The 41305-nt window shown below is 33.7% G+C and carries 36 protein-coding genes and 2 pseudogenes; 29 read left to right on the top strand and 9 right to left on the bottom strand.

All coding sequences use genetic code 11. The features are described 5' to 3' along the window. Positions 1 to 156: 156 nt before the first annotated feature. From RWL86_RS04555 to RWL86_RS04535, 5 genes are read left to right on the top strand one after another with little or no spacing between them, the layout of a single operon-like run. A complete protein-coding gene (locus RWL86_RS04555; protein ID WP_314077383.1) occupies positions 157 to 1227 on the top strand; it encodes an ABC transporter ATP-binding protein in 1071 nt (356 codons plus the stop codon). After that, entirely contained in the window at positions 1227 to 2102 is an 876-nt protein-coding gene (locus tag RWL86_RS04550) for a sugar ABC transporter permease (protein WP_314077382.1), read from the top strand. The genes RWL86_RS04555 and RWL86_RS04550 overlap by 1 nt, the downstream gene beginning before the upstream one ends. A gap of 2 nt (positions 2103 to 2104) precedes the next feature. Next, on the top strand, positions 2105 to 2923 hold the full coding sequence (locus tag RWL86_RS04545) for a carbohydrate ABC transporter permease (protein WP_314077381.1): 819 nt from the start codon (positions 2105 to 2107) through the stop codon (positions 2921 to 2923). Beyond that, entirely contained in the window at positions 2907 to 4199 is a 1293-nt protein-coding gene (locus RWL86_RS04540; RefSeq protein WP_314077380.1) for an MBL fold metallo-hydrolase, read from the top strand. Before RWL86_RS04545 ends, RWL86_RS04540 begins: the two co-directional genes overlap by 17 nt. A gap of 27 nt (positions 4200 to 4226) precedes the next feature. After that, positions 4227 to 5516 (top strand): extracellular solute-binding protein, encoded by a 1290-nt coding sequence (locus RWL86_RS04535; RefSeq protein ID WP_314077379.1) that lies wholly within the window; start codon positions 4227 to 4229, stop codon positions 5514 to 5516. A gap of 349 nt (positions 5517 to 5865) precedes the next feature. Here RWL86_RS04535 and RWL86_RS04530 read toward each other — a convergent pair whose 3' ends face one another. The 3 genes from RWL86_RS04530 to RWL86_RS04520 all read right to left on the bottom strand — a co-directional run bounded on the left by RWL86_RS04530 (position 5866) and on the right by RWL86_RS04520 (position 11357). Next, positions 5866 to 7038 (bottom strand): IS110 family transposase, encoded by a 1173-nt coding sequence (locus tag RWL86_RS04530; RefSeq protein WP_314077060.1) that lies wholly within the window; start codon positions 7036 to 7038, stop codon positions 5866 to 5868. A gap of 354 nt (positions 7039 to 7392) precedes the next feature. Continuing rightward, positions 7393 to 9894, bottom strand: a complete 2502-nt coding sequence (locus RWL86_RS04525; protein ID WP_314077378.1) for a thiol-activated cytolysin C-terminal domain-containing protein — start codon at positions 9892 to 9894, stop codon at positions 7393 to 7395. A 161-nt stretch (positions 9895 to 10055) separates the two neighbouring features. Continuing rightward, positions 10056 to 11357, bottom strand: a complete 1302-nt coding sequence (locus RWL86_RS04520; protein ID WP_314077377.1) for a CAP domain-containing protein — start codon at positions 11355 to 11357, stop codon at positions 10056 to 10058. A 185-nt stretch (positions 11358 to 11542) separates the two neighbouring features. Here RWL86_RS04520 and RWL86_RS04515 point away from each other — a divergent pair, with 185 nt between their 5' ends. From RWL86_RS04515 to RWL86_RS04485, 7 genes are all read left to right on the top strand, one after another. Then, complete coding sequence (locus RWL86_RS04515) at positions 11543 to 13099, top strand: 5'-nucleotidase C-terminal domain-containing protein (protein WP_314077376.1); 1557 nt, start codon at positions 11543 to 11545, stop codon at positions 13097 to 13099. A 126-nt stretch (positions 13100 to 13225) separates the two neighbouring features. After that, positions 13226 to 13909 (top strand): response regulator transcription factor, encoded by a 684-nt coding sequence (locus tag RWL86_RS04510; protein ID WP_314077375.1) that lies wholly within the window; start codon positions 13226 to 13228, stop codon positions 13907 to 13909. Next, a complete protein-coding gene (locus RWL86_RS04505) occupies positions 13884 to 14903 on the top strand; it encodes a sensor histidine kinase (protein WP_314077374.1) in 1020 nt (339 codons plus the stop codon). Before RWL86_RS04510 ends, RWL86_RS04505 begins: the two co-directional genes overlap by 26 nt. Before the next feature lie 85 nt (positions 14904 to 14988). Beyond that, positions 14989 to 15876: an RNase adapter RapZ gene (gene rapZ / locus RWL86_RS04500; protein ID WP_314077373.1), complete on the top strand. Its 888-nt coding sequence runs from the start codon at positions 14989 to 14991 to the stop codon at positions 15874 to 15876. Further along, positions 15873 to 16892 carry a YvcK family protein gene (locus RWL86_RS04495; RefSeq protein ID WP_314077372.1) on the top strand — a complete coding sequence of 340 codons (1020 nt, stop codon included), beginning with the start codon at positions 15873 to 15875 and terminating at the stop codon, positions 16890 to 16892. Before rapZ ends, RWL86_RS04495 begins: the two co-directional genes overlap by 4 nt. 65 nt (positions 16893 to 16957) lie before the next feature. Beyond that, complete coding sequence (whiA, locus tag RWL86_RS04490; RefSeq protein ID WP_314077371.1) at positions 16958 to 17893, top strand: DNA-binding protein WhiA; 936 nt, start codon at positions 16958 to 16960, stop codon at positions 17891 to 17893. A gap of 81 nt (positions 17894 to 17974) precedes the next feature. Further along, a complete protein-coding gene (locus RWL86_RS04485; RefSeq protein WP_314077370.1) occupies positions 17975 to 18355 on the top strand; it encodes a single-stranded DNA-binding protein in 381 nt (126 codons plus the stop codon). Between the two features lie 294 nt (positions 18356 to 18649). Here the strand turns inward: RWL86_RS04485 and RWL86_RS04480 are convergent, their stop codons facing one another. Then, the gene (locus tag RWL86_RS04480; RefSeq protein ID WP_314077369.1) at positions 18650 to 18931 is read right to left on the bottom strand and encodes an antitoxin; all 282 of its coding nucleotides are present in this window, start codon (positions 18929 to 18931) and stop codon (positions 18650 to 18652) included. Between the two features lie 328 nt (positions 18932 to 19259). Between RWL86_RS04480 and RWL86_RS08430 the strand changes: the two genes are divergently transcribed. After that, positions 19260 to 20276, top strand: a complete 1017-nt coding sequence (locus RWL86_RS08430) for a hypothetical protein (protein WP_399534439.1) — start codon at positions 19260 to 19262, stop codon at positions 20274 to 20276. Between the two features lie 186 nt (positions 20277 to 20462). Here RWL86_RS08430 and RWL86_RS04470 read toward each other — a convergent pair whose 3' ends face one another. From RWL86_RS04470 to RWL86_RS04460, 3 genes are all read right to left on the bottom strand, one after another. Further along, positions 20463 to 21281 (bottom strand): Cof-type HAD-IIB family hydrolase, encoded by an 819-nt coding sequence (locus RWL86_RS04470; protein ID WP_314077368.1) that lies wholly within the window; start codon positions 21279 to 21281, stop codon positions 20463 to 20465. A 147-nt stretch (positions 21282 to 21428) separates the two neighbouring features. Continuing rightward, positions 21429 to 21977 carry a hypothetical protein gene (locus RWL86_RS04465; protein WP_314077367.1) on the bottom strand — a complete coding sequence of 183 codons (549 nt, stop codon included), beginning with the start codon at positions 21975 to 21977 and terminating at the stop codon, positions 21429 to 21431. Positions 21978 to 22180: 203 nt separating this feature from the next. Continuing rightward, entirely contained in the window at positions 22181 to 23326 is a 1146-nt protein-coding gene (locus RWL86_RS04460; RefSeq protein WP_314077366.1) for a dipeptidyl aminopeptidase, read from the bottom strand. Positions 23327 to 23417: 91 nt separating this feature from the next. Here RWL86_RS04460 and RWL86_RS04455 point away from each other — a divergent pair, with 91 nt between their 5' ends. Next, on the top strand, positions 23418 to 23735 hold the full coding sequence (locus tag RWL86_RS04455; RefSeq protein WP_314077365.1) for a helix-turn-helix domain-containing protein: 318 nt from the start codon (positions 23418 to 23420) through the stop codon (positions 23733 to 23735). Positions 23736 to 23791: 56 nt separating this feature from the next. Here the strand turns inward: RWL86_RS04455 and RWL86_RS04450 are convergent, their stop codons facing one another. After that, entirely contained in the window at positions 23792 to 24760 is a 969-nt protein-coding gene (locus RWL86_RS04450; RefSeq protein WP_314077364.1) for an L-lactate dehydrogenase, read from the bottom strand. Positions 24761 to 25053: 293 nt separating this feature from the next. Between RWL86_RS04450 and pth the strand changes: the two genes are divergently transcribed. The 13 genes from pth to RWL86_RS04385 all read left to right on the top strand — a co-directional run bounded on the left by pth (position 25054) and on the right by RWL86_RS04385 (position 40034). Beyond that, positions 25054 to 25614 carry an aminoacyl-tRNA hydrolase gene (pth, locus tag RWL86_RS04445; RefSeq protein ID WP_314077363.1) on the top strand — a complete coding sequence of 187 codons (561 nt, stop codon included), beginning with the start codon at positions 25054 to 25056 and terminating at the stop codon, positions 25612 to 25614. Between the two features lie 71 nt (positions 25615 to 25685). Then, entirely contained in the window at positions 25686 to 29210 is a 3525-nt protein-coding gene (gene mfd, locus RWL86_RS04440; RefSeq protein WP_314077362.1) for a transcription-repair coupling factor, read from the top strand. A 20-nt stretch (positions 29211 to 29230) separates the two neighbouring features. Beyond that, positions 29231 to 30850, top strand: a complete 1620-nt coding sequence (locus RWL86_RS04435; RefSeq protein WP_314077361.1) for a polysaccharide biosynthesis protein — start codon at positions 29231 to 29233, stop codon at positions 30848 to 30850. After that, positions 30837 to 31109, top strand: coding sequence for an RNA-binding S4 domain-containing protein (locus RWL86_RS04430; RefSeq protein ID WP_006703326.1), 273 nt, complete (start codon positions 30837 to 30839; stop codon positions 31107 to 31109). The genes RWL86_RS04435 and RWL86_RS04430 overlap by 14 nt, the downstream gene beginning before the upstream one ends. A 148-nt stretch (positions 31110 to 31257) precedes the next feature. Next, complete coding sequence (locus RWL86_RS04425) at positions 31258 to 31908, top strand: hypothetical protein (RefSeq protein ID WP_314077360.1); 651 nt, start codon at positions 31258 to 31260, stop codon at positions 31906 to 31908. Between the two features lie 144 nt (positions 31909 to 32052). After that, positions 32053 to 32751, top strand: a complete 699-nt coding sequence (locus RWL86_RS04420) for an MgtC/SapB family protein (RefSeq protein WP_314077359.1) — start codon at positions 32053 to 32055, stop codon at positions 32749 to 32751. A gap of 150 nt (positions 32752 to 32901) precedes the next feature. Further along, the gene (locus RWL86_RS04415; RefSeq protein ID WP_314077358.1) at positions 32902 to 33327 is read left to right on the top strand and encodes a septum formation initiator family protein; all 426 of its coding nucleotides are present in this window, start codon (positions 32902 to 32904) and stop codon (positions 33325 to 33327) included. 92 nt (positions 33328 to 33419) lie between these two features. Further along, positions 33420 to 33911, top strand: a complete 492-nt coding sequence (locus tag RWL86_RS04410; protein WP_314077357.1) for a S1 domain-containing RNA-binding protein — start codon at positions 33420 to 33422, stop codon at positions 33909 to 33911. A gap of 79 nt (positions 33912 to 33990) precedes the next feature. Further along, positions 33991 to 35322, top strand: coding sequence for a tRNA lysidine(34) synthetase TilS (tilS, locus tag RWL86_RS04405; protein WP_314077356.1), 1332 nt, complete (start codon positions 33991 to 33993; stop codon positions 35320 to 35322). Positions 35323 to 35336: 14 nt separating this feature from the next. Then, on the top strand, positions 35337 to 35879 hold the full coding sequence (gene hpt, locus RWL86_RS04400; RefSeq protein WP_040507612.1) for a hypoxanthine phosphoribosyltransferase: 543 nt from the start codon (positions 35337 to 35339) through the stop codon (positions 35877 to 35879). 91 nt (positions 35880 to 35970) lie between these two features. Further along, positions 35971 to 38013: an ATP-dependent zinc metalloprotease FtsH gene (gene ftsH, locus RWL86_RS04395; RefSeq protein ID WP_314077355.1), complete on the top strand. Its 2043-nt coding sequence runs from the start codon at positions 35971 to 35973 to the stop codon at positions 38011 to 38013. A gap of 76 nt (positions 38014 to 38089) precedes the next feature. Beyond that, positions 38090 to 38977 carry an Hsp33 family molecular chaperone HslO gene (hslO, locus tag RWL86_RS04390; RefSeq protein WP_314077354.1) on the top strand — a complete coding sequence of 296 codons (888 nt, stop codon included), beginning with the start codon at positions 38090 to 38092 and terminating at the stop codon, positions 38975 to 38977. 169 nt (positions 38978 to 39146) lie between these two features. Next, positions 39147 to 40034, top strand: coding sequence for an ROK family protein (locus tag RWL86_RS04385; RefSeq protein WP_314077353.1), 888 nt, complete (start codon positions 39147 to 39149; stop codon positions 40032 to 40034). A gap of 42 nt (positions 40035 to 40076) precedes the next feature. Here RWL86_RS04385 and RWL86_RS04380 read toward each other — a convergent pair. Beyond that, a pseudogene (locus tag RWL86_RS04380) lies at positions 40077 to 40454 on the bottom strand (DDE-type integrase/transposase/recombinase); the annotation flags it as partial. Positions 40455 to 40544: 90 nt separating this feature from the next. On the opposite strand from RWL86_RS04380, the gene RWL86_RS04375 reads away from it, so the two are divergent. Both RWL86_RS04375 and RWL86_RS04370 read left to right on the top strand, forming a co-directional pair. After that, the gene (locus RWL86_RS04375) at positions 40545 to 40994 is read left to right on the top strand and encodes a CopY/TcrY family copper transport repressor (protein WP_314077352.1); all 450 of its coding nucleotides are present in this window, start codon (positions 40545 to 40547) and stop codon (positions 40992 to 40994) included. Between the two features lie 19 nt (positions 40995 to 41013). Further along, positions 41014 to 41305 (top strand): annotated as a pseudogene (locus tag RWL86_RS04370) (heavy metal translocating P-type ATPase); the annotation flags it as partial.

The following is a 41305-nucleotide window of genomic DNA, read 5'->3' as shown; positions in this document are numbered from 1 at the left end:
AAATTAGGTATATAGGATAAGTTAGCATTTGTTGCACTTGACTTGACAATTCACGAAAAATATTTTTTTAAAAAATACTTAATATTTGTATTTCATGAAAGCGCAAAACATGGTATACTGGAATGTATTCAAGTAAAGAAATTTGGAGGTTTACTCATGATTGATGTTATCGACTTAAATAAAGTATTCGATAATGGCTTTGAAGCATTAAAATCCGTTAACTTTTCAATTGAGCAAGGGGATTTAGTTTGCTTATTAGGGCCTAGTGGTTGCGGAAAATCAACTATTTTAAATATGATTGCAGGGTTATTACAACCAACTGGTGGAGATATCCAATTTAAAAAATCTTCTGTGATTAATACAGAACCAAAAGATAGAAATATTGGATTCGTATTCCAAAACTATGCATTATATCCTCATATGACAGTATTAGAGAACATTATGTTCCCATTAACAGTAGGGGAAAAGAAAGTTTCAAAAGAAGAAGCTAAAAAAATTGCAGAAGAATACATGCAATTAACAAATATCGAGGAATTAGCTGAGAAAAAACCTGGCACTTTATCAGGAGGACAACAACAACGTGTTGCGATTACTCGTGCGTTAGTTCAAAAACCAGAAGTATTATTATTAGACGAACCATTAAGTAACTTAGATGCTCGTTTACGTTTAAAAATTCGTGAAGAAATTCGTCGTTTAGTAAAAGAAGTGGGAATTACAACAATCTTCGTAACTCACGACCAAGAAGAAGCTTTATCTATCAGTGATAAAATTATCTTATTAAATGAAGGTGTTATCCAACAACATGATGACCCTCAAAACTTATATTTAGAACCAAATAATTTATTTGTGGCTAAATTTATCGGAAATCCTATTATTAACATTTCAGAAGTGGATGTAAAAGATGGTGTGATTCATCACCCAGCGTTTACTTTACAAGCAAGTGAATTAGTAGCAAGTCGTTTCCGTAAAGAATTAGAACAAGGACATTACTATTTAGGATTACGTCCTGAAGATTTAGTTCCAAGTGAAAATGGATTATTTAGAGTAACCGTTACGGCAGTTGAATTAATTGGTCGTGAACGTATTTTACACTTTACATTAGGAGAACAAGATATTAAATCAATCGTAAGTGTGGAACATAAGATTGAAGAAGGAGACACACTTTCATTTGACCTTCTAAGACATAAATTATTCTTATTCGATCAAAATGGAGAACGTGTATACTAATGAAAAAATATAATCCTGAGAATCAACCAAAGGCGTGGTTATTCCTTCTTCCGTCATTAGGTGTGATTTTACTATTTAATATTTACCCATTAATTCGTTCATTTTGGATGAGTTTCCAAAAGGGTTCATTGTTAAAACTTCAATTTACTGGTTTATCGAACTATCAAAAAGTTTTAGCAGATCCAGTGTTTCATAAAGCGTTAATGAATACAGCTTTATATGCATTTGTAGTAGTACCGGTTGCTCTATGTATTTCAGTTGTCATTGCTTGGATTATCTTTGAAAAGGTAAAACATAAGAGCGTATTTGAAACAATTTTCTTCATGCCATATGTTACAAGTACAATCGCAATTGGGATTGTGTTCCGTTATTTCTTTAATGGAAGTTACGGATTAATTAACTTTTTACTAGGTTTAGTAGGAATTCCTGCAGTGAACTGGTTAGATAATGTTAATATGAGCATGCCAACTTTAATTATTTTTGGTATTTGGACAGGACTTGCATTTAATATCATTATTTTATTAGCAGGTTTGAGAAATATTGACCCAGAACATTTTAAAATTGCAAAAATGTTTGGAGCTACAGAAAAAGAAATTTTCTGGAGAATTACATTCCCTCAATTAGTACCAACAATTGCGTTCTTATCTACAGTGAACTTAATTGGTGCCTTCAAAGTTTATACGCAAGTATATGCATTATTTGGAGGAACACCAGGGGTTGCCAATAGTGCGACAACTGCCGTGTACTATATTTACGACAAGTTCCATGTAGCTGGTCGTCCAGGGATTGCGATGGCAGCAACTGTAATCTTATTTGTGATTATTCTGATTGCTACTTTCTTCCAAAATAAATTCTTGAGAAGAGCGGAGGGTTAATCATGAAAAAAGTGATCAATTATTTATTATTAGCACTGATTGTGGTTTTATCAATCATTACCGTGTTCCCATTTATTTATATGATTTTGACAGGGTTAATGACTTATGCGGAAGCTACAAGTATTCCACCAACATTAATTCCTAAATCATTACAATTCCAAAACTATTTTGAAGTATTCCAAAGAGCACCGTTCTTACGTTACTTTGCCAATACATTATTTGTATCATTATTTACAACTACTGCAACGGTTATTACTTCATTATTAGCAGCATTTGCTTTAACAAGTTTAGAATTTAAATATAAAAAAGTTGTGACATTAGTGATGGTTTCATTATTAATGGTTCCTTATGAATCAATTATCTTTACAAATTATCAAACTATTGCACAATTAGGATTATTAGATACTTATCTAGCTTTAATCCTTCCATTTTTAACTAGTATTTTCTATATCTACTATCTAAATGGCTATCTTCGTGGAATTCCAAGTACATTCTATAAAGCAGCTAAAATTGATGGTGCATCAGATTTAGAATATATTCGTCGAATTTTAGTGCCAATGTGTAAGCCAGCGCTTGTAACAGTTGGGATTTTAACATTCATTATGAGCTGGAATTCATTCCTATGGCCATTACTTGCAACAAACACTAAATACTTCCGTCTATTAAACAACGGATTATCAGCCTTCACGACTGAAAGTGGTAGTGACGTTCAATTACAAATGGCTGCCGCAACATTGACAGTAGTTCCTATTTTGATTATCTATTTCGTATTTAGAAAAGAAATTATTAGAGGGGTTGCTAAGAATGGTATCAAAGGATAAAACCGTTGTTACATTCCATAGCGGAATTCTAACAATTGGAGGAACGGTCATCGAAGTCAGTTATGGAAATTCTCATATTTTCTTCGATTTTGGGACAGAGTTTCGACCAGAATTAGACTTACCAGATGAGCAGTTACAAACACTGATTCAATATGGAATCATCCCAAAACTAAATCATGTCTATGATCCACGTTTGGGATATGAGTACGATGGAGAAGAAACGGGAGAGTATGAAAATACAGCAGTATTTTTATCACATGCTCACTTAGATCATTCAAGAATGATTAATTACCTGGATCCTGCTATTCCATTGTATACTTTAAAAGAGACAAAAATGATTTTAAACAGTTTGAATCGTAATGGGGATTTTTTATTACCAACACCGTTTGAAAAATCTCCTTTTACGAGAGATATGATTGGCTTAGAACCAAATGCAATCGTAACTGTTGGTGATATTACAATTGAAGTTGTTCCAGTAGATCATGATGCATATGGTGCAAGTGCCTTATTAATTCGAACTCCAGATCATTTCATTACGTATACTGGAGATTTACGATTACATGGTTATATTCCAGAAGCAACAGTAGAGTTTTGTAAAAAAGCGAAACATACACAGATGCTAATGATGGAAGGCGTAACGATTAGTTTCCCTGAAAGACCAGTTAATCCAACTGAAATTAAACCATCTAATGAATTAGAAGTCATTGAAAGAGTGGTTCAATTTCAAAAAGAAAATCCAAATCGTCCGATAGCTTTTAATGGTTATCCAGCGAATGTGGAACGATTCGCAAAAATTGTAGAAGAATCTCCACGGATAGTAGTGTTAGAGGCTCATATGGCAGCATTACTACAAGAAGTATTTGGAATTCATGCACATTTTTATTATTCAAATGAAGCAAAACGTATTCCAGAATTAAATCATGATTTAGAAGTTTCCTATCAAACACTAATTGAAGATCAAGGGGAGTATTTCTGGCAAGTAGTCGATAATTTTGATAAACTACAAGAAGGAACACTGTACCTTCACTGTGATGCACAACCATTAGGTGACTTTGATCCGAATTATCAAGTGTTTCTCGATTTATTAGCGAAACATCACATCGAATTTGTGAAAATCGCTTGTTCAGGTCATGCAAAGCCTGCGGATTTAGACCGTATTATTGCGATGATCGAACCCCAACTTTTGGTTCCTATCCATACTTTAAAACCAGAATTACTGGAAAATCCGTATGGTGAAAGAATATTGCCACATCGTGGCGAAAAAATTGTGTTGTAAAACTATAAAAGAAAAAGGAGAACAATTATGAAATTCAAATCTTTAGTAAAAGCGACACTTGCGACAACATCAGTTTTAGTTTTAGGAGCTTGCGGTAATACTGCTTCAAACTCACAAAAAGAAACTAAAGCAGACATTCAAACAGAAGTAAAAGAGGAAACAAAAATTACTTTCTGGCATGCTTTAAATGGTAAATTAGAGGAAACTCTAACGAAATTAACTGAGGAGTTCATGGCTAAAAATCCTAATGTGAAAATTGAGTTACAAAACCAATCTTCATATAAAGATTTACAAGCTAAAATTAACTCTACATTAACTTCGCCAAAAGATTTACCAACAATTACTCAAGCATATCCTGGATGGTTATGGAATGCTGCAGATCAAGATCAATTAGTTGATTTAAAACCTTATTTAGAAAACTCAACTATTGGTATCAAAGACGATGCTGCGATTCGTTCTGAGTTATTGAAAGGTGCACAAATTAATGGTGTACAATATGGTATTCCATTTAACAAATCAACAGAAGTATTATTCTACAATGCTGATTTATTCAAAGAATATGGTGTTAAAGTACCAACTACTTTAGATGAATTAAAAGAAGCAGCTAAAACAATTTATGAAAAATCAAATCACCAAGTTGTTGGTGCTGGTTTTGATTCATTAAACAACTACTATTCAACAGGTATGGTGAATAAAGGGGTTCAATTTAACAAAGATTTAGATATTACAAGTAAAGAATCAAAAGAAGTTGTTTCTTACTATGCAGAAGGTATTAAAGAAGGTTACTTCCGTATTGCTGGATCAGATAAGTTCTTATCAGGACCTTTCTCAAATAAACAAGTTGCAATGTATGTAGGTTCAACTGCGGGTGAGTCATTTGTTGCGAAAGGTGCTAAAGAAGGTGGATATGAATACGGCGTAGCTCCTCGTCCAGAAAAAGTTAATATCCAACAAGGTACTGATATTTATATGTTCCAAAGTGCTTCTGAAGAACAACGTACTGCAGCTTACTTATTCTTAAAATTCTTAGCGTCTCCTGAGTCTCAATTAACTTGGGCACAAGCTACAGGATATATTCCAGTAGTTTCTAAAGTGTTAGAAAGTGCTGAGTACAAAAACTCAAATTCTAAAGTTCCAGCAGCAATCGCTGAAGGTAAAAAAGAATTATTCTCAATCCCTGTGATTGAAAATGCTGACTCTGCTTATGCAGAAATCACTAAGATTCAAGAAAAAGTTTATAGTGATGTAAATGGTTCAAGTGTGGATAAAGTTTTAGAAGCTTCTAAAGCTGAATTCCAATCAGTTTGGAACCAATAGTTTCGTATTAGACTTCCTTAATAGTAGTATTAGGACGCCAGCAGACCTGCGGTCTCATGGCTAAAATTTGAGCCTAAGGTCTCAAATTTTCTTGCAGTATCAGCCGATGTGGCTGATACTGCTCATACTACTATAGGAAGTCTATTCTCATTTAACGGATGTATAATGGGGTACGTCTGTGAGGAGACTTCCTTGATAGTAGTATTAGGACGCCAGCAGACCTAGCGGTCTCATGGCTAAACTTCGAGCCTAGGGTCTCGAAGTTTATTTGAAACAAAGTACCAAAAAAAGACAAAAAGATACTACCTATGCTATAATATAAGTGAAAAATTTTTTTAATTGTCAAAGATTAAGCGTTAGTCTGTTGTCGCAGACCTAACGCTTTTTGACTATTATAAGGTTGGTGCGATTGAAGTATTTTATAGATAATTCTAAGCATTTTATGACCACAAGCGATAATAGCTTTCATTTTACTTCCTCTGCTGGATATTCGCTGATAGAAAAGTGAAAAGGTTTCTTCTTTAGCACGTTGAACACTTAACACCGACATTACTAAGGCTTGTTTAAGATATTTATTGCCTTGCGTCGTGTGTGAAGATCTTTTAACACCTGCACTTTCGTTAGAACCTGGACACATTCCAGCCCATGAAGCTAACTTCTTTTCTGTTTTAAAAGCATCAACATTTGGACCAATTTCAGCTAATATAGTGGCACAACAATTATCACTAATACCAGGAATTGTTAGAAGAAGTTGATATTCTTCAGGAAAATGATCTAAAATATATTCATTTATTTCTTTATTGAGTTCTTCTGATATCTTTTTCTGAAGTTGATATTCTTCCATACATTCTTTAATTAGAAAACGATCCACTGTAGATAGTTTACCTTCCATAGCTTCAATTAATTGTCTAGTAGAGGCTTTTATTCTACCATGTATGCAACTTTCGACATTATCTTCATTGATAACTTCACCATCAATAAATAGAGTCAACAATGCTTGTCCTGTCTTGCAGAAAATATCTGCTAAGTAACTTGTTATTTTAATATTAGCTCTTTGTAAAATAACATGGATATGATTTTTTATTTGAGTTAAACGTTGTTTTACTGAGAGACGATAACGAGTTAAATAACGTAATTGAAGCACTTCTTGAGAAGGAATATAAGATTGGTTAATTAAACCACACCGACCAAGTTGTGCAATCCACTCAGCATCCTTGACGTCTGTCTTACGACCAGGGACATTTTTAATATGTTGAGGATTGGCAAGGATTAATTCTAAGCCAGAATCTGAAAAGATATTGAAAAGAGGAATCCAATATTGTCCTGTACTTTCGAAGAAAACATGGGTAACTTGATGTTCAAGTAGCCAATCAAGAGCTGCATTTAATTCTTTAGTTGTGGTACCAAAGCTTGTTTGATATTTTTTAGGTTCATTTGAAGTTAGAGGGCCATCTAAAATACAACAAACAATGGATTTCTGATGTACATCAATTCCACAACAAATTGGGTGCATTACATCCATAATAAAACCTCCTATTCTAATTGTTTAAGAACAATGGAACAGAAGGTAAAATGTAATTTTATTTTCATGCTCTAGGCATAATCGAGTTTTCTCATGACCCCTGTTCATCCAGTTTTCCTGACAGGAACGACAATTCCCCAATAATTCGAACGGATTAGTATTGTTCTCTAACGTAAGTATAATACCAAATTTTGTTTCTGTCATGAGTAAGACGGTGAAACCGTCTTGGAGTTTTCCTGCGGTATCAGCCAATGTGGCTGATACTGCTCATACTACTATGGGAAGTCTTTTCTCATTTTATTTATCAAAAAAACACACTAAATTTTTAGTGTGTTTTTTTGTGTTAAAATTAAATTACTGATCCGAAATTTTTGAGTTTAATGTTGTTCCCCAGTGTGTAATGGTACGTTGTGGTGTATCTAATACTAGAGTATTATCGTAAATTGGTTTCCACCAATTCCATACTAAACCTGTTGCTTTTTCAATTTTAACACGGATATTTTTCATATTCGCTTTTACAGATAGATTCAAAACATAACCACTTGTTCGATTTTTTCCATTACCTTCCCAATTTTGAGAACGAACAGTCTCATTCCCATCTTTATCCGTATTGATTTCATCCCAACTTATCGTATAACGTGCTACATAAGCACCTTTATGTTGAATCGTTAAAACTTTATCTTCGTTGACTGAAGAGTTGATTGGTTGTTGAATAGAAATCATTTGAATATTCGCATCTTTTACAGGAATATGTCTAAATACTTCTACTTCAGCTAAGCTTAGTGCTTGGTGTTCATGTCGTAATTGAACTCGAACGTAACGACCAATTTTCCCATTAAATTGTACGTCTAATTGGGTAGAAGTCAGTTGTTTGACAAATTGTTTTGAAACTTCTTGTCCTTTTTCATCGTATAAAATTACATCGAAATTCGATAAACGCTTCGCTAATTCGCCATCTCCACGATTGAATAATCTTACTAATCCTACTTGTTCGCTTCGACCTAAGTCTACTTGCCACCAAGCTTGTTTTTCAAAATTAGTATGCGTAACGGAATTTTGAGAGTAACTACTATTTGTATTTCCATCTAATGCACGGTTTGCATTTCCTCCGTAAGCTGTTGAACTTTGAGTAGCTTGTTTTTTCCATGCGATATTTTCAGCACGAAGTACTTGAACTTCGGCTAAACTTAGTGCGTTGTTTCCTTCTAATTCTATTCTTACATAACGAGCTTTTTTATAATCAATTGCAATTTGAGCAAAAGTATCTGTTAAAGAAGAAATACGTTTGCGGTCAATTTCATTTCCAAAACTATCTAAGAGAATAACATGGAAGTTAGATAGACGTTCAGACGCTGTATCAGTGCGATTATAAATATTAATTTGACGGATTGTTTCTTCAGAATCTAAGTCAACTTGCCACCAAGGTTTCGATTGGAAATCTGTATGGGTAACAGATTGATTTCCGAAATTTCCATCTGTATTTCCATCTACAGCTTTACTTGCAAATCCATCATAAGCAGTGGAACTTTGAGATACACGTTTGCCTAAGGCGATATTTTCTAGTGGATCTACACTTGGTACTGAAGAGTTTTCAGGTGTAACTGTTTTTTTAATAAATTGTATCGTGTCTAATTTAGGATCACGATATCCTTGCTGGTCTAGAGTTGAACGTTTACCAATATTAAAGTTAGGAATTTCGTTCATTCGGCTCTCAAAGTATCCACGAGAACGATGTTTGTGTTCAGCATTTCCAGTTGAAGTAGTAATATCACTATCATTTTGAAGAATAGGTGTTATCACATTATCGTTGTCAGTAACATAGTGCTTGATTTTTCCATTTAATGCTAACTTTCTACTTTCTAATCCAACATCCCAAAATCCATTATGAGCATTCCAAACAGTACGAGAAGTAATGATTTTTGGTGCATTAAAAGTTGTGACTTTTTTTAGAACGTTCTCATAAAATGTAGGATATTTTTGATAAGCCTCGACAGCTGCGATTTGTGCTAAATATCCTCCTAGGGAATGTCCAGTAATATAGAGATTTGTCACACTAGAATCTTTAGCTAATTCTTCAATGACTTTGCGGATGTCATTCACTTGAGTTGGTTGATTTCCACCAAATAGAACAAGGTCATTTGTTAAGTCGTTTACATCTGTGGAATTATAAAGTTTTGTTCCTCGGATAGCTAACATTTGTACAGAACTATCTTTAAGATATGGAAAATCACTTTTTGTTTCAAAAAGAACGGCATCCATTCCATTATCTGTGTGATAAGATTTTTTCATTTTCCAAAATGGTGCTAATTCATTATGCATCATCTTATATTCTTGACGTTCTAGATATAGATAAGGGAAGAGATTTTTATGGTCTAAAATTTTTTTAATATAATCATCATTACGATAAGAGAGTTCCATAAAAAGAACGGCATCTCGATCTGTCATATACCATTTTGTTTTGTTGTCATCTTCGTTATCTAATAAGCCATCTCCATCGCTATCTTCTAGTAGAGGATGGCTGTAATAACCTAAGTATTCTTTTCCATTTTTGCTATAAACATAAAGTTCGTCTTTATTTTTGATGCCATCATGGTCATCATCGCCTTCAGGATCTAGAGGTTTTTCTCCATATAAAGACTTGTCTAGTAGGTTATCTTCAGAATGAAGTTCTCCCTTAGAAACTTTCAATGCATCTTCAGAGGTGAAAGTTCGGTTAGTCCCCATGGAGTTGGCGCTTACATTATTTTGAGTAGTTGCATATGTTGCAGACGCATTTAATAATGTTACTCCTGCTGCGATAATTACTGCACTTGTGATGATATTTTTTGAGTTTGGGTGAGGTTTCTGTCGTTTCATAATTTTATTTCCTTTCTAACTTTCTCTTAAATTATATTATACAAGAATTATAGAAAACTCACAAATTTTATTGTTTTTGAAGCCTATTTATATTTGAAATTAAATACTTGTGTTTAATGCTAAAAAAGAGACGACCGAAGGCGTCTCCTAACTATTTATGATTATATTAATTCTCCGCTAGCATTAACTTTATAGCCATCAGGAGTTGTTGTATTCATAGCTAAAGCACCTGAGTCATAAGCATAGTACCATTTTCCGTTTTCTTTGAACCAACCAGTTTTCATTGCACCTGAATTATCAAGATAATACCAAGCGCCACTAGTAGCTACCCAACCAGTTTTCATTTCACCAGAGTTATCTAGGAAGTACCAAGAGTTTCCACTTTGAAGCCAACCCGTTTTCATAATACCGGTGCTATTCATATAGTACCAAGAACCATTTGTTGATACCCAACCTGTTTTCATCCAGCCTTCATTATCGAAGAAGTACCAATTACCATCAATTTGTTTCCAGCCCGTTGCATAATTACCATTAGTGTATTGATACCACCAACTATTTCCTGATTGTTTCCAAGTTCCAACGACTGCTGTACGAGTTAATTGAGTTTTTAAAAATTTAAGAAATTCGGCAGGATTATTTGTAGAAAAGTTAACGGATTGACTACCTCTAGTTTTAAAAGAATTAGTTTTTGTTACATGATTTCCGATAACATTATAACTTTCATCAAATAAATTTGCTTTAGCTGAAATTTCTTGAATACGAGAAGATAAAATTTCTGTATATAAAATGGCTGGTCCGTAATTACCAACTAATGATTCAGAATCTCCAGAAGAACTAGCTAAACTTTGTGCAACTGCAATCCAACCGTTTTTGTGTGCCGGATTATCAAATGCTGCAAGTCCCATATGAGTATATTCAGGGTTAATTAGAGATTCATAATGTCCAGTTTGTCCTGATACAGATTGTCCTTCACGTTTTTTTAAATAGTCTTCTTTTTCAGAATACCATTGTTGAATAGCTGCCGTAAAACCGCCATAGTTCCATGCTAAATTTTCAGAATAAGTATAAATTCCACTAGGAAATGCACTTTGAAGATCTTTATTTGATAAGCGTACATGCCCCATTGAAATAGAAGCTTCTGCAGCACGTGTAATAGCAGTTTGTTCTAGTGCTGTTGACCATTTAATTGGTACATATGTAACAAGACCTTCATCCGCTGCTTCTTTACGAATTGCGTTAATACGATTAATAATAGCTTGTTTATCTGGAGTTAATAATTCTCCTTGGATTCCCATTAAAGAATTTCCTGAAGAAGCTGATGTTGTTTCAGAAGCTAAAACATTTACTTGTGTTCCGTTAATAGTTTTAGTCGAGTAAAGTCTATCATTTGCTAAAACAGGATTTGATAGGGAAGTCCCAACTAAAGAAATTAATAATAAACTTGATAATAGTATTTTTTTCATATAAAGACTCCTTTTTGTATATTATGTCATCATAATATCATAGTAAAAACATACATGACAAATAAAAATAGAGAGAAAGGATTTCGTTCATGAATCAGTATAACTTTTAATGATTTCTGTATCTATTTATTTTGATAGGGGTATGATACAATGAACTGTGAGAATTCGAAGAAATGAGGGATAAAATGGAAATTAAGATTATTGAAACAAGTGATATGCATGGGTATGTATTACCTACAAACTATGCTGAAAGAAATTTAGATTTAGGATTTAGTACAGCTAAAGCAGCAACCATTATTAAAAAAATAAAAAAAGAAGCAAAAGGTCCAGTTATTCAAATTGAAAATGGTGACTTTATTCAAGGTTCTCCATTAAGTTATTATGTTCGTAAACAAGGTCATCATATTGCCCATGACTTAACTAAAGTTTTAAACTATTTAGAATATGATTTAGGAATTTTAGGAAATCATGAATTTAACTATGGATTAGATTATTTACGTGAAGCCATTGAATCATACAATCATCCGATTATTTGTGCGAATATTCTTTCTAAAACAGGTGAACAAGTATTTGGAGAACCGTATCGTATTATCGAAAAAGAAGGCGTTAAAATTGCAGTATTAGGATTAACAACCCCATATATTCCAAAATGGGAACAACCTGCAACCGTTAAAGATTTAACCTTTATTAGTGCTTTAGAAACTGCACAAAAATATGTACCTGAAATGCGTGAAAAAGCAGATATCGTAGTAGTTACCTATCATGGAGGGTTTGAGTCAGATTTAGAAACGGGTGAACCAACTGAGTTATTAACAGGAGAAAATGAAGGGTATGCGATTGCGACTAAAGTTCCTGGAATAGATGCTCTTGTAACAGGACACCAACACCGTGTTATTGCAACAAAAGTAAACGGGGTCCCTGTTATTCAACCAGGATATCGTGGAGCTTATGTCGGTGAAATTAGTTTACAAGTTGAAAAAGAAGGCGACCGTTATGTTGTCGTTAATAGTCAAGCTAAATTACATGAAACAGCAGGAGTTAAAGCAGATCCTAAAGTGTTAGAAATGTTTGAAGAATTACAAGCAGATGTAGAAAATTGGTTAGACACACCAGTAGGAACTGTTGTGGGAGATATGACGATTACAGATCCTCAACAAGCAAGATTAGTAGAACATCCGTATATTGAATTTATTAATAAAGTTCAAATGGAAGCAACGGGTGCAGATATTTCAGGAACTGCTTTGTTCAATAATGAAGGACGAGGCTTTGGTTCTAAAATTGCAATGCGTGATGTGATTACAAACTACATTTATCCAAATACGTTAGCAGTGCTAAAAATTTCCGGAGAAGATTTACGTTTAGCGTTAGAAAGAGTAGCGACTTACTTTATTGTAAAAGACGGAGAAGTTCAATTTAATCCAAAATATATTGAACCAAAACCACAATATTACAATTATGATATGTATGAAGGAATTGAATATACACTTGATTTTACAAAACCATTTGGAGAACGAGTGACAAGACTAGACTATCATGGAGCTCCTGTTCAAGAAACGGATGAATTAGAAGTTGTAACAAACCAATATCGTGCAGTAGGTGGCGGAAACTATGCCATGTTTAAACCAGAAAAAATTGTACGAGAAGTACAAATTGATATGACGGAGTTAATTGCCGATTATTTGAAAAAACATCCTGTATTAGAAGCAACAACAAACCAAAACTTCAAGACGATTATCAAATAAATTTTTAACAATCAGGAGAAAACATTTTTCTTTATAGCTAAGCTACTAAAGGAAGGTGTTTTTTTCTTATTTATTCCGTGATACAATCAAGTTGTATAGGAATGATTCGAAATAGAGGTGGAATGGATGCATACGGTGATGATTGTAGAAGATGAACCCATTATTCGTGACGCTGTAGCTCAGGAATTAAGCAAATGGAATTATCAAGTTGAATGTGTAACAGATTTTAATCATGTAATGGATGATTTTGTAAAAGTGAATCCACAGTTAGTGATATTAGATATTACTCTTCCTTTTTTTAATGGTTATTATTGGTGTCAGGAAATTCGTAAAATTTCGAATGTGCCAATTTTATTTTTATCTTCTCACCAACAACCGATGGATATTGTTATGTCGATTAATATGGGGGCAGATGACTATATTACGAAACCTTTTGAAATGCCGATATTAGTAGCTAAAATCCAAGGACTTTTTCGTCGTGCATATGAATTTGTTGGAACTCAAGATTGGATTGAATATAAGGGTGCGACGTTACATTTGAAGACGACTCAATTTACTTATAAACAACAAGCAATTGATTTGACGAAAAATGAATTTCAAATTTTACGTGTTTTATTTGAAAGAGTCGGAAGCTTTGTAAGTCGAGATGAATTGATGAAAGAATTATGGAATAGTGATTTCTTTATTGATGATAATACGTTAACCGTAAATGTTGCTCGTCTTCGTAAAAAATTAGAAGAATGCGGGTTAGTGAATTTTATTACCACTAAAAAAGGAATTGGATATGGGTTGGTGGATACCAATGAGTAAAGAAAAGAGACAATTTATTCAACAGTGGCTATTCAGTCATAAAAAATTTTTAGTTTATATCGCTTTTATTTTATGTTTATGGCTAATCTTTGGTTATGCTTTTAATGCTTTAGAATGGATGCTATATTTAATAGTACTTGTTCTCATTTTTTCAGGCATATTTTTAGCTGCTTGGTGTATAAATGATTTCCTTCAGTATAAAAAAATAAAGGAAAATCCTAATTGGAAAGAATTACTTCAAAGTGAAAAAGCGTGGACAACATCTGAACAGTTTTTATTAGAGACTTTAGAGGATTACGCCACTCAATTAGCGCAAGCTGAATTTAACCAAAGAGAAGCTTATAAAGAGCAGTTAGATTACTATACCATGTGGATTCATCAAATTAAGACAAGTATTGCTTCGAGTCAATTATTAATTCAGGCTTTACCAACTCTTCCTGAAAAGAGTCCATTAGAACAAGAGTTAATAAAAATTACAACTTATACAGACTTTGTTTTGCATTACGTTAGAATGGAAACCTTTCATCAAGATTTAGTGTTGAGAGAACATTCTTTGGACAGCATGATTCGTCAAATTTTGAAAAAATTTGCAACGTTCTTTATTTATAAGAATCTTCGTTTATCCTATGAATCTATTGATCAAGTTATTGTGACAGATGCAAAATGGTTTAGTGTTATTTTGGAACAAATTTTATTAAACTCCATTAAGTATACGGATAAAGAGGGACAAATTTCAATTTATTTGGACGGGTCTTATTTATGCATTCAAGATACAGGAATCGGAATTGCAGAATCTGACCAGCAACGAATTTTTGAACGAGGATTTAGTGGATTTAACGGGAGAATGAATTACCATTCTTCAGGATTAGGTCTATATTTATCAAATGAAATAGCGAAAAATTTAGGATTAGAATTATCAGTAGAATCAGTTGTTGGAGAAGGAACAACTTTAAAAATTTTATTACAGCAGGATAAGTTAGATACAAGGGCTTAAAAGGAGAGAAAATCGCTTAAAATTTCCCATGGAACGCCCGGATATGTTATGATAGAGAAAGTGAAATAGGAGAGGTGAATGACACATGGTAGATCAATTAGAATTAGTGGTCATTACAGGAATGAGTGGTGCTGGTAAAACGGTCGCAATGCAAAGCTTTGAGGATATGGGCTATTTTTGCGTTGATAATATGCCACCAAGTTTATTACCAAAATTTTGGGAATTAGTAAAAGAATCTGGAAAAATTACAAAAATTGCATTAGTCATCGACTTACGTTCTAGAGCATTTTTCGATGAAATTATGACATCGATTAGTGGTTTAGATAATACTTCGTTTATTACTACGAAAATTTTATTTTTAGAAGCAAGTGATGATGCATTAGTTTCTCGTTATAAAGAAACTCGTCGTACTCACCCATTAGCAGGTGACGGGCGTGTATATGATGGAATTATTGCAGAACGTCGATTATTACAAGATATAAAAGTTCGTGCTCAAAAAGTCATTGACACAACAACTCTTTCTCCAAGAAAATTACGTGAGGAAATTATGCATACTTTCTCAAATGGAGATACTGATATTTTTACAATTCAAGTAGTATCATTTGGATTTAAATATGGGATTCCAATTGATGCGGATATCGTAATGGATGTTCGTTTCTTGCCAAATCCGCATTATATTGATGAATTACGTCCGTTAACAGGACAAGATTCTGCCGTTTATGATTATGTCATGAGTCAACCAGAGACAAAAACTTTCTATCATAAATTTATGGAATTATTAGACTTTGTGATTCCTGGTTATAAAAAAGAAGGAAAATCTAGTGTAACGATTGCGATTGGATGTACGGGTGGACAACACCGTTCCGTTGCATTAACAGAACGTACAGGAAGAGAATTAATGTCTGACTCTTATCATGTAACGATTTCTCACCGCGATAAAGATAAACGTAAAGAAGGGAATGGTCGTTCGTGATTTTTGAAGTAGAACCTCAAGAAAAGAAGCGAAAGAAAGGTCCTAAAATTACCGTTATTGGTGGTGGAACAGGATTACCTGTATTATTAAGAAATTTAAGAAAACAAGATGCTGAAGTAACTGCCATTGTAACGGTTGCTGATGATGGAGGAAGTTCAGGCGTTATTCGTGACTATATTAACGTTGTGCCTCCAGGAGATATTCGAAACTGCTTATGTGCGTTATCTCCAATGAGTTCCTTGCAAAAAGATATTTTCCAATATCGTTTTAAGTCGGATGATCAATTTTTTGCAGGGCATGCGATTGGCAATTTAATTATTGCTGCTTTAACAGAAATGCATGGAAATAATATTTTTGATGCGATTCGTTTGCTATCTAGAATGATGAGTATTGAAGGTCATGTTTATCCTGCAGCAGAAGAACCATTATTGCTAAGAGCAGAATTTGAAGATGGAACGGTTGTAGATGGAGAGTCCCAATTAGCCAAGCATCGTAAAAAAATTAAACATGTCAGTGTTCATACTTACGATGAAAATCGTAAACCAATTGCTTCTCGAGATGTTGTAGAAGCCATTATGGAAGCCGATATGGTAGTAATTGGACCAGGAAGTTTATATACTAGCATTTTGCCAAACTTAATGATTGAAGATATTGGACGAGCAGTTTGCGAAACACAGGCAGAAGTGGTATATATTTGTAATATTATGACGCAACTTGGGGAAACAGAACATTTTACAGATAGTGATCATGTTCGTGTCTTGCATGAGCATTTAGAAGAACGTTTTATTGATACGGTATTAGTCAATACAGAGTCTGTTCCAGATGAATATTTAAATCAACAAAAACATGAAGAATATTTATATCAAGTAAAATATGATTTCCAAGGATTACGTGACCAAGGATGTCGAGTGATTTCGACAGATTTTCTTAAATTAAGAGAAAATGGTGTCTATCATGACGGACAAAAAGTCATTGATGAATTATTTACTTTATTACGAAGTGTTAAACATGATTAATGAAAAGAAGTGGGGAAGAGCATTGGTTCTTTCCCACTACTATTGTATAGAGAGAGGAGGGTATTATGTCATTTGCATCTGAAACGAAAAAAGAATTAACGCAATTAGAAGTTCATATCGAACATGCAAAAGCGGAATTAGCGGCGCTGATTCGTATGAATGGCTCTTTGAGTTTATTTAATCGTCAGTTTGTATTAAATATCCAAACAGAAAACGCAGCAATTGCAAGACGTATTTTCGTATTATTAAAACAACATTATCAAATTGAAAGTGAATTATTAGTTCGCCGAAAAATGAAATTGAAGAAAAATAATGTGTATATTGTACGTCTAAAACAGGGAACTAAAGAAATTTTAAGTGACTTAGGGATTATGGAAGAGTTGGAATTAATTACACATATTCCACTTGAAATTCGTGATAATGAAGAAAAGATGCGTTCTTATTTAAGAGGGGCATTCCTCGCAGGTGGATCCGTTAATAATCCTGAAACAAGTCGCTATCATTTAGAAATTTATTCAAACTATGAAGAACATAATGAAGATATTTGTGACATGATGAATGCTTTTGGTCTCAATGCGAGGATGATTGAGAGAAGAAATGGATTTATTACTTATTTAAAAGAAGCAGAAAAAATTGCCGATTTTCTAGCGCTCATTGGTGCAGCGAATGCGATGATGAAATTTGAAGATATTCGTATTGTACGAGATATGAGAAACTCGGTGAATCGTTTAGTGAACTGTGAAAATGCAAATATTAATAAAGTAGTTACTGCTGCTTCTCGTCAAATGGAAGATATTTTATTAATTGAAGAGACCGTTGGGCTTGAAGCAATGCCGGCTAAATTATTTGAATTGGCACAAGTGAGAAAAGAAAATCCGGATATTAGTTTGAAGGAATTAGGGGAGATTATTCCATCTGGTTCGATTTCAAAATCGGGAGTAAATCACCGCTTGAGAAAAATATCTGAATTTGCTGAAAACTTAAGAAAAAATATTTCGTAAAAAAATATTTTTTGAGATTTTTTTCGTACTTATAGAGTGAAGGACAATTTGTTCTTTAATAATCAATGGAGGTACGGAAAAATGAATCATGTTTCATTAATTGGTCGTCTGATTAAAGACGTCGCTGTTCATCAATCTGAGAAGGGGAATTCTATTTGTCGAAATACTTTGGCGGTACAGAGTATTTATAGACAGAATGATGGGGATAAGCAAACAGATTTTATTCAGGTGATTGCATTTGGTAAAATGGCAGATCGTATTCAACGTTTTGTGAAGAAGGGCGATCGTTTAGGAATTGAGGGTCGTATTCATTCGAGACATTATAAGAATCGTGATCAGCAGGATGTTTATGTGACAGAGGTGGTTATTGAGGAATGTTATTTCCTAGAGCCTAAGTCGCAAGAAAGTGAACCAGAAGAAACGGATGAGTTTGCTTCGATTTTCACGGTTGAGGGCGAATAAGATAAAAGACTTCTTGAAATTGTAGTATTAGGACGCCAGCAGACCTGCGGTCTCATGGCTAAAATTTGAGCCTAGGTCTCAAATTTTCCTGCGCTAGAAGCCAGTTGGCTTCTAGTGCCCATACTACGATGAGAAGTCTTTTTTCTGTTCTTAGGAATGACATTGGGACGTAAGAAAAGAAGACTTCTGAGAATTGTAGTATTAGGACGCAAGCAGCCTCGCAAATGCGAGTCTCATACTACAATGGGAAGTCTTTTTTTCTGTTCTTGGGAATGACAATGGGAGAGTTAGTGATTAATCAAGCCCAAATTCCTTTCTCACATCTGATAAAGAAGTCAGATTACCTTGATTAATGTCTTGATGACCAAGTAAAATCTCCTTTTTCAAATCTTCAAAGGTAACTTGATATTGTGTTTCCTGAGAATCACTAAATACAAATTCTGTAGAGTCAACTTTGCCAGTTGCAATTTTACGAGGTGCTGCGTTGAATACATCAGATAGAGTTATCTTTTCATCTGCTAGTATTTCTTTTGTTTGTTGATAGAATGTAGAATCTGCTCTGAAATTCATCGCCATAATAACCACCTCTTGTAAAGATATTTTGTAAATACATTGTAGCGCATTCTATTGTACAGAACAATCAAAATAAAGGTTGCCCTGTTTAGTGTAGAGACTACTATATAAATAATGAGTAGTTAAGCAAATAGGAAGATAAAAGTCGGTTTATACAAAATATGAATATATCTTATTCATAGAAATGCTGTAAAAGTTTAAAGTTCTACCTATTATATTGATAGAAATAATTTTTTTTTTTTTTTTGTTATATATTTTATGCATAGGATTTCCTCTAATAGTTGATTAATGGGGGATAATAATAGAATTTAAATAAAAAGGAGAGCTTTTAATGAAAAAAAGAAGTACTTTAATGGCATTAATACTAGCTTTGTTTACAGTTATTTTAGGGTTGAATTCGGTTCAAGCTGCAGCACCTACTAAAACAGTAATTAATGATAAAATTTGGTGGCTTAATGATTATGGTGATAAGAAATTTGAGGATTTTAAAGATTTCAAACATATTGGTGATGTAGCATCAAATAATTGGGGGATAACTTATTTTACTCCATCAGGGGATTTGGCTTGGTATAGTCCTAAGACTGGGAAAACATTAGTCCCATTAACACAGTATGGACTGAAGGTAATACATGTTTATGGAGCATTTGAACCTGGTGATATTGCGTATGCCCGCTTTGTTGCAGGTCAAAACTATCTAAAAGGTTATGATACTCTTGATAAAATCAAAGAAGCCATGAATAAGCCTAAAGGGACAACACCTGTTGCACCAGTTGTTTCTAAAGAGCCTAATAATCCAGCAGAACCAACTAAACCAGCTGCTCCAGTTGAACCAAAACCAGCTGCTGGAGCTGATACATCTGAAGATGTGCCAGCAGTACATGATATTGCTTATTTAAGACCCGAAGACCGAAAAGAACCAACAACAGCTCAAAAACAAGGCTGGGTTCAAGATAAAGGAAATTGGTTCTATTATGATCAACAAGGTCGTCAAAAATCTGGTTGGGTACAAGTAGGCGGAGCTTGGTACTACTTAGCAAGTGATGGAAAAATGCAAACAGGCTGGGTAAATCAAGGTGGCGTATGGTACTACCTAAACGGCTCAGGCGCAATGCAAACAGGTTGGTTAAACCAAAGTGGAACATGGTACTACTTAAATGGTTCAGGTGTAATGCAAACTGGTTGGTTAAGCCTAAGCGGAACATGGTATTATTTAACGGCTTCAGGCTCAATGAAGACTGGTTGGTATCAAGTAAGCACTAAATGGTACTATTCTTATGGTTCAGGTGCTTTAGCAGTAAGTACTACTGTTGATGGATATTATGTAAATGCTAACGGAGAATGGGTTTAATTAAAATTTTTCTTTCGTTAAAAAGCCCATTGTTAGCTAGAGTAAATAGAAGAAATCCTTAATCAATAAAAATCAGCTGAAGAGCTTCATAGAGCCGTTCAGCTGATTTTTTATTTTAGCAAAGAAAATGAGAAAAGATTTTTAAGAATTGTAGTATTAGAAGATTTTCTGTGTTAAAAACTCATACTACAATTTCTCACTAATTACTTGTTCAATCGCCTTAATGACACCATTATTTTCGTTCGTGTCTGTTATCTTGTCACTTAATCTTTTCACTTCTTCTGTAGCATTTCCCATTGCGATTGGTAATCCTGCGTATTGAAGCATTTCTATATCATTTGCAGCATCACCAATAGCGGCAATTTCGCTTTGGTTGATGTTGAGTTTTTGAACTAATTTTTCTAGTCCGTATGCTTTATTGACGCCTTTTTTTAGTACCTCAATTAAATATTTTTGGCTACGAACTACATAGAATTCTTCTCTCCAAGCATCTGGAATTACTGTTTCGAATTCGTTTAATTGTTCTTCATCTCCAAGTAGTAAAATTTTATAAAAATCTGTTGTAAGAGATTCTTCTATTGTAATACGTTTGATTTCTCCGTTGATGATTTTTACATCATACTCCATCCATTCTGTTGGTTCTTGGTCAAAGGAGTAGTAATAATCAATCCCACCACCCATCACACTAATGTCGTGGTCTTTTCCAAGTTGAATCCATTTTTGAATAGCAGCTGAATCTACAAATGCATCCATGATGCGATTTCCTGTTTGGCTTTCGTAAATATTAGCGCCATTCTGGCTAATGATATAATGATTTTCTTCAAGATAGCCTAAGTCTTTTAAGTAAGGGCGAATTCCCGTTTCTGGTCTGCCTGTACATAGAACTAATAACGTTTCTGTATCTTTGTTGTGAAATTCTTTGAAATATTGTTTTGTTTCTTCTAGTAATTGTTTTTTAGAATTTAGCAGCGTTCCATCCATATCGATGGCAATTAGTTTAATCATATAATGTAACCTTTTCCTTTCAATGAGAAGTAAGACAAAATATAATGTGTATTTAAAATGTTAATAGGATTCTTTTGATTATAATATAGGAATTTAAAACGAGATATACCAAAATTGTCACGTTTGTAATTAATTCTTTTTCTTTTGTTAAAAACTTTCTTTTAATTGGTTAATAAAATCTTCTTTAGAAATTGCTATTCCTAATTCATTATGAAAGTTACGTAGAGTGCTAAACCGATAGGGGGTTAAAGTTCTAAAAGTGACAGCCTCTCCATTTTCAATCCTTGAACAAATTTTAATATACTTATTTACGTAATTCTTAACTCTTGAGAAAATACGATTTGAATTTTTAAGATAAAAGTTTTTTTCATTTGGATTTTTAAAGTGATATATTTTTGAACTATCAATATCTTTTTCTTTAATAATAGTCAATTTACTGAAATCTAAAGCTTTTAGACAAATTTTTCCATCATGACGTCTATAGGTTGTATAAGGAAATAAATGACTTGAATTTTTAAGATTATCTGAAATACCAGAACGAAGCGGAATTGCAATCAGTTTATTATTAATATCGAGAATCATAACACCATGCCCACGAGCATTATCTTGCTGAAATTCATCTAATTCTTGATAAGTTTTAAAATATTCTTGAGTTAGCAGATGAAAATATAGACTATTTTTATTGATTTTTGACATAAACTAGCCCTCTATTATACAAAAAAAGGGTCTTTCTTTTTAGAGTCGCGACCCTTACGACTACATCAACTTTAGAGTATTTTCTTTTTAGAGTCGGTATTACTCTCCGACTTCTTCTGCGTAAATTATACCAAAAATATTTTTTATGTCAAATTAATCATATACATTGTAATGTTTTTTTAAGAAATACAAAAATTGATACATCAACCTTCCAAAAGCCAATCAAAAATTACATCATTCGTATCAAATGCAGCACCATTTTGACAATGAAGATCGCTGTAGTCCTGATTTTTGTCAAAAATTTTCATTTTTTTGTTGGAAACGTCTAATTGTTCAAAATATTGTGTTGCTAATTCAAAAGGGTAATAGTTATCATTTTTTGCAACGCAGATAAGAACTGGATTTTTTACAGGAAGTTCTAAAAAATCTCGACATCGAATGATGAGTTGATTGAGTGAATCACATCCGAAAACCCATTTTGCATGTTTAATTTGCCAATTTAAAAAGGGGATATGAGAAATATATACCTCAATCATTTTTTCTAAAAAAGGTGGGAATTGACTGTTTAAATATGGATGAAGTATTTTCGGGATATTCGTTTTAAAGGAGTCTAACATATTTGGGAAATAATTATATAGTACAACTTTATCGAATAAATGCTCGTTTAATGCAGATGCCCTTGCAATTAATAATCCACCTAATGATAGTCCAATTCCGATTTTTGGTAAGACAATCTCTTCTTGATAAGACTGAAGGATAGCTTCTACAACTAAATCCCAACGTGGAGTAAAACTTTTTTGATAAGTTCGTATAGCCCTAGATTGCCCGGGTCCTTCAAATAAAATGACATGATAACCTTCCTCTAAAGATGCTTTTACATTCGTAAAATAAAGTTCTTCTAATAAGGCATCGAATCCGCCACAAATGAATAATGTTCCTTTAGGTGTTTGATTCGTTTTAAAAAATAATGTTCTTAATGAATAATCTTCAAAGGGTACTTCCTTTAGTTCATAAGGAATCGATAATAAATCAAGTCCTTTACAAAAATAATTGACGGATAGTTGATAACAATCTAGTTTTCTGCTGTCTTTAGGCGATAAGAAAAATTCAGCTGCTTGAAAATATCGACTAGCTCTCAAATAAGCTTTTCCTTTAGAAATAGAACTGTTGAATTTTTTTGTTACTAATCTGTTGCCGAGTTTATACCATTCGATATACCAAGATTCATAATTTTTTTCTGTAATTTTTTCTGTAGTAGATTGAACTTCGGCAAAATCACTTCCGCCATAGGGGCAATACCACATTAATCTTCTTGTTTCAAATTCAAATTCAAAAGTTTTAAAAAACATCGAAACACTCCTTTATAGCAATCATATCTAGTTATGGGTATAATAATAATCAGAATGAGTTTTTTAGAAAAGAAGTTACTTTGAGGTGCCTATGGAAAAAGATAGATGTTTACGAGAGTTAGCTTTACCATTACTTGGGAAATGGAGTATATTTATTGTACTAACGTTAGCTGAAGAGGAAATGTATTTTGCTCAATTAGAGCGTGAAATTGGAATGATTTCAAGAAAGATGTTATCGCAAACGTTAAATGATTTAATGGAAATTCATATCGTTTATAAAAAAGGAGAATCCTCTACAGGACAAAAGACGTATTATGGATTAACTCCTTTAGGGAAGAGTTTATTGCCACATATTTATGGACTTAAAAATTGGATGATAGAGAATGAAGAATTTTTACGCAAAAAATAAAAGCACAAAATCGATGGCGCTTACCATGTTTTTGTGCTTTTTAGTATTTTTAATAATTATTCGTTTTCTAAACGTTCAAAGGCATCGTGAATGACTTGTTTTAAGGCAGATGCTGATAAGTCCATTTTTTCTTGTTCAGCATCAGCTAATGGGATTTCGATAATTTGACGAATACCATCACGACCAATAACGGCTGGTGCTCCGATATACACATCGTCTTGTCCATAATGTCCTTCAAGATAAACAGATAATGGGAAGATGGCTCTTTCATTATTTAAAATGGCTTTTGTAATTCTTGCTAAAGTAGCTCCAATACCATAGTAAGTAGCACCTTTTTTCGCAATGATTTCATAAGCAGCATCTCTTACTTGGAAGAATACTTCGACTAATTTTTCTTCATCAGTATTTGGATTTTGGCGAACCCATTCATAAATTTGTAATCCACCGACATTAGCATGTGACCATACTGGGAATTCAGTATCTCCGTGTTCTCCTAAAATATATCCGTGGACATTACGAGCATCAACGTCGATTAGTTCAGCAATTGCTTGACGGAAACGAGCGCTATCTAAGGCTGTTCCTGAACCGATTACTCGATGTTTTGGTAATCCAGAGAATTTCCAAGTAGCATAAGTTAAAATGTCTACAGGGTTTGATGCAACTAGGAAAATTCCATCAAATCCACTAGCCATAATAGGATCAATAATTCCTTTTAAGATTTTTAAGTTTTTGTGTACTAAGTCAATACGAGTTTCTCCTGGTTTTTGAGCAGCACCTGCTGTGATACAAATAACGTCTGCATCATGGCAGTCTTCATAACTTGCTGCATAGATTTTCTTAGGAGAGTTAAATGCTAGAGCGTGTGATAAGTCTAAAGCATCTCCTTCAGTTTTTTCTTTTGCAATATCAATAATACCAAGTTCTTCAGCAATTCCTTGAAGTACAAGTGCGTATGCATAACTAGAACCAACAGCACCGTCCCCTATTAAAATTACCTTGTTACTAGATTTAATTGTTTTTTCCATTGTATTACCTCCTTATTCCTTCGTGGAATAACTATCCATAGTATAGCACGATTTAATTTGTGATACTTAATCTAAAGTTTTGAAAAAACGAACTTTTTTCAAATGGTAATGTTTACGTTTTCGTTCCCTTTCATTTGCAGTCAAACAATGATTTACATATTTTCAAAGAAGTAGAAAATATAAAAAAATATATGTGAAGAACTTATCACAGGTCTATCTGTTTATTAATTTTTCGATTTTTGAACAGTTTGTGATATACTAGGAAGGACTCAAAAGAGAAATGGGTGTGACATATGAAATTAATTATTGGATTAGGAAATCCGGGAGCAAAATATAAAGGAACTCGTCATAATATTGGATTTATTACGGTTGATGAATTTGCTTATCAAGAAAATTTAGAATTTAATCAAGCATTATTTGATGCAACTTTTACTCAAACACATATCGATGGAGAAAAAGTCATTTTAATGAAGCCGTTGACGTATATGAATTTATCCGGTCAAGCAGTTCGTCCATTAATGAATTATTTTAAAATTGGAATTGAAGACATTGTTGTTCTGTATGATGATATGGATCTCCCAGTTGGGAAAATTCGTTTGCGTCAAAAAGGTAGTGCCGGAGGACATAATGGGATTAAGAGTATCATTAGCTGTTTAGGAAGTGACCAATTTAATCGTATTAAAATTGGTGTAGGCCGACCTGCTCCAGGTAGAAGTGTGGTTAATCATGTATTGGCTAATTTTGAAAAGGAAGAACAAGAAGAAATTTTATCTTCTGTGGCTAAAAGCGTAGAAGCGTTAAGAGATTGGATAAAAGGCGATAATTTTATTCAAACCATGAATCGTTATAATTAAATAAATTTTAAAAAAGGCTGGAGCGAAAGTTTCAACCTTTTTAGTGCGTATATAAAGAGAAAGGAATAGATATGTTACCGTTAGGAATTAGTAAAAAACAGATCCATAGTTTTAAAGAATGGATAGAAAACCTTCCTATGATGCAAAATCAGTTAGTGTTAGGGTTAACTGGAGCGGCGAAACATTTAGCTGTAGCAAATGCATATGAAAATTGGAAAGGGCCTTTAGTTATTGTAACTCCAACAATGTTACAAGCGACTCAATTATATGAAGAATTAGTACAGTGGTATGAGGATGAAGTACATTTATTTACAGTAGAGGAATCGTTAGCGGCAGAATATTCGATTCATTCTCCTGAAGTGATTAGTAATCGCATTCGAACTTTGCAGTTTTTAACAACTGGAGAAAAAGGAATCGTAGTCGTTCCATTATCAGGACTTCAAAAGCCATTAGTACCTTTAGAAGTTTGGAAGAAAAGTACCATTGAATTAATTGTTGGAGAAACAAGGCTAGAAGTAGAAGAATTAGTTACTCAATTAGGACGGATGGGTTATCGTAGAGAAGCAATGGTAGCTACTCCAGGAGATTTTTCGGTTCGTGGAGGAATTGTTGATATTTATCCGTTGGATCAAGAACATCCGATTCGGTTAGATTTTTTTGATGATGAATTAGATTCGTTACGGTATTTCGATGCAGAAACGCAACGCTCACTCGAAATGGTGGAAAATATCATTCTTTTACCGGCAACAGATATTCCATTTGAATATGAAGTGGTATTTGAGGCAAAAGCTAAGATTCAAAAAGCTTATGAAAAAGATATAAAGAGTAGTGAATCAGATGAACGTACTCAATTATTAACCAATCAAATGAATCACCTGATGACACAATTAGAAGAAGGAGAGATTCCTCCTAAAATTTCTTATTGGCTCGAACTATTTTATAAAGAGAAAACATCTATTTTAGATTATGTGTCTAAAAAAGGATATTTATTAGTAGATGATTATGCTCGAATTCAAGAAAAACAACGTTCACTCCATGAAGAAGCAGGATTATGGCAAATTCATCAATTAGAATTAGGAATGATTGCTAGTTCGATTGATATGATTTTTGAAGGAAAGAAAGTGTTAAAAGATTCTACGCTACCAAGAACCTATTTCTCATTATTTCAAAAAGGATTGGGCCGATTAACGTTTGAAGCCATTCATAATATTCAAGAACGTTCAGTGACACAATTCTTCTCACAAATGCCCATGGTAAAAGTAGAAGCAGATCGTTGGGCGAAACAAAAATCTACGGTTATCGTAGTGGTGGATCAGTTAACGAGAGCTTCAAAAGTAGAACAAACTTTCCATGATTTTGATATTCCAGCGATTATTACAAAAGAAGTACAAGAAGGAATTCTTCAAATTATGGTAGGAACTTTTAGCCATGGATTTGAATTACCACAAGATAAATTTGTAGTCGTTACAGAAAAGGAACTATTTAATAAATTAACGAAACGTGCCCCAAGAACTCAAAAAATTTCCAATGCGGAAAGATTGAAGAGTTATACAGAATTAGCAGTTGGAGACTATGTTGTCCATGTCAATCATGGGGTGGGTGTGTATCAAGGGATGGAAACATTAGAAATTAATGGTGTCCATCAAGATTATATGTCGATTCATTATCAAGATGGAGGGCATTTATTTGTACCTGTTCATCAAATTAAATTAGTTCAAAAATATGTTTCTTCGGATGCAAAAGTTCCTAAATTAAATAAATTAGGAAGTAGCGAATGGGCAAAAACGAAACGTAAAGTTGAAACTAAAATTGAAGATATTGCCGATGAATTAATTGAATTATATGCAAAACGTGATGCGGAAAAAGGATATGCCTTCAGCAAGGATACCGTAGAGCAAAAAGAATTCGAAGATGCTTTCCCTTATTCAGAAACTCAAGACCAATTAAGAAGTATTCAGGAAATCAAAGCAGATATGCAAAAAGATAAACCAATGGATCGTTTACTTGTTGGAGACGTTGGTTATGGGAAAACAGAAGTAGCGATGCGTGCAGTTTTCAAAGCTTTAATGGATGGAAAACAAGCAGCAGTATTAGTACCAACAACGATTTTAGCAGAACAACATTATGAAAATTTTGTTCAAAGATTTGCAGATTATCCGTTCAAAATAGGATTGTTAAGTAGATTTAGAACGAAGAAAGAACAACAAGAAACAATTGAAGGATTACAAAAAGGTCAAGTAGATGTCGTGATTGGAACACATCGTGTTTTATCAAAAGATGTGAATTTCTTAGATTTAGGGTTATTAGTAGTCGATGAAGAACAACGGTTTGGTGTAAAACATAAAGAACGCTTGAAACAATTGAAATCCCAAGTCGATGTTTTAACACTAACAGCAACGCCAATTCCTAGAACATTGCATATGTCGATGTTAGGAGTACGTGATTTATCCGTTATTGAAACACCACCTTCAAACCGTTATCCTGTCCAAACTTTTGTAATGGAACAACAAGCTATGACGATTCAAGATGGAATTGAACGGGAATTAGCTCGTGGAGGACAAGTCTTCTATTTATACAATCGTGTGGAAACCATTGAGAAGAAAGCAGATGAATTACGTCAATTAGTTCCTGAAGCAAGAGTTGGAGTCATTCATGGACAAATGAGTGAAACGACGTTAGAAAATATTTTATATCAATTTATTGAAGGTGAATATGATGTTTTAGTGACAACGACGATTATTGAAACAGGGGTAGATATTCCAAATGTAAACACCTTATTCATTGAAAATGCAGATCATATGGGTTTGTCACAGTTATATCAATTGCGAGGAAGAGTGGGACGAACGAATCGTATTGCGTATGCGTATTTAATGTATCAACCAGATAAAACTTTAACAGAAGTTGGAGAAAAACGTCTGCAAGCGATGCGTGACTTTACAGAATTAGGTTCTGGATTCAAAATTGCGATGCGAGATTTATCGATTCGTGGTGCAGGGAATTTATTAGGAAAACAACAGCATGGATTTATAGATTCTGTTGGATTTGATTTATATTCTCAAATGTTGAGTGAAGCAGTATTGAAAAAACAAGGGAAAGCTGTCCCAACAATGGAAGATTCTGTTGAAATTGATTTACAAGTAGATGCTTATATTCCATCTACTTATATTCAAGATGAGCGTCAAAAAATTGAAATGTATAAACGAATTCGTTCTATTGATAGTATGGAAACGTATCATGAATTATTAGATGATTTTATTGATCGCTTTGGAGAATTCCCTGATGAAGTGAGCTATTTATTAGAAGTTGGAATGCTAAAATATTTTGCAGAGCAATTATCGATTACTTCGATTAAGAAAAAACAATATTCAATCATTGTATCTATTGCTCAACCGGTAGCTCAACGATTAGAAGGAGTTGCCATTTTTGAAGCGCTTGGGCCAGTGAAATTACCTGCTCAAGTCACTAAAAAAGGTACAACTTTACAAGTATTACTCAACGTAACAAATCAGCCAACGGATTTATGGCTAGAACAAATCAAAATTTTCTTAGAAAAATGTTGTGAAGTTGTAGAAGCTCATAAAGAGGAAAATGAATAAGAACACAAGAGGGGGATTCAATGGTTAAATCGAATAGACAGATGATGCAAGGAGCGTTGGTATTGTCACTAGCAGCCTTCATTGCAAAAATATTAAGTGCCGTTTATCGAGTACCTTTCCAAAATATGGTTGGGAATACTGGTTTTTATGTTTATCAGCAAGTATATCCCATTTATGGAATTGGAATGACCTTTGCTCTCTCTGGTTTTCCGGTATTTGTTTCAGCGTTAATTGCTCAGTATCGTTCGGATTATGAATTAACTCCTCTTTTAAAACGATTATTTTGGATTTTAAGTGGATTAGGGATAGGTGTATTTTCACTTCTATATACACAGTCAGAAATCATTGCTTCATGGATGGGAGATACTTTATTATCTCCAGTCATTCAAAGTGTTTCGTGGATGTTTTTAATGATGCCATTTTTGGTAATTGCCAGAGGGTATTTCCAAGGAACGAATCGAATGGTTCCGACAGCTGTTTCTCAAGTAATAGAACAAGTTGTTCGAGTGAGTGTTATTTTATTAGCTGCAAGTTTTTATGGAAGTCTCACGAATGATTTATATGTAGTGGGAACTTGGGCAATGTCGAGTGCAGTGATTGCGGCAGTGATGGCAACTTTTGTCTTAATGTATTATAAAAAATTAGACTCATTTGAAAATTGGAATGGCAGTCGTGTCATTGAATCTCATAAGATTCAATGGGGAGTCTTGCTAAAGAGATTAGTCATTGAAGGTGGAACTTTATGTTTATTAAGTTCGATTTTAGTATTATTCCAATTAATAGATTCATTCACCTTGTTTAAAGGTTTAGTAGAACAGGGAATCAGTCAAGAAATTGCCAAAGATTTAAAAGGAATTTTTGATAGAGGACAACCACTGGTGCAATTAGGGATGGTTGTTGGAGTAGGATTTTCTTCAAGCTACTTACCATTACTCAGTCGTAGTTATACAAAGCAACATTTAGAAGAATTTGAACAATTGAAACAGTCTCTCATAAAAATGACAATGGTATTTTCAGTGGCAGCCACAGTAGGATTGCTTGTTATTTTACCAAGAGTTAATCATATGCTGTTTGGGGATGTACAAGGGAACGATGTATTGAGTATTTATAGTATCAGTATTGTGTTAGCGTCTATGATGATGGCTTACCATGGAATATTACAAAGTACTGGAAAATATTCCATTACGCTTATAGCTTTATTGATTGGGCTCATTGCTAAAGGAGTCGGAAATCTGTGGTTCATTCCAATATTTCAAACATTAGGGGCTAGTATTGCAACAATTTTAGGGTTATTCGTGATGCTAGGAATGATTTGGATTCTGAGTGGAGAGGGTAAGTCTTCTTCGAATCATCAAAAGTCAACAATTATAAAATTAGGAATTGTAGCAATAGGAATGGCAATCGTTGTAGGAGGATTGAATATCCTCTTTGAACGCTATTTTCCAGCAGGAGATTCTCGAACAAAAGATACACTGATTGCTCTATTGTTAGTGAGTATTGGAATCATCGTATTTATAATAGGAGCTATTCGAATAAAATTATTTACCATTCGTGAATGGTTAATGATTCCAAAAGGGAAATCACTATTAAGATTTACAAGAAAATGGAAGAAAAGAGGGGAAATGGATGAGATTAGATAAATATTTAAAAGTATCTCGATTAATTAAAAGAAGAAGTGTTGCAAAAGAAGTAGCCGATAAAGGAAGAATTACTGTACAAGATAAAGTGGCAAAATCTTCAACGGATGTAAAAGTAGGAGATATTATTACTATTCAATTTGGAAATAAGACTGTAACGGTTCGAGTAGATGCTATTTTAGACTCAACAAGAAAAGAAGATGCTAAAGAAATGTTTACGATTTTAGAAGAAAAACAAGTAGTAAAAACAGAAGAGTTTTAAAAATGAGAAGAGAGAGTTGATTCGTCAACCTCTCTTATTTTTTAGAAAATCTTAAATAGATCAACTATTGAGAAAGAAAAATGTTTTCATTATACTGTATGTGAAGAAAATAATTATTGTAGAATTTGTAAGAGAAAGGATGAGAAAGATGAATAAAATGAGTAAAGTCTATATGGGTGTTGCAATGGTTACTTCTGTTGCAACTTGTTTATTTGGCTTGTACTTTAGTACAAAAGGAATTGTTGAAGTGACGTATGAATCGTGGAGAGCGATGGGAGTCAGTTGTTTAGCTTTTCTGTTGGCATTGTTTAGTATGATGAAACTACCTTTCAAAATTAAAAAAGGAATTCTAGTACTAGAACTAATATTAATGACAGCTGTGTTTGGTCCAATGATTTTAAAGGGCACAATTCTAAAGTTTCACTTATTACCTTTTGGTGTTATTGTGGACTTAACGCTTGTGTTTACAGTTGTATTAATGATTTTATTAGGATTGAGTAGTAGAAAAATTCATCAGAATAAAGAATTGAAGATAGATTCCATCTTTATTAATCTTCAAATTATGATGATGATTCATACTTTTTATGATCATTTCTCATTTGGAATAGAGGTGATGGATCATGCGAGTGCACTTCAAATTGGACAGGTAGTTAGAAGTGTATTTCTTGGAACGATGAATCTTCAAATGTTATGGATAGCTTTTGGAATTTTGATTGTATTAGGAAGCATACTGAAGATGTTTTATGATACCGTTATGGTGAAGAATAATAAAGATTCAATCATGAGTATCTCTAAATAATGATTATTATATTGACTCCAATTCATGATGCCTAAATTGAAAGATAAGATTTCTTGACAATTATGGTAGAAAAGCATAGAATAATGGGCACGTTATCATTTTGATAACAGTACAAAAAATTCAATGTTCATGAGAGGAGCAAGTATGGTAGAAACAATTTTAAGTAGAAATTTTGATGCAATATTAGAAGTTAGACATTTAATAGCCATTATTTTAGCTTGCTTATGTGGATGGGCCATTGGACATGAACGGAAATCTAGGAATAAACAAGCAGGGATTAAAACTCACGTCATAGTGGCGTTAACATCAACACTAATGATGCTAATTTCTAAAGAAGCTTTTTTAGATACTTCCAAATTTGATACAGCTCGTGTGGCGGCTCAAGTAGTCAGTGGTATCAGTTTTATCGGTGGTGGTATTATCTTTATGAGAGATAAGAAAATTAGCGGTATTACAACAGCCTCAGGAATTTGGGCAACAGCTGGGATTGGTTTAGCGATTGGTGGCGGAATGTGGATTTTCGGAGTGGTTTGTGCAGCTGTAGTAGTGATAATTCAATTATTGACACATGAATCACCGTTAAAAGCTCAAAATCGACAAGTAAGTATTCATTGTCTTGTTCCAGATGTTACGATTATGCAAAAGATTTATGATTTTTGTCATTTAGAGGATTATCAATCGATTCAAGTTGAAGCAAAGGAATTGGATGATGGTCAATATGAATTGATTTTGCGTGTAGAGCATGATGAAGAAATTGTAATTGAAAAAATTCAAGAGTATATGGAAGAACAACATTCTGATTTAGAAGTGAAGAAGATCAAGTTCAAGACAGAAGAATATTAACGAATAAGACTTATCTGATATAGAAAAACTCTTTCTTAGCTAGAAAATCCTAGCTAAGAAAGAGTTTTTTTATAAAAATTTTCTAAAAGCATAGACTAGTTATCATATTCTTGTTATACTCGTCATATAATCATTAAAGGAGTCAGAGCAGTGAATAAACAGCAACAAGAAAATAGCAATATTATTGCGTTTAATGCAAAAAAGAAAAAATCGCATAAAAATGATCATTTACCGAAAGTGGCTGTTTGGAAACGAGTAGCTGTATGGCATTCATTACTCATGGCTGTAGTGATAGCTGTTATTGGAACACTGATTTTACAAATTGTTGGACAAATGAATCAAGCTAGCAAGATTGAAGCGCAAATCGTAGAAGCGAAAAAAGAAGAATCAAAAGTAAAAGAAAAACAAAAAGCTCTAGTTCAACAAGTTGAGTTATTACAACAAGATGATTATGTTGCAAAACTTGCACGAAGTGAATATTACTTAAGTAAATCAGGAGAAATTATTTTCAATACACCTGATGATGCTGCACAAAATAAAATTCAACAAGCAAAAGACAATCAATCTCGTCATTAATTTTTGCGAAGTGCTATGAATGTTAGAAATAATCTTTTATACTCGTCGAGCGTGTGTATAAAAGGAAAATTTGAAGGAGGAACGCTTTTTATATGTCAATTGAGGTAGGAAATATTTTACCTGGTAAAGTAACTGGTATTACAAATTTTGGTGCTTTTGTGGATTTAGGAAACCGTAAAACGGGTTTAGTTCACATTAGTGAAGTATCTAACTCTTATATTAAAGATATTAAAGATGTCTTAACAGTTGGAGATGAAGTACAAGTAAAAGTAATGGAAATTTCTGGAGACGGAAAAGTAAGTTTATCAATTCGTCGTGCAAGTGCTGATTTTTCTGAAGAAACTGTTGAAGAAAAGCCAAAATTCCAAAAATCAGCTCCACGTAATCAAGAAGGTCAAGGGTCTAAAAAACCTTATTCAGCTAAATCAGCTCCATCGTTTGAAAAAAAATCTCCATCACAAGCAAAAGTGAATGATTTTGATGCAATGATGAGTTCCTTCTTAAAAGATTCTGAAGATCGTTTGACTTCATTAAAACGTAATACAGAAGGTAAACGTGGTGGACGTGGCGGACGTCGTTCATAATAAAGTATTCAAATGAGGCTGGAAATATCCAGTCTCATTTTTGTAATTGGAAGATATCAATCAGATGGGAGGTGTTTGAATGAAGAAAGTAGAACGATTTTTAAAGCAACATATTCCTAATTGGCAACAAGAATCTTTTTTATTAGCTGTTTCAGGTGGCGTAGATTCGATGGTTTTATTAGAGAGTTTTTTCTTGCTTCAAAAAAATTTTCCAACGTTACAGTTTTCGGTGGTTCATATTCATCATCATCTTCGAAAAGAATCAGATGAAGAAGAAGCGATGGTTCGAGATTTTTGTGGTGAAAGAAATATTTCACTGGAAGTGTATCATTGGGAACAAGGAGCAAGTCAGACAACAGGAATTGAAGAAAAAGCAAGGAAATTTCGCTATCAAAAATTGGAAGAGTCTATGAACAAACATAAAGTTTCCTATGTTGTAGTCGCTCATCATGCAGACGATCAAGCGGAGACGGTTTTAATGAAATTAACTAGAGGAAGTACGCTTGAAGGAATTGCAGGAATGAAGTCCATTCGTCCATTTAGTAATGGATATCTTATTCGCCCTTTTTTAACAGTGGATAAAGAAGAGTTATACGAGTATGCTACGATTCATCAAATACCTTATCGAGAAGATGCATCGAATCAAAGTTTAGAATATACAAGAAATCGATTTAGACAGGAAATCATTCCGCTTTTTAAACAGGAAAACCCTAAATTTAATCAAAAAATCCAAGAATTTACGCAAACGTTACAAGAGCAACAAGAATTAGTTTTGACTCTAGCTTATCAATGGATGGAACGAGAGTTAGTAGAATTACCAAACGGTTGGTCTTGGAAACAGGAAAATTTTGTGAAGCAACCAGTAGGATTGCAAAAAGTTATTTTAGTGGAAATATCTAAAAAAATTGAAGGTTTGTTGAGTGCAAAAAATGTGTCAGCTATTCAAAAAGCCATTGTATCGGATACATCTCAATTGAGTTTAAATTTACCAAAAGGATGGATTTTCCAAAAAAGATATGATCAATTGCTGATTATAAAAGAAGAAAGTGATGAAATTCCGTATCAAGAAATATATGTTGAGGAATTTCAATCAGCAGATATTGTATTATCAGAAGACGAACGGATATCATTTACAGCTGAACAGGGATGGGAAATGTTTGTGTCGAGGGAAGAATTTCCATTAACGATTCGTAGAAGGAACCCAAATGATTGTTTTCTTTTAAATGAAAATCAGCATCAAAGTATTAGAAGATGGTGTATTAATCAGAAAATCCCTCGTGAGTTAAGGGGAAAATTGTGGATTGTAGAAAATTCTTCAAAAGAAATCATCGCAATATTAGGATTTCGCAAAACACAATCATTGTCCAAAAGCAAAGAAACTGATAGAATAAGAATAGTCTATAGAAAATAAGAAGAGGTGCTATTATGTTAGATAATTATATTGCAGAAGTAGTTGTCAGCAAGAAAGAATTAGAAGAAACAATTGAAAAATTAGGAAAGACTTTAACAGCAGAGTATCAAGATAAAAATCCATTAGTAATTTGTATTTTAAAGGGAGCTATTTTCTTTATGGCTGACCTTGTTCGTGCAATGGATTGTGATTTAGAAGTAGATTTTATGGATGTATCTAGTTATGGTGATGCATTTGAATCAAGTGGTGAAGTTCGTATTTTGAAAGACTTAGATCAAAGTGTAAAAGGTCGCCATGTATTAATTGTGGAAGATATTATTGATACAGGCCGTACTTTAGCTCATATTGTTGAATTATTAAAACATCGTCAAGCAGCAAGTGTTAAAATCGTAACATTATTAGATAAACAAGAACGTCGTGTTATCGCAATTGATGCGGATTATGTTGGAGTGGAAGTTCCAAATAAATTTGTAGTGGGCTATGGCTTAGATTACAAACAAGGATTAAGAAACTTACCATATATTGGAGTATTAAAACCAGAAGTATATGAATCATAAGATTTGGTTAAGTTAATCATCAAAAATGGTCAAACACTCTTATGTGTGATACACTAAGCTATACAACAATTTATGAATTGCAGGAGGCAAAATGAATACAAATAATAATCGTCAAATATTTCGTAATGCACTAATGTATATTATGATTTTTGTGGCAATTGTTGGTTTAGTTTCTTGGTTTAATCAAGGTTCTAATGGACAAACGACAGAAGTTAGCTATACACAATTCGTTCAAGAATTGAAAAAAGGTGATATTAAAGAAATTAAAATGCAATATGCAAACTCCGTTTATACAATAACTGGAGAATATAAAGAAGCAAAAGAAAATACAAATACAACTTCTAAAGGATTAGCTGTATTTGATAAGAGATCTTCTAAAACTTCGAACTTTAAAACAACTGTTTTACCAAATGATGGAACGGTAACAGAAATTAATAATGCAGCTCAACAAGCAGGCACTCAAATTACGACTCTTCCTGAGAGTCAGTCTGGAGTTTGGTTATCATTATTTTTACAGGTAGTAATTCCGATTGCTATTTTTGGATTTTTAATGTATAACGTATTTTCAAGTCAAATGGGACAAGGTGGTCCCCGTGGCGTGATGAATTTTGGTCGTTCAAAAGCTACGGATCAAAAACAAAAAGTAAAAGTTCGTTTCTCAGATGTAGCAGGAGCGGAAGAAGAAAAACAAGAATTAGTAGAAGTAGTAGAATTCTTAAAAGACCCTCGTAAATTTATTGATTTGGGAGCTCGTATTCCCGCAGGTGTCTTATTAGAAGGCCCTCCAGGAACAGGTAAAACTTTATTAGCTAAAGCTGTTGCCGGTGAAGCAAATGTTCCATTCTTCTCAATTTCAGGTTCTGAATTTGTAGAGATGTTCGTTGGGGTAGGGGCAAGCCGTGTTCGTGATTTATTTGAAAATGCGAAGAAAAATGCTCCAGCTATTATCTTTATTGATGAAATTGATGCTGTAGGTCGTCAACGTGGAACAGGTATGGGTGGAGGTCACGATGAACGTGAACAAACGCTAAACCAATTATTAGTTGAAATGGATGGTTTTGAAGGGACAGAAGGCGTTATCGTGATTGCTGCAACAAACCGTTCAGATGTATTGGACCCAGCATTATTACGTCCGGGACGTTTTGACCGTCAAGTCTTAGTAGGTCGCCCAGATGTTAAAGGACGTGAAGCTATTCTGAAAGTTCATGCTAGAAACAAAAAACTAGCAAAAGAAGTGGACTTGAAAGTTATTGCTCAACAAACTCCGGGATTCTCGGGTGCTGAATTAGAAAACTTATTAAATGAAGCTGCGTTAGTAGCTGCAAGAAGAGATAAAAAAGCCATTGATAAATTAGATGTTGATGAAGCACATGATCGTGTGATTGCGGGACCAGCGAAAAAAGATCGTGCGATTAGTGAAAAAGAACGTAAAATGGTTGCTTTCCACGAAGCTGGTCATACAGTAGTTGGTATGGTTTTAAGTGATGCGCGTGTCGTTCATAAAGTAACAATTGTTCCTCGAGGACGTGCAGGTGGATATGCGATTATGCTTCCAAAAGAAGATCGTTTCTTATCTACTAAAAAAGAATTGTTCGAGCAAGTAGTTGGATTACTTGGAGGACGTGCTGCTGAAGAATTTATCTTTAATGAGAAAACAACAGGAGCAAGTAACGATTTCGAGCAAGCAACTGGAATTGTTCGTAGTATGATTACAGAATACGGAATGTATGATGAATTAGGAACTGTTCAATATGAAGGACATCATCAAGTCTTTATTGGACGTGATTATGGACAGACAAAAGCATATTCAGAACAAGTTGCTTTTGAAATTGATAATGCAGTCCGTTCTATTATGAAAGAAGCTTATGCTCAAGCTTTACAAATTTTAGAAGAACATAAAGAACAATTAACTCTAATTGCTGAAAAATTATTAGAATTAGAAACTCTTGATGAACGTACGATTAAAGCATTATTTGAAACTGGAGAAATGCCTACAGAAGATGTGGAAGAAGAGTATCCAAGTGAAGTAGAGGCAGCAAGTTTTGAAGAGTCTAAAAAAGCTTTAGCAAAACGTGAAGCAGCAAAACAAGATGATAATGAAGAACAATCTGATTCAAAAGATGATTTAGAATAATGACAAGAAAGTGAGAAGGAGAAGTCAACGCTTTTCTTTCCCACTTTTCTTTTATGGATGAAAGAAGGAATGAAGAATGAAAGATCATTTATTAAAAGTTTTAGCTTTTAATGATGAAGTTAAAGCAGTAGCGATTGTAGCAACAGAAGCCGTATCGTGGGCCCAAAAAAGACATGACACTTGGAGCGCAGCTACAGCAGCATTAGGCCGTACAATGATTGGAACACAATTGTTAGCAACTAGTCTTAAAGGGAAAGAAAAAATTACGGTTCAAGTCAATGGTGATGGACCTGGTGGAAAGATTATGGCAGAAGCAAATGGCATCGGTCAAATGAGAGGTTATATTTCAAATCCGCATGTAAGCTTGCCATTAAATGAAAAAGGAAAACTAGATGTTCGTGGCGTTGTAGGGACAAACGGGACGATTACAGTTATTAAAGATTTACAAATGAAGGAACCATTTTCTGGACAAATTCCAATTGTTGATGGTGAATTAGGAATGGATTTCACTTATTATTTAGCTGTTTCCGAGCAAATTAATGGGGCAGTTGGTGTTTCTGTATTAGTGAATCCAGATGAATCCGTTCGTGCTGCGGGAGGTTTTATGATTCAATTACTTCCAGGAGCTAGTGAAGAAACGATTGTTGAAATTGAACGACGTATTAGTGAAATGCCTCTTGTTTCAAAATTGATTGATCAACAAGAAGAGCCTATTGATTTATTAAACCGTTTATTAGGTAAAGAAAATATTAAAGTATTGGAAGAATTACCTGTAGAATTTCATTGTCCTTGTACAAGAGAAAGATTTAGTGCCGGATTATTATCGATTGGGGTAGATGACTTGCAACATTTAATTGATGAAGATCATGGCGCAGAAATTGTTTGCCATTTCTGTGGTGAAAAATATCAATTTAGTGAAGATGATTTAAATGAACTAATAACAGAAATTAAATCACAAAAATAATGATTAAAAAACTTTCTTTAGAGCAAAAAACACTATAGAATTTAGAAATTTTATAAGTGATGCTGCAAAGGAAAGTTTTTTCTTTTTACATTTAAAATTTATCATTGCAAAAATGTTCAAACAAGGCTACAATAACGATGAAAACGATTAAATAAAGGAGAGGTTTTTAATGAAACAATCAATTGGTGTTGATATCGGGGGTACAAAAGTAGCAGTTGCTATTATTAATGAAAAGGGAGAAATTGTTAGTCGCAGGCAAGCACCTAGTGAAGTCGAAAGTGCTGAAACATTATTTGAACAAGTTGTTCGATTAATCAATGAAGAGTTAAATGAACATCCATTTTCAATGCAAGAGATGGAAGGGATTGGAATTGGTTTGCCAGGGAAAGTAGATGTAGAGAATGGAATAGCAGTTTTTCAAAACAATATTCCATGGCCCAATTTTCCGATTGTTAAAAGATTACAAGAAGTTTATGGAAATATTCCAGTAAAAATTGATAATGATGTAAAAGTCGCTGCCTATGCAGAATATCGCCTTCAAAATTTAACAGAAAAAGAAATGTTTGCGTATGTTACTTTATCAACAGGAATTGCAGCAACAAATATTGTCAATGATGAAATTCTTCGTGGAGCAGGATTCTCAGGTGAAATTGGATTTATTCCAGTTCATTTCTTTGGTCAATGGATGAGTTTAGAAGAAGCTTGTTCAGGGGTAGGGATTCAAAAGAAAGCTCAAGAATTATACAAAGATGATTCTGTGACAACTAAAGATGTATTTGAAAAATGGCGTCAAGGAGATGCCATTGCAACAGATATTATTCGTCAGGCGGCGAGTGGAATCGCTAGTAGTTTACATGCCATGGTTTGCTTACTAGATCCACATGTCATTGTATTTGGAGGAAGTGTATCCAATTATAATCCGGACTATATTGAATTAGTTAAAGAAATTTTAGAGACTCGTTTGCATGCTGAACAAAAACATGTATTAAAACGAATGGTTCCTTCTACGATTAAAGGAGATAATGGTATTATTGGAGCTGGATTATTAGTTTTATAAAGGATTGAAGGTTGGAAGGGACTGACCCCAAAAAGTGAGAATTTAATAAAAACACCCTAGGACTACCTGTTTCCGGTTGAATACTGGAGACAGGTAGTCCAATTTTTGTTGGATTCTTTTTTCATTAGAATATTTGATGTAATTTTCTACAATTTGAATTACATAGATTGTGTAGTATTCAGCAGAAGTATAAACGCTGCCTTAATCACTATGTAGTAGAACATCCTTAGGTAAATCAATTTGATTTAATGTATCCAATACAAACTTAGTATCCTGTTTTGAGGAAATTGTATAGGCAATGATTTCTCCATTATGTAAATCCATAATGGAAGATAAATATAATCGTTTAAGACCGAAAGGCAAATATGTGATATCTGTAGTCAATTTTTACATAGGTTTGTCTGCTGAAAAATTTCTATTATAAAAAAGACTTGACATAATTCGTTTACAATGGTAAACTTCATTTTGAACATATCTGTTCACATCTGTAGACGATGGGAGGAAAGAAGAATGAGCACAATGGAATTTAATACTTATATCACAGATGCAGAATGGGAAGTCATGCGTGTAGTTTGGGCAAATGATCGAGTAACTAGTAAAAAAGTCATTTCCGTATTGCAAGAAAAAATGGACTGGACACAATCCACTATCAAAACGATCTTAGGTCGATTAGTTGGAAAAGGCGTACTAAATACAGAGCATGAAGGTAGAAAGTTTATTTACACTGCCAATATTGAAGAGACAGAAGCCGTAAGGGATTATGCAGAAGATATTTTTAACCGTATTTGCAATAAGAAAGTCGGAAATGTAATAGGAAGCATCATTGAAGATCATGTTTTAAGCTTCGATGATATAGATCGACTAGAAAAAATATTAGAGATGAAAAAATCTTTCGCAGTAGAAGAAGTGGATTGCAATTGTCCAGAAGGACAATGCGAATGTCATTTACATCATCATTAAGCATAAGGAGGAATTTAAAATGAATAATGACAACATGGATAAGTTAAAACACGAGCATGGAATCACAGATAAACATGGATACCATAAGGATCAACATCAAGTACATCATGCTGGGCATGATTACAACGGGCACAATGGGCATGATCATAGCGGACATAATGGGCATGACCACAGCGGACATAATGGGCATGACCACAGCGGACATAATGGGCATGATCACAGCGGGCACAGTGGGCACAGTGGGCACGGAGGGCATGCCCACCATCATCACGGAAGCTTTAAGGAACTTTTCTTAAAGTCATTGCCACTAG

This window comes from uncultured Granulicatella sp. (genome assembly GCF_963515095.1).
Taxonomy (GTDB): Bacteria; Bacillota; Bacilli; order Lactobacillales; family Aerococcaceae; genus Granulicatella.
The sequence above is the reverse complement of the archived record's forward strand: the minus strand, read 5'-3'. Positions and strand labels throughout refer to the sequence as shown.

Coding starts and splice junctions, on each gene's coding strand:
- RWL86_RS04525 (WP_314077378.1), bottom strand. CDS start 9,894: ATGAAACGACAGAAACCTCACCCAAACTCAAAAAATATCATCACAAGT.
- RWL86_RS04535 (WP_314077379.1), top strand. CDS start 4,227: ATGAAATTCAAATCTTTAGTAAAAGCGACACTTGCGACAACATCAGTT.
- RWL86_RS04520 (WP_314077377.1), bottom strand. CDS start 11,357: ATGAAAAAAATACTATTATCAAGTTTATTATTAATTTCTTTAGTTGGG.
- RWL86_RS04420 (WP_314077359.1), top strand. CDS start 32,053: ATGGTAGAAACAATTTTAAGTAGAAATTTTGATGCAATATTAGAAGTT.
- RWL86_RS04385 (WP_314077353.1), top strand. CDS start 39,147: ATGAAACAATCAATTGGTGTTGATATCGGGGGTACAAAAGTAGCAGTT.
- RWL86_RS04485 (WP_314077370.1), top strand. CDS start 17,975: ATGAATCATGTTTCATTAATTGGTCGTCTGATTAAAGACGTCGCTGTT.
- RWL86_RS04550 (WP_314077382.1), top strand. CDS start 1,227: ATGAAAAAATATAATCCTGAGAATCAACCAAAGGCGTGGTTATTCCTT.
- RWL86_RS04450 (WP_314077364.1), bottom strand. CDS start 24,760: ATGGAAAAAACAATTAAATCTAGTAACAAGGTAATTTTAATAGGGGAC.
- RWL86_RS04480 (WP_314077369.1), bottom strand. CDS start 18,931: ATGGCGATGAATTTCAGAGCAGATTCTACATTCTATCAACAAACAAAA.
- RWL86_RS04555 (WP_314077383.1), top strand. CDS start 157: ATGATTGATGTTATCGACTTAAATAAAGTATTCGATAATGGCTTTGAA.
- RWL86_RS04545 (WP_314077381.1), top strand. CDS start 2,105: ATGAAAAAAGTGATCAATTATTTATTATTAGCACTGATTGTGGTTTTA.
- RWL86_RS04510 (WP_314077375.1), top strand. CDS start 13,226: ATGCATACGGTGATGATTGTAGAAGATGAACCCATTATTCGTGACGCT.
- RWL86_RS04435 (WP_314077361.1), top strand. CDS start 29,231: ATGGTTAAATCGAATAGACAGATGATGCAAGGAGCGTTGGTATTGTCA.
- RWL86_RS08430 (WP_399534439.1), top strand. CDS start 19,260: ATGAAAAAAAGAAGTACTTTAATGGCATTAATACTAGCTTTGTTTACA.
- RWL86_RS04470 (WP_314077368.1), bottom strand. CDS start 21,281: ATGATTAAACTAATTGCCATCGATATGGATGGAACGCTGCTAAATTCT.
- RWL86_RS04540 (WP_314077380.1), top strand. CDS start 2,907: ATGGTATCAAAGGATAAAACCGTTGTTACATTCCATAGCGGAATTCTA.
- RWL86_RS04455 (WP_314077365.1), top strand. CDS start 23,418: ATGGAAAAAGATAGATGTTTACGAGAGTTAGCTTTACCATTACTTGGG.
- pth (WP_314077363.1), top strand. CDS start 25,054: ATGAAATTAATTATTGGATTAGGAAATCCGGGAGCAAAATATAAAGGA.
- whiA (WP_314077371.1), top strand. CDS start 16,958: ATGTCATTTGCATCTGAAACGAAAAAAGAATTAACGCAATTAGAAGTT.
- rapZ (WP_314077373.1), top strand. CDS start 14,989: ATGGTAGATCAATTAGAATTAGTGGTCATTACAGGAATGAGTGGTGCT.
- RWL86_RS04460 (WP_314077366.1), bottom strand. CDS start 23,326: ATGTTTTTTAAAACTTTTGAATTTGAATTTGAAACAAGAAGATTAATG.
- ftsH (WP_314077355.1), top strand. CDS start 35,971: ATGAATACAAATAATAATCGTCAAATATTTCGTAATGCACTAATGTAT.
- mfd (WP_314077362.1), top strand. CDS start 25,686: ATGTTACCGTTAGGAATTAGTAAAAAACAGATCCATAGTTTTAAAGAA.
- RWL86_RS04425 (WP_314077360.1), top strand. CDS start 31,258: ATGAATAAAATGAGTAAAGTCTATATGGGTGTTGCAATGGTTACTTCT.
- RWL86_RS04410 (WP_314077357.1), top strand. CDS start 33,420: ATGTCAATTGAGGTAGGAAATATTTTACCTGGTAAAGTAACTGGTATT.
- RWL86_RS04465 (WP_314077367.1), bottom strand. CDS start 21,977: ATGTCAAAAATCAATAAAAATAGTCTATATTTTCATCTGCTAACTCAA.
- RWL86_RS04515 (WP_314077376.1), top strand. CDS start 11,543: ATGGAAATTAAGATTATTGAAACAAGTGATATGCATGGGTATGTATTA.
- RWL86_RS04530 (WP_314077060.1), bottom strand. CDS start 7,038: ATGGATGTAATGCACCCAATTTGTTGTGGAATTGATGTACATCAGAAA.
- RWL86_RS04375 (WP_314077352.1), top strand. CDS start 40,545: ATGAGCACAATGGAATTTAATACTTATATCACAGATGCAGAATGGGAA.
- hslO (WP_314077354.1), top strand. CDS start 38,090: ATGAAAGATCATTTATTAAAAGTTTTAGCTTTTAATGATGAAGTTAAA.
- RWL86_RS04430 (WP_006703326.1), top strand. CDS start 30,837: ATGAGATTAGATAAATATTTAAAAGTATCTCGATTAATTAAAAGAAGA.
- RWL86_RS04505 (WP_314077374.1), top strand. CDS start 13,884: ATGGGTTGGTGGATACCAATGAGTAAAGAAAAGAGACAATTTATTCAA.
- hpt (WP_040507612.1), top strand. CDS start 35,337: ATGTTAGATAATTATATTGCAGAAGTAGTTGTCAGCAAGAAAGAATTA.
- tilS (WP_314077356.1), top strand. CDS start 33,991: ATGAAGAAAGTAGAACGATTTTTAAAGCAACATATTCCTAATTGGCAA.